The 57,671-nt window shown below is 34.4% G+C and carries 49 protein-coding genes, 3 tRNA genes, 1 rRNA gene and 2 pseudogenes (1 of these 55 running past the window's edge); 28 read left to right on the top strand and 27 right to left on the bottom strand.

The annotated features are described in order from the left end of the window. The 3 genes from B0E44_RS05355 to B0E44_RS05345 form a co-directional block, all read left to right on the top strand. A protein-coding gene (locus B0E44_RS05355) for a gliding motility-associated C-terminal domain-containing protein (RefSeq protein ID WP_077371206.1) crosses the window boundary here: on the top strand, positions 1-2,595 show its 3' end. 3,777 nt of this gene lie to the left of the window's left edge; the window shows 2,595 of its 6,372 coding nt (coding positions 3,778-6,372); its start codon lies off the left edge, out of view; its stop codon occupies positions 2,593-2,595. Positions 2,596-2,659: 64 nt separating this feature from the next. Beyond that, positions 2,660-3,568 carry a type IX secretion system membrane protein PorP/SprF gene (locus B0E44_RS05350; RefSeq protein ID WP_077371204.1) on the top strand — a complete coding sequence of 303 codons (909 nt, stop codon included), beginning with the start codon at positions 2,660-2,662 and terminating at the stop codon, positions 3,566-3,568. Between the two features lie 14 nt (positions 3,569-3,582). Further along, positions 3,583-5,520, top strand: coding sequence for an OmpA family protein (locus B0E44_RS05345; protein ID WP_077371202.1), 1,938 nt, complete (start codon positions 3,583-3,585; stop codon positions 5,518-5,520). Between the two features lie 441 nt (positions 5,521-5,961). Here the strand turns inward: B0E44_RS05345 and B0E44_RS05340 are convergent, their stop codons facing one another. The 4 genes and pseudogenes from B0E44_RS05340 to B0E44_RS05325 all read right to left on the bottom strand — a co-directional run bounded on the left by B0E44_RS05340 (position 5,962) and on the right by B0E44_RS05325 (position 14,902). Further along, complete coding sequence (locus B0E44_RS05340) at positions 5,962-8,145, bottom strand: TonB-dependent siderophore receptor (RefSeq protein ID WP_077371200.1); 2,184 nt, start codon at positions 8,143-8,145, stop codon at positions 5,962-5,964. A 42-nt stretch (positions 8,146-8,187) separates the two neighbouring features. After that, a pseudogene (locus tag B0E44_RS05335) lies at positions 8,188-9,081 on the bottom strand (IS1595 family transposase). A gap of 57 nt (positions 9,082-9,138) precedes the next feature. Beyond that, a complete protein-coding gene (gene pckA, locus B0E44_RS05330) occupies positions 9,139-10,755 on the bottom strand; it encodes a phosphoenolpyruvate carboxykinase (ATP) (protein WP_077371198.1) in 1,617 nt (538 codons plus the stop codon). Positions 10,756-10,942: 187 nt separating this feature from the next. Continuing rightward, on the bottom strand, positions 10,943-14,902 hold the full coding sequence (locus B0E44_RS05325; RefSeq protein WP_077371196.1) for a GEVED domain-containing protein: 3,960 nt from the start codon (positions 14,900-14,902) through the stop codon (positions 10,943-10,945). A gap of 353 nt (positions 14,903-15,255) precedes the next feature. Between B0E44_RS05325 and B0E44_RS05320 the strand changes: the two genes are divergently transcribed. Beyond that, positions 15,256-16,212, top strand: a complete 957-nt coding sequence (locus tag B0E44_RS05320) for an IS1595 family transposase (RefSeq protein ID WP_077371194.1) — start codon at positions 15,256-15,258, stop codon at positions 16,210-16,212. A gap of 352 nt (positions 16,213-16,564) precedes the next feature. Here B0E44_RS05320 and B0E44_RS05315 read toward each other — a convergent pair whose 3' ends face one another. The 3 genes from B0E44_RS05315 to B0E44_RS05305 all read right to left on the bottom strand — a co-directional run bounded on the left by B0E44_RS05315 (position 16,565) and on the right by B0E44_RS05305 (position 18,371). Further along, entirely contained in the window at positions 16,565-16,960 is a 396-nt protein-coding gene (locus B0E44_RS05315; RefSeq protein ID WP_077371192.1) for a mobilization protein, read from the bottom strand. 640 nt (positions 16,961-17,600) lie between these two features. Then, complete coding sequence (locus B0E44_RS05310) at positions 17,601-17,858, bottom strand: hypothetical protein (protein ID WP_077371190.1); 258 nt, start codon at positions 17,856-17,858, stop codon at positions 17,601-17,603. Between the two features lie 105 nt (positions 17,859-17,963). Then, positions 17,964-18,371 carry a helix-turn-helix transcriptional regulator gene (locus B0E44_RS05305; RefSeq protein WP_077371188.1) on the bottom strand — a complete coding sequence of 136 codons (408 nt, stop codon included), beginning with the start codon at positions 18,369-18,371 and terminating at the stop codon, positions 17,964-17,966. Between the two features lie 180 nt (positions 18,372-18,551). Between B0E44_RS05305 and B0E44_RS05300 the strand changes: the two genes are divergently transcribed. From B0E44_RS05300 to B0E44_RS19010, 5 genes and pseudogenes are all read left to right on the top strand, one after another. Then, positions 18,552-19,112, top strand: coding sequence for a hypothetical protein (locus tag B0E44_RS05300; RefSeq protein ID WP_077371186.1), 561 nt, complete (start codon positions 18,552-18,554; stop codon positions 19,110-19,112). 35 nt (positions 19,113-19,147) lie between these two features. Then, on the top strand, positions 19,148-20,764 hold the full coding sequence (locus B0E44_RS05295; protein ID WP_124019290.1) for a hypothetical protein: 1,617 nt from the start codon (positions 19,148-19,150) through the stop codon (positions 20,762-20,764). Between the two features lie 32 nt (positions 20,765-20,796). Then, positions 20,797-21,153: a hypothetical protein gene (locus tag B0E44_RS05290; protein WP_077371214.1), complete on the top strand. Its 357-nt coding sequence runs from the start codon at positions 20,797-20,799 to the stop codon at positions 21,151-21,153. A gap of 131 nt (positions 21,154-21,284) precedes the next feature. Further along, positions 21,285-21,554, top strand: a complete 270-nt coding sequence (locus tag B0E44_RS05285) for a hypothetical protein (RefSeq protein WP_124019289.1) — start codon at positions 21,285-21,287, stop codon at positions 21,552-21,554. Then, a pseudogene (locus tag B0E44_RS19010) lies at positions 21,451-22,236 on the top strand (recombinase family protein); the annotation flags it as partial. The gene B0E44_RS05285 and the pseudogene B0E44_RS19010, both read left to right, overlap by 104 nt. A gap of 730 nt (positions 22,237-22,966) precedes the next feature. Here B0E44_RS19010 and B0E44_RS05275 read toward each other — a convergent pair. The 3 genes from B0E44_RS05275 to B0E44_RS05265 form a co-directional block, all read right to left on the bottom strand. Continuing rightward, a tRNA-Leu gene (locus B0E44_RS05275) sits at positions 22,967-23,049 on the bottom strand. A gap of 42 nt (positions 23,050-23,091) precedes the next feature. After that, positions 23,092-23,164, bottom strand: a tRNA-Lys gene (locus tag B0E44_RS05270). Between the two features lie 38 nt (positions 23,165-23,202). Beyond that, positions 23,203-23,275, bottom strand: a tRNA-Lys gene (locus B0E44_RS05265). Between the two features lie 127 nt (positions 23,276-23,402). Between B0E44_RS05265 and B0E44_RS05260 the strand changes: the two genes are divergently transcribed. Further along, positions 23,403-23,921, top strand: coding sequence for a shikimate kinase (locus B0E44_RS05260; protein WP_077371180.1), 519 nt, complete (start codon positions 23,403-23,405; stop codon positions 23,919-23,921). On the opposite strand, the gene B0E44_RS05255 is transcribed toward B0E44_RS05260, so the two are convergent. Then, positions 23,913-24,413, bottom strand: a complete 501-nt coding sequence (locus B0E44_RS05255; RefSeq protein WP_077371178.1) for a phosphoribosyltransferase family protein — start codon at positions 24,411-24,413, stop codon at positions 23,913-23,915. The genes B0E44_RS05260 and B0E44_RS05255 overlap by 9 nt on opposite strands. 91 nt (positions 24,414-24,504) lie before the next feature. Continuing rightward, on the bottom strand, positions 24,505-24,894 hold the full coding sequence (locus tag B0E44_RS05250) for an RNA-binding S4 domain-containing protein (protein WP_077371176.1): 390 nt from the start codon (positions 24,892-24,894) through the stop codon (positions 24,505-24,507). 79 nt (positions 24,895-24,973) lie between these two features. Between B0E44_RS05250 and B0E44_RS05245 the strand changes: the two genes are divergently transcribed. Next, positions 24,974-26,002 carry an FKBP-type peptidyl-prolyl cis-trans isomerase gene (locus tag B0E44_RS05245; protein ID WP_077371174.1) on the top strand — a complete coding sequence of 343 codons (1,029 nt, stop codon included), beginning with the start codon at positions 24,974-24,976 and terminating at the stop codon, positions 26,000-26,002. 190 nt (positions 26,003-26,192) lie between these two features. On the opposite strand, the gene B0E44_RS05240 is transcribed toward B0E44_RS05245, so the two are convergent. The 9 genes from B0E44_RS05240 to B0E44_RS05200 all read right to left on the bottom strand — a co-directional run bounded on the left by B0E44_RS05240 (position 26,193) and on the right by B0E44_RS05200 (position 32,460). Then, on the bottom strand, positions 26,193-27,146 hold the full coding sequence (locus tag B0E44_RS05240; RefSeq protein ID WP_077371172.1) for a transketolase family protein: 954 nt from the start codon (positions 27,144-27,146) through the stop codon (positions 26,193-26,195). A 64-nt stretch (positions 27,147-27,210) separates the two neighbouring features. Beyond that, positions 27,211-28,065, bottom strand: coding sequence for a transketolase (locus tag B0E44_RS05235; protein WP_077371170.1), 855 nt, complete (start codon positions 28,063-28,065; stop codon positions 27,211-27,213). Between the two features lie 137 nt (positions 28,066-28,202). Further along, a complete protein-coding gene (locus B0E44_RS05230) occupies positions 28,203-29,066 on the bottom strand; it encodes a polysaccharide deacetylase family protein (RefSeq protein WP_077371168.1) in 864 nt (287 codons plus the stop codon). 189 nt (positions 29,067-29,255) lie between these two features. After that, positions 29,256-29,588 carry a rhodanese-like domain-containing protein gene (locus B0E44_RS05225; protein ID WP_077371166.1) on the bottom strand — a complete coding sequence of 111 codons (333 nt, stop codon included), beginning with the start codon at positions 29,586-29,588 and terminating at the stop codon, positions 29,256-29,258. Between the two features lie 8 nt (positions 29,589-29,596). Next, positions 29,597-29,875 (bottom strand): rhodanese-like domain-containing protein, encoded by a 279-nt coding sequence (locus B0E44_RS05220; RefSeq protein ID WP_077371164.1) that lies wholly within the window; start codon positions 29,873-29,875, stop codon positions 29,597-29,599. Positions 29,876-30,309: 434 nt separating this feature from the next. Continuing rightward, positions 30,310-30,891, bottom strand: coding sequence for a hypothetical protein (locus B0E44_RS05215; protein ID WP_077371162.1), 582 nt, complete (start codon positions 30,889-30,891; stop codon positions 30,310-30,312). 178 nt (positions 30,892-31,069) lie between these two features. After that, entirely contained in the window at positions 31,070-31,513 is a 444-nt protein-coding gene (locus tag B0E44_RS05210; protein WP_077371160.1) for a hypothetical protein, read from the bottom strand. A 194-nt stretch (positions 31,514-31,707) separates the two neighbouring features. Then, the gene (locus B0E44_RS05205; protein ID WP_077371158.1) at positions 31,708-31,917 is read right to left on the bottom strand and encodes a helix-turn-helix transcriptional regulator; all 210 of its coding nucleotides are present in this window, start codon (positions 31,915-31,917) and stop codon (positions 31,708-31,710) included. A gap of 3 nt (positions 31,918-31,920) precedes the next feature. Then, positions 31,921-32,460 carry a DUF2975 domain-containing protein gene (locus B0E44_RS05200; protein ID WP_254423255.1) on the bottom strand — a complete coding sequence of 180 codons (540 nt, stop codon included), beginning with the start codon at positions 32,458-32,460 and terminating at the stop codon, positions 31,921-31,923. A 406-nt stretch (positions 32,461-32,866) separates the two neighbouring features. Between B0E44_RS05200 and tgt the strand changes: the two genes are divergently transcribed. The 8 genes from tgt (at position 32,867) to B0E44_RS05160 (ending at position 41,856) form a co-directional block, all read left to right on the top strand. Beyond that, a complete protein-coding gene (gene tgt, locus B0E44_RS05195; RefSeq protein WP_077371154.1) occupies positions 32,867-33,997 on the top strand; it encodes a tRNA guanosine(34) transglycosylase Tgt in 1,131 nt (376 codons plus the stop codon). Between the two features lie 97 nt (positions 33,998-34,094). Beyond that, a complete protein-coding gene (locus B0E44_RS05190; RefSeq protein ID WP_077371152.1) occupies positions 34,095-35,183 on the top strand; it encodes an LptF/LptG family permease in 1,089 nt (362 codons plus the stop codon). After that, a complete protein-coding gene (locus B0E44_RS05185; protein ID WP_077371150.1) occupies positions 35,170-36,057 on the top strand; it encodes a DMT family transporter in 888 nt (295 codons plus the stop codon). The genes B0E44_RS05190 and B0E44_RS05185 overlap by 14 nt, the downstream gene beginning before the upstream one ends. A gap of 129 nt (positions 36,058-36,186) precedes the next feature. After that, entirely contained in the window at positions 36,187-37,140 is a 954-nt protein-coding gene (locus B0E44_RS05180) for an acetyl-CoA carboxylase carboxyltransferase subunit alpha (protein WP_077371148.1), read from the top strand. 139 nt (positions 37,141-37,279) lie between these two features. Next, positions 37,280-38,824, top strand: a complete 1,545-nt coding sequence (gene dnaB / locus B0E44_RS05175) for a replicative DNA helicase (protein WP_077371146.1) — start codon at positions 37,280-37,282, stop codon at positions 38,822-38,824. Positions 38,825-39,157: 333 nt separating this feature from the next. Further along, a complete protein-coding gene (locus tag B0E44_RS05170; protein WP_077371144.1) occupies positions 39,158-39,829 on the top strand; it encodes a sensor histidine kinase in 672 nt (223 codons plus the stop codon). Positions 39,830-39,832: 3 nt separating this feature from the next. Next, a complete protein-coding gene (locus B0E44_RS05165) occupies positions 39,833-40,498 on the top strand; it encodes a response regulator transcription factor (protein WP_077371142.1) in 666 nt (221 codons plus the stop codon). A 95-nt stretch (positions 40,499-40,593) separates the two neighbouring features. Beyond that, positions 40,594-41,856 (top strand): asparagine synthetase B, encoded by a 1,263-nt coding sequence (locus tag B0E44_RS05160; protein ID WP_077371140.1) that lies wholly within the window; start codon positions 40,594-40,596, stop codon positions 41,854-41,856. Between the two features lie 100 nt (positions 41,857-41,956). Here the strand turns inward: B0E44_RS05160 and B0E44_RS05155 are convergent, their stop codons facing one another. Next, entirely contained in the window at positions 41,957-42,760 is an 804-nt protein-coding gene (locus B0E44_RS05155) for an endonuclease/exonuclease/phosphatase family protein (RefSeq protein WP_077371138.1), read from the bottom strand. A 257-nt stretch (positions 42,761-43,017) separates the two neighbouring features. Here B0E44_RS05155 and B0E44_RS05150 point away from each other — a divergent pair, with 257 nt between their 5' ends. From B0E44_RS05150 to B0E44_RS05120, 7 genes are all read left to right on the top strand, one after another. Further along, on the top strand, positions 43,018-43,788 hold the full coding sequence (locus tag B0E44_RS05150) for a DUF2490 domain-containing protein (RefSeq protein ID WP_165688771.1): 771 nt from the start codon (positions 43,018-43,020) through the stop codon (positions 43,786-43,788). 232 nt (positions 43,789-44,020) lie between these two features. Then, on the top strand, positions 44,021-45,637 hold the full coding sequence (locus B0E44_RS05145) for an NAD-dependent malic enzyme (RefSeq protein WP_077371135.1): 1,617 nt from the start codon (positions 44,021-44,023) through the stop codon (positions 45,635-45,637). A gap of 254 nt (positions 45,638-45,891) precedes the next feature. Continuing rightward, positions 45,892-47,571: an aspartate-alanine antiporter gene (aspT, locus tag B0E44_RS05140; protein WP_077371134.1), complete on the top strand. Its 1,680-nt coding sequence runs from the start codon at positions 45,892-45,894 to the stop codon at positions 47,569-47,571. Positions 47,572-47,719: 148 nt separating this feature from the next. Continuing rightward, complete coding sequence (gene aspA, locus B0E44_RS05135; RefSeq protein WP_077371133.1) at positions 47,720-49,129, top strand: aspartate ammonia-lyase; 1,410 nt, start codon at positions 47,720-47,722, stop codon at positions 49,127-49,129. A 59-nt stretch (positions 49,130-49,188) separates the two neighbouring features. Continuing rightward, positions 49,189-50,247 carry a type II asparaginase gene (locus tag B0E44_RS05130; RefSeq protein ID WP_077371132.1) on the top strand — a complete coding sequence of 353 codons (1,059 nt, stop codon included), beginning with the start codon at positions 49,189-49,191 and terminating at the stop codon, positions 50,245-50,247. Positions 50,248-50,325: 78 nt separating this feature from the next. After that, complete coding sequence (locus tag B0E44_RS05125) at positions 50,326-51,666, top strand: anaerobic C4-dicarboxylate transporter family protein (protein ID WP_077371131.1); 1,341 nt, start codon at positions 50,326-50,328, stop codon at positions 51,664-51,666. Between the two features lie 19 nt (positions 51,667-51,685). After that, on the top strand, positions 51,686-52,888 hold the full coding sequence (locus B0E44_RS05120) for a porin (protein WP_077371130.1): 1,203 nt from the start codon (positions 51,686-51,688) through the stop codon (positions 52,886-52,888). A 90-nt stretch (positions 52,889-52,978) separates the two neighbouring features. Here the strand turns inward: B0E44_RS05120 and rplT are convergent, their stop codons facing one another. The 5 genes from rplT to B0E44_RS19075 all read right to left on the bottom strand — a co-directional run bounded on the left by rplT (position 52,979) and on the right by B0E44_RS19075 (position 56,532). Beyond that, complete coding sequence (rplT, locus tag B0E44_RS05115; RefSeq protein WP_077371129.1) at positions 52,979-53,323, bottom strand: 50S ribosomal protein L20; 345 nt, start codon at positions 53,321-53,323, stop codon at positions 52,979-52,981. 147 nt (positions 53,324-53,470) lie between these two features. Beyond that, positions 53,471-53,668 (bottom strand): 50S ribosomal protein L35, encoded by a 198-nt coding sequence (gene rpmI, locus B0E44_RS05110; protein ID WP_022827375.1) that lies wholly within the window; start codon positions 53,666-53,668, stop codon positions 53,471-53,473. Positions 53,669-53,790: 122 nt separating this feature from the next. Beyond that, a complete protein-coding gene (infC, locus tag B0E44_RS05105; protein ID WP_371594681.1) occupies positions 53,791-54,348 on the bottom strand; it encodes a translation initiation factor IF-3 in 558 nt (185 codons plus the stop codon). A gap of 16 nt (positions 54,349-54,364) precedes the next feature. Continuing rightward, the gene (gene thrS, locus B0E44_RS05100) at positions 54,365-56,311 is read right to left on the bottom strand and encodes a threonine--tRNA ligase (protein ID WP_077371127.1); all 1,947 of its coding nucleotides are present in this window, start codon (positions 56,309-56,311) and stop codon (positions 54,365-54,367) included. Between the two features lie 89 nt (positions 56,312-56,400). Next, positions 56,401-56,532 carry a hypothetical protein gene (locus B0E44_RS19075; protein WP_256382259.1) on the bottom strand — a complete coding sequence of 44 codons (132 nt, stop codon included), beginning with the start codon at positions 56,530-56,532 and terminating at the stop codon, positions 56,401-56,403. A gap of 625 nt (positions 56,533-57,157) precedes the next feature. On the opposite strand from B0E44_RS19075, the gene B0E44_RS18750 reads away from it, so the two are divergent. Beyond that, positions 57,158-57,319 carry a hypothetical protein gene (locus tag B0E44_RS18750; protein WP_165688770.1) on the top strand — a complete coding sequence of 54 codons (162 nt, stop codon included), beginning with the start codon at positions 57,158-57,160 and terminating at the stop codon, positions 57,317-57,319. A gap of 27 nt (positions 57,320-57,346) precedes the next feature. Beyond that, a 16S ribosomal RNA gene (locus tag B0E44_RS05095) occupies positions 57,347-57,671 on the top strand; the annotation flags it as partial.

The following is a 57,671-nucleotide window of genomic DNA, read 5'->3' as shown; positions in this document are numbered from 1 at the left end:
GCCACTGTAACAGCAACTAAGCCAACGGGCGGAACGGTGACCGATACTTCTGGCACAACAATTATCAACGATACCCCAACTGAAACTATACTGACTCCAAATCCTAGCATTGCAGTGGTGAAAAGTGGATCGGTTGAAGGGTCAGGATCGGCAGGAGATATGATTACCTATACCTTCACTGTTACCAATACAGGAAATACCACATTAAGTAATATTGTTATCAATGATGTTTTGACGAACAGCGTGAATTTGGCGGTTAGCCCGAGCATATTGGCACCAAATGCCACGGGAACCGCTACCGTAACCTATACAATCAAACAATCCGATATTGATGCTGGGCAAGTGACCAATAGTGCCACGGTAACGGGAACTACACCAACGGGCGGAACTGTAACCGATACTTCGGGGACAACAATTACTACCGACACCCCGACAGTAACGCCGCTTACGCCAAATCCAAGCATCGCTTTGGTAAAAGTGGGCGCCGTAGGAGGAACAGGTACAGTAGGTGATGCTATCACTTATGGTTTTACAGTTACCAATACTGGAAATACCACCTTGAGCAATATCATTGTCAATGATGTTATGACGAACAGCGTGAATTTAGCGGTGACCCCAAGCATATTGGCACCAAATGCCACGGGAACTGCTACCGTAACCTATACAATCAAACAATCCGATATTGATGCTGGGCAAGTGACCAATAGTGCCACGGTAACGGGAACTACACCAACGGGTGGAACCGTAACCGATACTTCGGGGATAACAATTACGACCGACACCCCGACAGTAACGCCACTTACTCCAAATCCAAGCATCGCTTTGGTAAAAGTGGGCGCCGTAGGAGGAACCCGTACTGTAGGTGATTTGGTTACCTATACCTTCACTGTTACCAATACAGGAAATACCACCTTGAGCAATATCATTGTCAATGATGATTTGACCAATAGCGTGAATTTGGCGGTTAGCCCGAGCATATTGTCACCAAATGCCACGGGAACTGCTACTGCAACCTATACAATCAAACAATCCGATATTGATGCTGGGCAAGTGACCAACAGTGCCACGGTAACGGGAACTACACCAACGGGTGGAACTGTAACCGATACTTCGGGAACAACAATTACTACCGACACCCCGACAGTAACGCCGCTTACTCCAAATCCAAGCATCGCTTTGGTAAAAGTGGGCGCCATAGGAGGAACCGGAACTTTGGGTGATTTGATTGCCTATACCTTCACTGTTACCAATACTGGAAATATCACTTTGAGTAATATCATTGTCAATGATGCTTTGACCAATAGTGTAAATTTAGCGGTGACCCCAAGCATATTGGCACCAAATGCCACGGGAACTGCTACCGTAACCTATACAATCAAACAATCCGATATTGATGCTGGGCAAGTGACCAATAGTGCCACGGTAGCGGGAACTACACCAGCCAACGGAACAGTTACGGATATTTCAGGGACAACAATTACCAACGACACCCCAACAGTAACAACACTGAATGCACAGAGTAGTATTAAAATCATGAAAGAGGGTGTTTATGAAGATAAGAATAAAGATGGCATAGCAAATATAGGCGATGTTGTAAACTATACGTTTACGATAAGTAACACAGCTAATACTGCTATACGAAACATTACAATAAAAGATGATAATGTACCTACAGTTCGAGGGATTTTGAACATATTGGCCGCTGGTGCCTCTGATGGTATCACTTTCACGGCAGTGTATCCAATTACAAATACAGATATAGCATTAGGATATGTTTATAACTCAGCTTTAGCATCAGCGATTTCTTCCGCAAACGCAACAATTACAGCTTTTTCAGAAGATCCTACTCCGTGTATTGTATGTCCAACAAACTCTAATTGCCCGACTTGTACAATAACCGCTATCCCTCAAGCGCCTTCTATAGCAATTGTAAAAAAAGCGGTCTTTGATGATAATAATGGAGATGGGTATGCAGAAATAGGAGAAACAATAAGTTATTCCTTCACAGTTATGAATACTGGAAATCTACCTCTTACAAATGTCACCCTTACTGATGCTTTACCAGGAATTGTAATTATGGGTGGGCCAATAGACTTAGCAGTAGGAGCAACAGATGGTGCATCGTTTCATGGCCTTTATCATTTAACTCTGCAAGACATTATCAAAGGAACTGTAAGCAATCAGGCTTTAGTGAAAGGAACAACCCCGTCTGGAGTAGAAGTTGTCGATATGTCAGATGATGATAGTCCTTTACAAGATGAACCTACAGTTTTGGGCATTGATGGTTGTAGTCTGGAAGTATTTAATGCTGTATCTCCTGATGGTGATGGTTTAAATGATTTCTTCCGCATTCTAGGCATAGAATGTTATCCAAAAAACACAGTGGAAATCTTTAATCGTTGGGGAGTTAAGGTATATGAGGCCGAAGGGTATAATAACGATACTGTAATTTTTAGCGGTATTTCTGAGGGGAGGGTAACAGTCAATAAATCGGAAGGGTTACCAAGCGGGACATATTTTTATATTGTTAAGTACGAAGATTTTAGTGGTAATGGAATTGATAAATCGGGTTATTTGGATTTAAGCAGAGATTAATTTAAAAATTTTCGAGTCATCATTATTATTTCTTCAGATAAAAAAAAACAATAAATATCTACATATGAAAAACCTAGTAATTATTTTATTGTTAGTGAATATATCGATATATGCACAACAAGACGCCCAATATACAAATTACATGTATAATACAATTAATATCAATCCTGCATATGCAGGCAGTCGCGGAGTGACCAGCATTTTCGGCTTGCATAGAACCCAATGGGTAGGACTTGATGGAGCCCCAGTAACCAATACGCTCTCAGTAAATACTCCAATCGAAAATTCAAATATAGGCGTTGGGTTGTCTTTTGTAAATGACAGAATTGGGGCATCAGACGAGTCTTCAATTTCTGCCGATGTATCTTATACCATTCAAACTTCGAGTGTTTATAGATTGTCAGTAGGACTGAAAGGAACAGCCCATTTGTTGAATGTAGATTATACAAAACTGAATCGATACAATTTGAATGATCCAAAATTTCAAAATAATATTGACAATGAATTTTCACCCAATATCGGTGCAGGACTTTATTTTTACTCAGACAAACTTTATTTAGGGTTGTCAGTTCCTAATTTTCTGGAAACCAATCTTTATAACGATAATGCTTCGGCGACTTCATTAGAGCGTATGCACTATTATTTGATAGGAGGTTATGTTTTTGATTTAAGTTCCAGCATTCAATTCAAACCTGCCTTTATGTGTAAAACAACTGCGGGTTCTCCATTGCAAGTAGATTTATCAGCAAATTTTTTATTTAATGAAAAATTTGTTTTGGGTGCAGCATGGAGGTGGGATGCAGCCGTGAGTTTTATGGCCGGCTTTCAAGTCAGTCAGGGGTTGTATATTGGATATGGTTATGATTTAGAGACAACCAAATTAGCCAATTACAATTCGGGTTCGCATGAAATATTTTTGCGATTTGAGTTGTTCAAAAAACAAGAGAGAGTTGTATCACCTAGATTTTTCTAAAAAACGAGACGATTATGAAAAAAATAACTACCTATTATATTGTGTTTATCATTTGTGTGGTGAATGTATATTCGCAAAAGTCAAGTTTAGCTAAAGGAGATAAAGAATACAGCCAATTTGCCTATGTTGATGCCATAAAAACGTATGAACGACTGTTTGAGAAAGGATACAAATCAGCAGATATTATAGAAAAATTAGGAAACTCCTATTATTTTAAAGCAGATTTGCAGAATGCCGCCAAGTGGTACGGCGAATTATATTCTTTGGCTCCCGATTTAAGTCCAGAATATTATTATCGTTATGCACAATCCTTAAAAGCAATTAAAGAGTATGATACCGCTGATCAAATGATGGCAAAATTCAGTCAAATGAATACTAATGAGCGAAGAGCAAAATTAGCAATTGAACAAAAAGACTATTTGGCTATAATCAAGAAAAATTCTGGACGATATACTATAGAAAATGCCGGAATTAATACTGAATATTCTGATTTTGGAAGTTCTTTTTTTGGAGACAAAATAGTTTTTAGCTCAGCCAGACCCAATGGAAGAATATACGAAAGAAAGGATTCTTGGACAGGTGAAGGTTACACAAACCTCTATATGGCCGATAAAAACGAGTATGAAACACTCTCAACAGCTGAACATATTTCTGGAAATATTAACTCTAAGTTCAATGAATCAACAGCTGTTTTCACAAAAAATGGCGAAACTGTTTATTTTACCAGAAACAACTATTTAGAAAAAAAAGGAAAAGATAAAGACGGAACCATATTACTGAAAATATATAGAGCAACATTAAAGAAAGGGACTTGGGAGAATATAACGGAATTACCGTTTAATAGTGACAATTACAATGTGGCACATCCTGCTTTAAGCCCAGATGAGAAATATTTATATTTTGCATCTGATATGCCAAGTACTTTAGGACAATCGGATATTTTTAAAGTGGCCATTAATCTTGACGGCAGTTTTGGAACACCCGAAAACCTAGGCGATATCATTAATACGGAAGGGAGGGAAACATTTCCATTTATTACAGAAGACAATGAACTTTATTTCGCTTCAGATGGACATCCGGGTCTAGGTGGCCTTGACGTATTTGTCTATAAAGTAGAAAATGAAAAGTGGTATAAAAAAGTATTAAATGTGGGTGAAACATTGAATAGTCCCAAAGATGATTTTGGTTTCTTGATTAATTCAGTTACACGACTTGGTTATTTTACCTCCAATAGGGACGGAGGTGTGGGTAATGATGACATTTATAAGTTCAAAGAACTTAAAAAAATACAATATCCTTGTGAACAATTTTTAGCTGGAAAAGTAACCGATAAAGCATCGGGAATATCACTTGATGGATCAAAAGTAACTTTGTTTGATAGCGAGTATAAAATGCTAAAAGTAGTCATGGCTAATAACAAGGGAGAATTTGATTTTGGACCAGTTGGATGTAATACCAAATATTACATTAAAGCAGAAAAGGAAGCCTACAATACTATTGAAGTACCAGTGGTTATTGCAGGTGAATCCGGAACAACATTCGTGCCATTGATGTTGGATAAATCAGTTAAGGAATTAAAAATTGGTGATGATTTAGCAATAGTATTAGAATTAAAAACAATTCTATTTGATTTGAATAAATCTAACATTCGACCTGACGCAGCTATAGAATTAGCTAAAATTTTGGATGTAATGCAACAAAATCCAAACATAAAAGTAGATATTCGATCCCATACTGATTGCAGAAATACTGCGGATTATAACAAAAAGCTGTCTGATCGAAGAGCAAAATCAACAATGGCATGGTTAGCAAAAAATGGAATTAACAAAAAGCGCTTGACTGCAAAAGGATACGGAGAATCCCAGTTGCTTAATAAATGTTCTGATGGTGTTAAATGTTCGGAAGCTGAACATCAAGTCAACAGAAGAAGTGAATTTATTATAGTTAAGTAATAGACCCCACAAGGTTTCCTTTATAAAAAGTTTAATCTTTTGGACTTAAATTTAAAAGTAAAAAAGAGTCTTGTAGATGCTATTATAATTTAATGATTATTTTAGAGAGTAGAATGTAATAAAAAAGTCTGTAAATGTTAAGATTTACAGACTTTTGATTTGATTTGAAAATGAATTTGTGGGATAGCCACGGTAACAATTAGAGATCTTATTCCTATATTAATGTTTATTGATAGCCAATCAGATAGACCAGATATAATCAGTTTTTTTCAGACTTCCTCTTTACTTTTATTGAATTGACTTTATCTAAGTTTGATTTCGATATAGCACGCCTAAAAAGGGAACTATTTTGTCATTAAAAACTATTTTTTTACTATCCTTATTTCAATTTTGAAGTAGATCATTATTTCTTGTTTAGAAAAATAAAATCTGAATTTTATATTAGAAGTGGTATTTTGCTGCAATACATACATTTCTTCCCGATGCATTAATGCCCGACGCAAAAACGCGATACTGTAGGTCTAAAATATTTTCAATTCCGGCATAAACAGACAGATTTTTATCGACATTAAAAGATGTTTTGAAATTAATGGTTTGCCATGATGGCATACCTCCTTTTGGGGCATATTTTTCATTGTCTTCCCCATTCATGGAATAATATCTAATATCTTTCTTGCCATTAAATAACATATAGAAATCCAGGAGCATCACTTTATTTTCATATTTCAGTCCTGTTTTTCCATATATTGGAGAAATATGATCCAACGGAGTATTCCCCGCATGATCTAGTATTTCCCCTTTGGTAAAAGTTACCATACCGTAAATTATCAGTGGCTTTGTGATAGCCGTATTCAGGGTGGAAGAAAAACCTCCTATATAAGCATTTCCTTTATTTTGCATAGCAAATATCCCGCTTTCAACTCCTTCGTAAATTATTGAATTCTTTCCATTATACAAAAAATGATCTGTAACAATGGCATCAAAAAGGCGAGTGTAATAAATAGTATTATCGAACTGAATTCCCCTTCCCTGTCCAAATTTTAAACTCAAATCAGCTGTTACTGATTTCTCTGGAGCAATATCTGGATTAGGTACAATCAAAGTTCCAGGTACTGATTCGAAAAGCTTTCCCAAATCATCCACGTTTGGAACTCTGTAACCAGAAGCCAAATTGAAAACCAATTTAGTACTCTTAATGTCCTTCGAAATTCCGGCAGAACCGCTATAAGTGAAGTTATTCTGCTGTATAATATCATATGGAAGTTGAAAAAAAGAATTATTAGAAATAGTGCTTTTTAAGGAAGAATAACCTGTACGCATTCCTAAATTATAGAAAGTAGTTTCGTTTATTTTTTCATTATAAGTTACAAAAATATCTGTTCTTAAAGTCTGATTTATACCGTTTGGGTAACGAGTATCTGTCGGAGTTACAATGCCAGTAATTCGATTTGAACTAGTAGCAGTCGAATTCAAATCATCATAAAAGAATTCTGCTCCGTAAAGAAAATCACCCTTAACTAATTTTCTTCTGAAATCTGCATTAAAAGCAAATACGTTTACTTTTTCAACTTGATTTTTGATTTTATCATCGTTAAATTTTCTTGAGATCCTGCTTTCTTCAATGTTTTGGTAGCTCACTCCAAGATTCATATCACTGTTAAATAAGGAATTTTGTTTCGAAAATTTATAAGCTGAGAGAAATCTTTTTTGCGGGCCATAATTCCAAACAGCATATTTCAGCCCCGAACCCGATGGATCTGTAAGACGATCATATCTTGGTATATCTGAAGAAATCGAATACTGCAGATTCAAGCTGTGCTGAATATATTCATCCTGTTGAAAAATTATCTTTTGCATTCCATTATATTGCTTATATCCCGAAAATTTCTGAATAAGCGGACTCCCATTCTTTACCAGATAATCGACATTATTCAAAGTTTCAACATATTGAGGACGCTCGCCAAAGGATCCATTCCTTTTACTATAATTTCCTCCCATTCTCAAATCGTTATAACTATTGTAAGAGAAAGACGATAGAGAACTCCATCTTTTACCTGCAATATTAAAATCAAAATATTGTGTTAAACCCTTATTGGAACTATTATATCTTACCATTGAATTTCCTGAAAACATTTTGTTGTTTGTTTGGGACAGAAACATGGGATTTTTTGTTTTCATATTAATAACACCACCCAACGCATCACTGCCATAAATAGTAGATGCTGGTCCAAAAAGCACATCAATCTGTTTCAGCGAGTTTTCGTCGACCGTAATTATATTCTGTAAATGTCCTGCTCTGTAAATAAGGTTGTTCATTCTGATTCCATCGACAAGAAGCAGAATCTTATTGGCTTCAAACCCGCGTAACACAGGACTACCTCCCCCTTGTTGAGACTTCTGAACAGATACTGTACCTGTGTTGGCTAGTAGATCGGCAGTATTTTGACTTTTTTGAAATTCTATTTCCTTTTGCGAAATGTGTTCAATATCTTGAGTGGACTTGGTGTAGCGTTCTGTGATTATATGTATTTCTTTTAATTTTCGTGCCTCTGTAGTATCGGCAATTTCTTGTGAATAAGATTTAATGCCTATAAAGAACATTGTTAAAATGCATAACTTTCTCATTTATTGATATTATTATTATTATAAAAATATAGAGGTCAATATTTAATTACATATAATTTGTTTGTGTGAAATATTTTCAGACTTAACCATTTTTTTTATTAGGTTATTGAAAATCGTGTTTTTATTTTGAGAACGGTTTATTCTATATGAGAACTCATTAAAATAGCGTTCAATATTCCTTTCACTTACCCATGAATATGTTGTTCTTATGCAAGTTTTGATTTGATAAATCATCGTATGCAAAGCCTTAAAGTTTGCTCCTGATTCACTTGGGATTTGTGTAATATTATAATCTTTAGAAATTGGTCTATATCCTTTCCAATTGTCTGTGGTTATTTTTGCTTGTTTACTAATGTGCTTGTCGAATATTCCACTTAGTGATTTTGCCGAAAAGTTCTTTATTTTCAAAGCATAAAATCGTTTTACTTTTCCATCATCAGTTAATTCTACTGCACAAACAGACTTTTTCTTTTTACTATCGTAACTTCTTCCCTGTTTAGATTCCTCATGTCCTCCAACTACAAATTCATCTACATGCACAATGCCATCGATAGGATTATTTCTACTAGATTTCATCGCTTCTCTTACCTTATGCATAAATAATCTTGCGGTATTTTCCTGAACCCCATAACGAACACTTATTTGCATCGCCGAAAGACTTTTTGTAGTAGTTGACATTTCAAAACAAATGAAAAATGCCTTTCTTAAACCAAATTTTACTTTGTGAAATAAGGTGTTGGTTGTACTAGATTCTGTATCACTACAAATGTTACAGGTGCGTGAAAAATCCCTACGAACTTGGCTTTTCTTATGACCACATTTTCTGCAAATATATCCCTCTTCCCACTTCAAAATAGACAAGTATTCTTTACAATCTTCATCTGTTTTAAAGCGTTAAGCGAACTCTATGAGGCTTTGACCTTTAAAAATATTCATAAATAAACGTTTTTATTGAATCTAAAGATATGAAACTAAATAATGACCTCTAAAAAATTAAAAAGCATAACGTTGTGGTCCACCACGTCTTATTTCTTCACTACAATTTGTTTCATATTTTTTGAAGTTTTCTCTAAAAGCATTAGATAATTTAAAAGCCATTTGATAATAAGCTTCATCATCGTTCCATGTAGTTCTTGGGCTTAAGACATTAGTTGGTACACCTGGACATGACCTAGGTTGTGCTACACCAAATACCGAATCAATATGGTAAGTATCGTAGCTATACAATCCTAAGTCTCCATTTAAAACCGCATTTATCATCGCTCTGGTATATTTTAACTTCATACGAGTTCCTACACCATAAGGCCCACCTGTCCAACCCGTGTTTACCAACCAAACATTTACACCCGAAGAAAGCATTTTTTCGCTTAACATTTCGGCATATTTCGCTGGATGCAATGGCATGAATGGAGCACCAAAACAAGCTGAAAATGATGGTTGTGGTTCTATAACCCCTGCTTCGGTTCCAGCAACTTTGGCTGTGTAACCAGACATAAAATGATAAGCGGCTTGATTAGGTGTCAATTTTGAAATAGGAGGCAGCACCCCAAACGCATCCGCCGTTAAGAAAAAAATGTTTTTCACATTTTCACTAATAGAGGGGACTTTAATATTTTCAATAAAATCTATAGGATAACTCACTCGGGTGTTCTGAGTTATAGATGTGTCTTCAAAATCTACGTGTCCCTTAGAATCTAAAATAACATTTTCAAGAATGGCTCCTTTTTTAATAGCATCATAAATTTCTGGTTCATGGTCTCTCGATAGATTAATAACTTTGGCATAACAACCACCTTCAAAATTAAAAACCTTGTTATCTTTTGTCCAACCATGCTCATCATCTCCAATTAAACTTCTGTTAGGGTCTGTAGATAATGTTGTTTTTCCAGTACCAGAAAGTCCAAAGAAAATAGCTGTATCTCCATTTTTACCAATATTAGCACTGGAGTGCATTGGGAGAGTTTCTTTATAAACCGGAAGAATAAAATTTAGTGCTGAAAAAATACCCTTCTTTATTTCTCCTGTGTATCCCGTCCCCCCAATTAAGGCCATTTTTCTTGTAAAATCTAAGATGGCAAAATTAGGCTGTCTTGTACCATCTTCAGCTGGATTAGCCATAAAACCAGGTGCATTAATAACAGTCCATTCTGGAATAAAATCATCTAGTTCGTTCTCTGTAGGTCGCAGAAACATATTATATGCGAACTGATTACTCCATGGGAATTCATTTATAACTCTAATATTTAATCTATAATCTTTGTCTGCGCAGGCATAACAATCTCTCACAAAAATTTCCTTATTAGATAAATAAGCAATAACCTTGTCATAAAGTTTTTTAAACTTATCAGAATCAAAAGGTATGTTTATTTTTCCCCACCAAATTAAATCTTCAGTAATAGCATCCTTAACGATAAATCTATCTTCTGGTGAGCGACCAGTAAATTTTCCTGTATTTACAGCCAAGGCGCCTGAAGAAGCCTCAATAGCTTGTTCTTTTTCAATAGATAAATCATGAAGTTCTTCTGGCGAAAGTTGATATTGTACATTTGCATTTTTGATTCCATAGTTTTCCAACGAAATCGTTTTCAATAATTGATCGTAATTTCTCATAAATTTTAATAAAATATATCATTTTTAACATTACTATCATAAATAATTATAACATTCCTAATATTTAAGATATTATTTTCACAGCTAAGCAATTTAATTGCATTTTTATTTTTGGTAAGAATATTTATTTGTTACATATTCTTCTCAATTACAGTCATTAAGAATACCATCTTCTCCTTTTTTTGGATTAGTTCTTAATAATAAGACTTTTTAAACCAATAGTAATCCCCTCTTTGTTGGTTAACTTCAAAAGATATAAACCACTAGATTGATTCATTAACTTGATTACTTTTTTATTTTCTTCAATAGTTTCCAAATTTGAATGCTTAACCAAATTGCCTAATGTATCATATAAATAGTAGTTGGCAGGATCACATTCTTTTGAATTATAACTAACGTACAATATATCAGATGCTGGATTTGGGCTTATTACTATATTATGTAATACTTGATTTTCTACGGAATCTTCTAAAGTTTTGTTTTTATCATTTACATTCTTTGCCGCTAGATTATTGGAGGGTATTGTTATATTATAATCTTCAACCTCTCCTTGTTGTGTACCACAAGTCTCAGGATTAATTACTCCAGTATTAGAATAATTCTTTCTTATGCGCATTTTTAATGTTTTATCTTTTACGGCACTAGCAGGAATATTAATTGTTCCTGTGGATTCCCCTGTATGATAATTATTAGGAGCTGCGAATGCCGTCATATTGATTTCTTCTGCTGCATCATAAAAATCTCCGTCTTTATTGAAGTCAATCCACACAGCTACATTATGGTCATTCCATGAATTATAAAAAGGGGTTGTTATCTTAATATTATAATTAGTATCCGCTTGCAACTCTATTTCGTCGTTATAATGGGTATACTGGTTTGATATATAACTATTATAACTACTTTCTTTAGTAAAGATATTTTTAGCAGTAGCATTATTAGTTATATCAACTTTTCTGATATCAGAATAGAGATTGGGAGCTGCTGCTAGTTCACCATTGGCATCACAGTAATCGGGTAATATAATTACATCATATTCTTCTACCTCCCCTACCTGCGTATCACAAATATTTGGATTAATAACATTATCCTCATTGGCAACATTTCTTATACGCATTTTTAAATACTCATTTTCCACAGCTCCCTCAGGTATAACAATAATTCCGGAACTAAAACCATTCCAATTATCAACTTGTCCTGCTCCCTGAAGATCTTCCATAACAATCTCTTCACCAGCATCGGTAAAATCTCCATCTCTATTAAAGTCTATCCAAGCTCCAACTTTTTGATGGTCATAAGCAGTACCAAACCCAAAAAAACGTACTGTTACACCTAAGGTGTTAGTTTCTCTCTTTTTTAATTTTATGGGAGCATTTGTATAATAAAAATATTCTCCTTGACTATACTGAGAATCGTTACTAAAGTCATTAACATTGTCTATTTCAACTTTTGTTATATATGGTTGCCAAGCCATATTGGCTTCTCTTTCTCCATTTGCTACACAATAGCTTGAAGCACGTATTTTATACATAAATCCATAAGTTTCACTATATTCAACAACTTTATTATCAGTAAAATATGCCTTTACCTTAAAATATATACTATCCCCTATAACTGCATTTGGTGCCAGAGCAGTATCTGACATCCATTCATTATTATTTGGATTTCCCAATATGGTCATTTTAATATTATTGTTGTAAGTACGACTATTAATAGAGTACTGCACGTTAACACTATCTATGGCGAATACTGCACTTTCAATTTTTGCTTTTACGCGCTGAGGCATCCCTACGGCTGGAAAAACATCTGTTGGTGTATTGGTAATGCTTGTTTTTATTATTTTAGGGTAATCTTCTTTCTCAGCAAGAGGTACTTCCCACAATCCCCTACCCCAAGTAGCTGCTCTTAAAGTATTTGCACCTGTAACTATAGCCAAATCCCTAATAGCAACATTGGGCAGATTATTATCAAATACTTGCCAGTTATCATTACTTTCCCAATTTCTTGTATAGACTCCTCGCTCGGTCCCCACATAAATATTCAAATACCTATCTACAACCACGCTATGAATGGGCATTTGGTTTAAATCATGCGTAATACTGGTCCAGGTAACTCCATTATCTGATGATTTATAGACTTTATCATTTCCATCTTCATGATTCCCATAAACAACAACAATCCTACCTGGACTCATTGGGTAAAATGCCACATCTGTAATGGCCGTGGTGGGTAAACCATTTCTAATATCCTCAAATGTAACTCCATCATCTGTTGATAATCTTATTTTCTCGTTATGAGTAACAATAATATCAGAGTTAAATTCTGAGATGGCCGCAACATCAATAGCATTTGCTGTTCCTTCACCAAAAATATTGGTACTAACAGCCTCCCAAGTTTCGCCAAAATCATTGCTCTTATGGATGTCGTCCGTAAAGCTATAAACAGTCATTTGATCATGAGGATCTATGAGCAATGGGGCCACCCAATCACCATCTTTATCCTTACCTTCCGGGGTAACATTTTTCCTGTTTTTTCCTCCGTCTATTGTTCTGTATCGGTTCCCATATTGAGAACTAGCAATCGCCCACTTATCATTTAATGGATGAATAACAGATGCTCCGCCATCACCTTGTGAAAACTCTATCCATCCGTTTTCATCCCTTAAACTAGAACCTGCATCTTGGGCGCCACAAACAGTAACATCTGCATTGGATTGGCTAACTGAAAGCGCATAGTTTTGCCTTATGCTTTGCCCTTCAAATAATTTCCATTCTAATTTGTTGTTGTTCCACGTACTTTTAGCTAAAAAGCCATCGGTACTAACCCAAAAATTATTATTAATAAATTTACCTCTTCTTATATCGGCATGTACATAATCTTTATTGTTTGCATAATCTTCATCTCCCCTGTCCCATTTTGTATTCTCAGCGAAAGTAACCCCTTTGTCGTCACTGTAATACACATTTTGTCCCATAACAATCATTTTCTCACTATCGTCATCACTTACACAAACACCTCCTAACAATAATTTTTCTGGCATATCTTTTCGTTGCCTTGTCCAAGTGTCTCCTTTATCTGTTGATCTCCATAAGCCTTCCTCACTATAAGCAAAGACACAATCAGCACAGTCAGCACTTACATCAATAGACGGTTCTGATTTACTTCCATCCAACCTACCCTTCATTTGTTTAAACGTTAGCCCTCTATCGTCTGAACGATAAAGAACAGTATTATAGGGTGTGCTTACATACATAACTTCATCATCTGTTGGGTGAAAAACAATATCTTTTACATCAATACCTGCAGCTCCAACACCAATAACACTATATCCTGCTGTAGTTGCTAAACAATCGGTTGATCTATAAAGTCCTTCGGTTGTTCCTACAAAAACTAGGTTGTCTTTATCAGGATGAAAAGCTATTTTAAATACCTTACCATTATTACCTAAACCGGCCCAGTTTAAATTATTGGGATTAAAATTTGTTACATTCCATGTAAGCCCTCCATCTCTAGACTCATAAATACCTTCCGATGTATAGTTCTTGGCGTTTTGTACATTAATCAAAATATGATTGATGTCGTCTGGGTCAACTGCTATGGTATTAACCCCTGTTGCTACCAATGCATCTGTGGTACACGCCCAAGTATCACCACTATCTATTGAGCGCCAAAAACCACCACTTATTGAACAAACGTACATGGTCTGCTCATTGGCACTTACATAAAAATCTTCAATCCTACCTAAGCCAACACTTTGATGAGAACCTACCGTACCTATTCTATCAGGTCCTCGAGCTACCCAAGGCTCACTTTGCATTATCTTATTAGAACTGGACCTTTTTGAAAATATTGATTGGGATTTTGCTTTTGCAGAGGTATTAAATACGGCATATAAATCGACATTGTTCCTCACTCCCGTTGGGTAATAGCTACTTTCGTTCTCATAAACCCAGCGTTGGTATTGTTTATAACCTGAGCCTTTTTCATGTTTTTTTCCAGGCCCCAATCCATCAAAATACCTTTCGGCTTCTTTTACAACATCATAAAAATTAACGTTATTATCGTACATCATACTCTTATATTCTTGCGCATTAAGCCCTAAAGTAATTATGCTAAAACAAAGCATTAGGTTGTGTTTGATTTTTTTCATTGGTAAATTGGTTATGTTAATAATTTAGTTGATTTTAAAATTAAAGAGCTTATTATATTTTTTTTTAAAAATTATATTTAAAATCTCTATTGATATTTTACTAGCTTGTTTCAACTAGTTTTGCTTTTTCCATAAGTAATATAAGTCCTTCCAATGGAATACCTTTTTCATCGGTAATTGTTTAGAGTCTTATTTTAGTACAAAATTGCTTTTTTCGTAGTCTAAAAAAAAGCAAATGTAGTTAACGGTCAATTTGGCAGAATTAACGTTTATAATTTATAATATGACTATCCGTTATTTGTACCTTTTGTTCTATTGTCTTATATTTGGAAGAGAATCAAAAATAAACAGTTATGAATTTGCGTAAATTTTTTGAAAAATATCCTGATGAATCTTCTTGCATTGAAGGCTTTAAGAAAAAACGTCTAGAAATTGGAATTGTTTGTAAAAAATGTGGACATTTAGAACATTCTTTTCGTAAAACTGATTTGAAATTTCAATGCAAAAAGTGTGGAAGTCGAATTAGTCTTCGTTCTGGAACTGTAATGGAAAATTCGAATTTACCTTTCCAATATTGGATGCTTTGCATTGAGCTAATGACGCTCTCGAAAAAGAGTTTTTCGGCATTAGAAATGCAACGTATGTTAGGTCACAAACGCTATGAACCAATTTGGTTAATGATGCACAAAATACGTCGTGTAATGAGTAAACTCGATGAAAAATATAAATTGGACGGTTGCATTGAATTTGATGAAGGATTTTTTGAAAGAGTTGACAACAAAGATGTTATCGAAGATAAAGATGATAACAATAAAGATGACCCTAAACCAGGAAAAAGAGGTCGTGGGAGTGAAAGACAAGCAAAAGTGCTAGTGATGGTAGAATCCGAACCTAGTATTTCTGCACCCAAAAAGGGGAAACCAAATAGAAAAGTAGGCTACTTAAAAATGGTTGTTATGGAGGATTTGAAATCCGAAACAATTAATAAAGAAGTTCAAAAGTCAGTTGAGAAAACAGCTTCTGTAATCTCAGATGGTTACACAGGATATTCTAAACTAAAAGAAGTAATAGCTAAACATCAGGTTATTGTAGAACCTGACAAGAATAAATCTGCGAAAGTTTTTCCTTGGGTAAATAGCACAATCAGTAATGCAAAGAAAGTGATTTTAGGAATCCACCACAATTGTATAAATCAACAATATGTACAAAATTATCTCGACGAGTTCTGCTATAAATTTAACAGAAGATATTTTGGAGACAAACTATCAGATAGACTTATTATTGCTGCATTAGAAACAACATGGTATTAGTTACGGATAGTCATATTGATTTATGCGCTCTACTTGATTGCCATCAAAGAAACCTAAATTTTCAAATTGCCAAATTAAGATTGTCATTTTTTCAGAAAACAAACGAGATTTTGAGAGAGAGGAACTAGGATCAACGTAATATAGTTTCTCTGACAATTCACTGATAGTAAATAATTGAGGGTACTTTATTTTCAAAAAAGAGAATTGTGATGTCATCTATTTTTTTCAGTTTTTTCCCATTTGGCAGGTATTCTTTTATTATTTGCAAAATAAAAAATACTATAATACAAACATAATGCAAATTCCAATGCGATTGGTTAGTTACATTGGTTTTTCCAGTATAACTTTCTTTTTATGACTGCAACCATTTTTCGGCCATTTTTTGGATGTGATTTTTGATTTCTTCCACCTTGTTGAAAAGGATTTTTTTCTCCAGTTCGTGGCGCAAGATCCAAACTTTAAATTCCGGAATTTGGTCGAGGGTATGAAGCCTTTTAACCGCCTGGTTGAAGTTGTTTCCCAAGGCATTGAGCTCATTGCGTAATCGGATAAGCTCATACATTAATTCATCAAGAGATTGGTTTCGATAATAGGTTGTGATAGGTTTGTTGAATAGGTGTTTGCGAATATAATCACTCAGTTTTCGACAGGTAGTTGATTTCCATTTTCTCTCAATTTTATTAAATTCCTCGGGTGTAAAACGTAACCCCACAATACGTGTTCTGTTTGAATTTTCTCTTTTCATCATCTTTCATTTTGCATTGTTTTTCAAACTCTTTTCCTTTTAGTGTCTCCACCACCGAGTTCCGAGGTAATAGGTGGCAAGATATCGGTTGTTTAACAACCGGACATCTTGCCAATTGCAGGAACGTTGCAATTTTCCAATTTTTTAAAAGTCCGATACTAATTTATAAATGAAAAAAAGATATATCCTATCATAGTTAAATTTCTACTAGGATTGAAGGAGTTGTGCTTTATGCAAAGAAGTAGTCGAAACCGCTACAGCCTAAATCACTTTCCCAAAGAAAAAGGAAAAAAAGAAAGCAGATTTGAAATTGGACAGTTAGGCAAACGAAGTGCTATAAGTCCCGAAGGGTGACAGGACGAGGAACGAGGATTGTCATTATGCGCACGTAGTTGCCGATGTCCAATACCTTGGCTGATTTTTTCTCCTTTGGGTAGAGAATTATTTAAACTTTTAAAAAGCTCAAATAGTTATTTTCTAATGTCTTTTGAAAGTGTACGCTTCTTAAAAGCAAATGAAAAATAATAGAAAAAAAGAAGCGTACTTTTTCAAAACAATATATTTTTAAAATCCACAAAATTCTGACTGTTTTTAGGAAGATTTTTGTGGATATCTTGGGGGAATTATGGCAGTCAAAAACAATTTAATTTTTTGTGTTAACTAAAGCAATAGTACCTGTAAGATTATGGTTTGAAATATAATCTAATATAAAATCTTCCGCTTCTTTTTTGTGTTCAGGAGAAGTAGAAAAAGAGTTGAGATAAAAATCTTCATTTTCATCTGCAATGTGAATGATTTCGGTAAAGCCTTTAGTAATTAAAGAACCTTTTAATTTTAATATCTTAAGTTCAATATCTCTGTCAATTTCCCTTTTTACTCGGAGGTTTATAGTTTTATTCATGTGTGATAGTTTTTGGTAATGTAATGTAGTGGATCAAATAATATTCCAAAACAAAAAAGAGACTCGAAAGTCTCTTTGTGGAATTAATTTATCTTTTATAAATGATTATTTCACGTTTAATAATTTCTCCAATACCTTAATCTGTTCATCTTTAGCTTTCAAAAGTTCTAAATTCAATCGTTTAATTTCTTCTAAAGCTTCTATCCATTTTTCTACTGGATTTATATTGAAAGTTGGATAATAATTGTATCCATTGGATTGGTCGTTAAAAGTATTAGATATGATATTTACCGCCTGCTCCTCATCGAAGTTCTGAAACGCTTCCACAGGAATTCTTAACGCTCCGGAGATTTGTTTAAGCAAATCATCTTCAATTACATCTTTTTGCTCTAGAACAGAAATTTTCTTTTGATTCCAGTCATTTCCCAGATCAAAAGCCAATGCCTCCTGTTTGATTCCAAGCATTTCTCTGAAGCGTTTTACGTTTCTTCCCTGATGTATTTTCTGTTCCATAATGAGTATCAATTTTCTGAAGGCTCAAAGATAAAGCCATTTGGATTAAAAATTCTGAGTTTCAAAGATAAAAAAATATCCTGTAAAATATCCTTTTTATCAGATATTATATCCGCTTTTCGAATAGATTATCCTTTTTAAAGAATGGAACTTCGCTTGTGAATTTAAAATCTTCCCAGTATGAAAAAGAATAAATTATCCTTCGAAACAAGATTTTGGGCAGGGTTTGTGGCAGGAAATCCATTTGAGGCATTTGACGCCATTTTTGACTTTGCACATCTTGATTATTATAAACAGAATTTAAGTGAAGTAGTACTTCACTGCTATAAGAGAGAAGTCTACAAGCAGGATGCTCCTTGCAATGCTTTTGTCTTTTATACTGCTATATGCTCTTTTCTCAAAGTCTGTTATTGCCTGAAAGGGAAAGACAAGAAATGGAAAGTGAAAGAGTCTTCCCGCTCCGAAACGGTATTTCATCTTTCTTCTCTGACCAAGGAAGAATACGACAATCCTTTTTTGGTGCTTAAAAGTGCATTTGAAGAGAGAACACTTCAACAGTTTGAATTTTTCTTAAGTGAAATCACAGAGCTTTCATTGTCTCCATATTATGTAGATCCTGATTCCGACCTTACGACACCTTATATTCATTTAATCAAAATGCTCGATGCAGGGGAGCTGATGAGAGAAAGAGGTGTTGAGAGAATAAAGAAAAATGAGCAGGTTGAACCTTCAGTGGAATAAATTATCCTTTATTTAATCTTCAAAAACACAGTATTATGAAAACTCTAGAAAAACTTTCATTTCCAAAACTCGAAAACGAGTTTTTAGAAAATATCCTCAGACAGTTGGTCAACCAGCATACTATCATTCAGATGTTTTTTACCAGACAGCCCTTGTCCATGTTCTCCTATCTTATTATCCATATCGAAAAAAATATAGATGCCGAGCAACTAAAGCAAAACAAATGGGTAAAAAAAGTTAGAAACCTCTATCAGATCGATGTCTATTTTATCTACTCTCACAAGCTTCATCATCGATTTTCTTTAGGACATCCATTTATTGAATTTTACTGTCAGCCTTCGGCTCTTATTTACAAAGATGAAGAATGTAAAAATTCGCTTGTCATTACAAGGGACTGGAAGAAATTCAATAAGAGATTTGCCGTGTTTCAAGACCATTTTTATCACGATCACGATCTTTACAAGTCACAAGTTCAAAATCTGATTTCAGAAGGTTCTTCAAACAGTGTTTTTACATCGTATGCAAGATTGATTGAATATGATCTTGAATATTTAGAAGAATTGTATTCAGGAAATAAATCTGCTTTGCTAAGTTTAGGTGAAAGAATCAATAATCTTATAGAATACATTCCTGAGATTCAAAAATACTTTGTGAGAAACAGCAATAATAAATTTTATCTGACGGATTTATTTGTAAAAGCAAAAGAAGCGTCTGCTGACGATGATGCAGTTTATAAAGAAGAAATGTATGAAGCAGTTGGAATTGCCGAAAAAAGTCTCTATCGTCTTATCGAAGAACGGCTTGACGAATTAAAAAAGCTGATAAAAAAAGGATCATTTGAAAGGCACGAAGTAGTATGTGAAGCTAACGACAAGCCGAAAGATATAATTCTAGAGATTGCAATACAAACCATATTAAACTCGGTTGAAGCCGAACAGATCTACTTGTATCATCAAATTACCTACGGTGAGAAAACGACCTATTATCTCTTGCTAATAGCTACGGGTGCGGGTAATGAAAAATTAAGATTAATCACTCAATCTCTAAAAAGCAAAATAGGTGAAAAATATGATTTCGTTTTGTTGAGCCACAGCCGTTACTGGATACAAACTAACCTATATCAACATCAAAATTTCTTTTCCAATATTATACAAGATAAATACCTGATATATTCATCCAGCAATTACCATTCAGAATTTCATTGGGAGATACCTCACAATCCTTATTACGCCGATCTACATTTTTATTATAAGCCGACCAAAGATATTGGTTTGCAATATTTTACGATAGTCAATAATGCTGAAGAAAACTACCAAGGTTTAGAATATTTTTTTGCATTATTTTTTATATCCTTTTGCAGGACATACATTTTTGTAAAAACCTATTACCTCCCTAATTATTTGTCTAATCAAACATTATGGCAATTATGTATCTATGCAGATGCCGACATACGAAAGTATAATTATTTAATAGAGCAGTTCTGGACTGATTTCTTTCCTTATTTAGATAGACACATGACCCTTCATCATAAGCTGACAAGGCTCAACAAAGAAGAAGTTGATCAGATGAATGTTATTGTTGAGAAACTGATGTACGAACTGCATAATTTGGTTATTGAGGGCAGATTGCTATTGAGTTTTGAGCAAGATTGATAAATGAATTAATCGATTTAAAAATAAAGATCATGGAAACAGATGAAATTGAAAAGCTAGAAACTATAAAGAGATTGACCTCCAGTTGTCTTAATACTTTGAGACCAGTTGACAATAAAAACAGGATGCACACTGCTGAAATTAAAGTGTATGATTACTATGAGCTTGCCTCAGTAATAAGAAACCTGATGAGGTTATGTATTGTAGCTCTGGATCATGATAGTGCTGAACTTCCCATTACAATAGAAAACAGGTCGATTGATGTCGGGCTTATTTTGGGGATTGCCTTGCAGTTATTTCCAATTGATGAATTTGAACTTTTAAATGAAATCAGCATATTGTTTCCTGCAGGTTGTGAAAATGAAGACGGAAATATTCCCAAGCAATAACAATCCACAGCCATCATAGCTATATTTTGCTTATGATCATTACAAATCAAGATCTTATCTTTATAGCGATAGATGATTGTTGAACAAAAAAGACCAGTAATGGTCTTTTTTTAATGGAGGGGACTTTACAAATGAGAAATGACGATGAGAATGAAAGAGGAAAATTAACAGCGGAGCAAGCTGTGAAAATGCTAAAAAAAGAGAATGTAGATGTAACACTTGGCCAAGCAGGATTAATCTTGGAGTTTTTAAGAAAACTAGCAAACCTAACAATTTCCAACTATTTAAATCAAAAAGATGAGAAAGATAGCAGATCTATATGTCAGAGTAAGTACGGACGAACAGGCGGACAGGGGATATTCCCAAAGAAATCAAGAAGAAATGCTCGTAAAGTACTGTGAGATACATGCAATTGAGATAAGGGATGTTATTTACGAAGATCATTCAGCAAAGACATTCAATAGACCACAATGGAAAAAACTATTGGTTAATTTGAAAAAGTTGAAAAACAAGTCTGATTTAGTACTTTTTACCAAATGGGATCGATTTAGCAGAAATGCTGGTGATGCCTATCAAATGATAAGTATATTAAGAAAGTTAGGGGTAGAGCCACAGGCAATAGAACAGCCTTTGGATCTTGCCATTCCTGAGAATAAAATGATGCTGGCATTTTATCTTGCAGCTCCCGAAGTTGAGAATGATAGAAGAGCCTTAAATACTTTTCATGGCATGAGAAGAGCAAGGAAAGAAGGTAGATATATGGGACTGGCTCCTTCTGGTTATGTAAATAAAATAACTGAGGATGGCAAAAAGTATATTGCATTTGATGAACCAGAGGCAAGTATTATTAAATGGGCTTTCCATGAAATATCCAAAGGTGTTTTTAATACTGAACAAGTTTTTATTCAAGCCAAGAAAAAAGGACTCAAGGCGAGTAAGAATAATTTTTGGAGATTGATTCGTAATCCGCTTTATTGCGGAAAGATCTTAATTCCTAAGTATAAAGATGAAGAAAAACGTTTTGTTATTGGCACACACGAACCATTAGTGTCACAAACACTGTTTTATCTTGCCCAAGATGTTCTTGATGGTCGAAGAAAGAACTTTAGAACAAAAGTAGTGACCAATGAACCATTTCCTTTGAGAGGCTTTTTTAAGTGTCCTAAATGCGAGAATATGTTAACTGCAAGTATTTCTAAAGGGAGAAACAATTACTACTCTTATTACCACTGCCGTAAAGGTTGTACTTATCGTATTAGTTCAATAACGGCAAATAATATTTTTTTGGAGAATTTGAATATCTATATTCCTAAAGTTGAATTTGAAAAACTCTATGTTCGAATAATGAACGAGTGTTTCAAGGAAAACACAAAAGAGAGTCAAGAGGAAAAACAAAGAGTAATTTCAGAGCTTAAAGAATACGAGAAGCGACTTTCATACATTAGGGATCTTTTGGCTTCTCAACAATTAGGGGTAAAAGATTATATTGAAATGAAAGAGGACTATGATGTTAAAATAAATAGATTGGATTTAAAATTGTCTGCTTTAAATGAAAATCAGGTAGATTTAAATGATTTACTTAAAGTTGGAATCAAAAACCTCCTAAAGCTTGATAAGTGCTGGAATACCGAAGATTTAATGAAATCTAGAGATTTGATTGGTTCGATATTCCCCGAAAACTTCACAATTCAAGAAAATGAGTTTCGAACCACTAGGATAAATGAAGTTGTGAAGATTATTTATATAATTAATAGCGGTTTAGACCCAAATAAAAATGGGACAAAGAAGAATATTTCTTCTTTGTCCCATCAAGTGACCACGGTGGGATTTGAACCCACACGCCCTTACGAGCACCACCCCCTCAAGATGGCAAGTCTACCGTTTCTCCACGTGGCCATAAAAAATAAAAGGTCAAGTAATAAATTACTCGACCTTTTGTGACCCGACTGGGGCTCGAACCCAGGACCCCATCATTAAAAGTGATGTGCTCTACCAACTGAGCTATCGAGTCATTGCTTCAAGGAAATTATGTGTTGATCACTAAAATTGTGACCCGACTGGGGCTCGAACCCAGGACCCCATCATTAAAAGTGATGTGCTCTACCAACTGAGCTATCGAGTCATATTCTTTCCTTGAATGCGGGTGCAAATATAAGGACTTTTTTTCGAAGTTTCCAAGCTATTTTATTATAAATTTGTCTTTTTTAAATAAATAATCTTAACGCCTTAATTTGTAAGGGCTTATTCAAATGAAAAAAATTATATTATTAGGTTATATGGGTTGTGGTAAGTCTACAATCGCTCAAAAGCTTTCGGGAATGGTGTCTATTCCCTATGTTGATCTCGATGAATATATCGAAAAAAATGAAAAAATGTCCATCAAAAAGATTTTTGAAGATCATGGTGAAATCTATTTTAGGAAATTAGAACATACTTATTTTGTTGAATTGTTGAATTCTCCGAAGCAAATTATTATTGGACTAGGAGGTGGGACACCTTGTTATGCTAATAATCATGAATTGTTAATAGGTGATGATGTGACTTCTATTTATTTAAAAGCATCGATAGATACATTATTCAATAGATTGGTGTCTAATAAGAGTAAAAGACCACTTATTGCTGATAAAAGCGAAGAGGAAATGAGAGAATTTATAGCCAAGCATCTTTTTGACAGAAGCTTCTATTACAATCAAGCGCAGCACAAAGTGAATGTTGATGATAAATCTATAGAGGAAACGGTAAATGATATTTTAAATATATTAGCTTAAACTGGCATAGCTGTCGCCATTGTTGTCAAAAACAACATCTACATGTTCCAATAGGGAAGTAGAAAGTGATATTCCTTTAAAATCGGCTTTGATAGGGAATTTTTTATGATTGCGGTCTACAAGAACAACTGTTTTGAACTTTTTTAAAGGAACATCCAAAAAATGTCTTACCGCATATATTAGAGTTGTTCCAGAACTCAATACGTCGTCTACAAGTATTAAGCCTTTATTACTGTATTGTTCCTTTGTTAAAGAAGTGGTTATTGGTAGTTCTGGATTTTGTTTGTTGATATGAACTTCGCAAAGCGAAATTTTTGTAGGTGAGATAGTAGATAATATTTGAGCAATTTTTTCGGCAAAAATAAAGCCATTTGTGGTAATTCCAGCTATCACAATTTCTTCTTCCTCCACAAAAGTTTCATAGATCTGGTAGGCTATTCTTTTGGTGGTGTGTTCAATTTGTTGATTGGTGAGAATAATATTTTTGCTCATGGCGTATTGTTATTTTTTTCAAAGATAAAAAAGTTAGACGAATTTTGATCATTAAATCCAGTTTCAAAACTGAAAAGAGAAACTGAATATTTTAGTCTATTTCGTCTTCGTCTTTTATTTCATTTCCAAATTCATCAATGTCTCTTCTGTCTTTTTTGGTGGGTCTTCCGGTTCCGTTTTTTCTATAATGCTCTTTGGATAGTTTTAATAATTCTAAATGAGCGTAAGCTTCGGCTGGAGTTTCATTTTTTCGATAGATATCAACGAGTTTGGCACCCACACGATTATCGGGAATGTCAAGAACGGTAATAATTTGTGTGATTTGATCTTTTCTAAAAGTAATTTTATCAGTAGGAAAAACTTCCTTAGATGGTTTGGCTACCATGCCATTTACAGTGATGTGATTTTTTTTGCAAGCCTCGGTTACCATATTTCTGGTTTTGTAATACCGAACACACCATAAATATTTGTCTATTCTCATGAATTTTCTAAAATCGGAGTTAAATACTTTACAAAAGTAAATCATTAATGTATATTTGCGACTTAAACTATACCTAATAATGAGCAAAATTAAGTTTTATTTTATTTTATTGATTGCTACCATTACAATGATTTCATGTAATAAAGATGATAATAATGTAGAAGTAACTCCGCCAAAACCTTATGCTGAGCAGTATCCTATAGACATTGCTACTATTGAAAGTTATTTGAAAGCAAACTATATAACTGTTGTGAATAATCCGGGTGCTGTAAATGATCAGGATATTACTATTGCAAAATTAGATGCTGATCATACAGTATCAATTTGGGATCAAAATACATACCCATTGAAAAGTAGGATAGTTAAGGTTCACGGAATTGAATATGTTTTGTATTATTTAGTATTGAGAGAAGGTGTTGGAGAATCTCCCTGTAATGTTGATGGGGTATGGGCTGCCTATAGAGGTGAATATTTGTCAAGTGAAACGGTTTCAAGTGTTACTACAATTAAATCAACATTATTTGAGGAGGTTAAATCGCCAAATAAAATTTATGATTTATATAGTACTGTAAGGGGTTGGAAGGAAATTTTTCCGCAATTGAAAGCCGGAACATATAAAACAAATCCAGATGGAACTGTTTCTTACAGTGATTTTGGTGCAGCTGTAATGTTTATTCCTTCAGGGTTGGGTTATTATAATGTAGCTAGAACAGGTATTCCAGCTTATTCTCCTATGGTTTTTAATGTGAAATTATTATCTCTTGAACGTTTGGATCATGAGTTTTATATGTCGGGAATAGAATCTGTTGCTGTGCCTGATGGTGTTAAGTCTTTTCAAGAAGATAGAGATGGAGATGGGTATATGTGGACTAAGGGGGAATTGCAAACTGGAGCTACTTCCAATCCAGACGATACAGATGGAGATGAAATTCCAGACTTTTTGGATAGAGATGATGATGGTGATGATTATGCGACTCAAGGAGAGGTAAAAGATGCTTTTGGTAAAATTTACCCCTTTGATTTAATTCCAGATTGTTCAGGTAATCAAACAAATCCAGACAGAATTAAAAGGCATTTGGATAAAAATTGCATCAAAATGAGTCAATAACAAAATAGTAAACAAAATCCCATTTGTCAAAAACAGGCAAATGGTTTTTTTTTTTTTTTAGAATGGATTTAACGTGTCTTTTCATGTTTTTGCATAAGGATAACTATTTCAGGACTAGACAGACTTATAAAAAAAATCCCATCTCATTTTTTACAACGAGATGGGATTTTGTAATTTATTAGGGAAAGAATTACTTTCTTTTGATCACTCTTTCTACAGCTTCAACAATCGCTTGATTGTTCAATTTGTATTTTTCCATTAATTGATCTGGTGTTCCAGACTCTCCAAAACTGTCATTAACGGCAACAAACTCTTGTGGAGCTGGTTGGTGCAATGCTAGAACTCTAGAAACGCTTTCTCCAAGACCTCCAAGGATGTTATGCTCTTCGGCAGTAACGATACATTTGGTTTTTGCCAATGATTTTAGAATCGCTTCTTCGTCCAATGGTTTAATGGTGTGGATATTGATTACTTCGGCAGAAATACCTTTAGCCTCCAAAGCTTCAGCAGCAATAAGAGCTTCCCAAACTAAATGTCCAGTAGCAACAATTGTTACATCAGTACCTTCGCTTAAAAGAATCGCTTTTCCAATTACGAAAGGCTCGTCAGCTGGCATGAAATTAGGCACAACCGGACGACCAAAACGCAAGTAAGCTGGGCCATGGTGATCAGCAAGAGCTAATGTAGCCGCTTTGGTTTGGTTGTAATCACAAGTGTTGATTACAGTCATTCCAGGTAACATTTTCATTAATCCAATGTCTTCCAAGATTTGGTGAGTTGCTCCATCTTCTCCAAGAGTCAATCCTGCGTGAGAAGCACAAATTTTCACATTTTTATCGGAATAAGCAACAGATTGACGAATTTGGTCATAAACTCTTCCTGTAGAAAAGTTAGCAAAAGTTCCAGTGAAAGGAATTTTCCCTCCAATAGTTAATCCTGCAGCAATTCCAATCATGTTTGCTTCTGCAATTCCAATTTGGAAAAAACGCTCTGGGTGATTTTTCTTGAAATCATCAAATTTCAATGATCCAATTAAATCAGCACAAAGTGCCACAACGTTTTCATTCTTTTGACCCAATTCAGTCATTCCCGCTCCAAAACCCGAACGAGTATCTTTACTTCCTGTATTTGTATATTTTTTCATTTCTTATTTTAAAAAGTTGAATGCATTCATTACTGAATACTAAAATCTGAATACTGCAAACTAATTAATAATCTGTATTACCTCCAGTATTATAATTTTGTTCCAAAGCATTTGCAAGCTGTGCATCATTTGGCGCTTTACCATGCCAAGCATGACTGTACATCATATAATCTACACCGTTACCCATTTCAGTATGAAGTAATACGCAAACTGGTTTTCCTTTTCCAGTTCTTGCTTTTGCTTCATTCATTCCTCCAATGATAGCTTCAATGTCATTTCCTTTGGTAATTTCAATAACCTCCCAATCAAAAGCTTCGAATTTAGCGCGAATGCTTCCCATTGCCAAAACTTCGTCAGTAGTACCATCGATTTGTTTTCCGTTAAGGTCAACAGTAGCTATAAGATTATCTACTTTTTTAGCAGATGCATACATAATCGCTTCCCAGTTTTGACCTTCCTGTAACTCACCGTCACCGTGAAGGGTGTAAACGATATGATTACAATTGTTCAGTTTTTTAGCCTGAGCCGCACCAATTGCAACAGATAATCCTTGTCCCAATGAACCAGAAGCAATACGTACTCCAGGTAAATTGTCATGAGTCGTTGGGTGCCCTTGTAATCTTGTGTTGATCAAACGGAAAGTAGCTAATTCCTCTACTGGAAAATAACCGCTTCTGGCCAAAACGCTGTAGAATACTGGCGAAATATGTCCATTTGAAAGGAAGAATAAATCTTCTCCAATTCCGTCCATGTCAAATCCTTCCTTGCGATCCATAAGGTTTTGGTACAAGGCCACTAAAAATTCTGTACATCCTAGAGATCCCCCTGGGTGACCTGAATTGACAGCGTGAACCATTCGAAGAATGTCTCTTCTTACTTGGATAGTTAAATCGTTTAATTGTTGTGTGTTAGGCTTCATTTTGTGTGTAAAAGTTAAACTGCTGCAAAAGTAATTTTTATTTTGCGGGGAGGCAAATGATTTTAAGAGCAATTTCAATGACAAAAGCAATTTTAGTGAGAAATTTCAATTTCATTGGCAATAAAACCTTAGAAAATCTATTTTTTAATATTTTTTATGTCTTCCCAAGTTATTAACTGAATTTTGTTTTCTTCGAGTTTTGATTTGCATTCCTGACTTGTAAAATAATCAAAATCGATTTGTCTCCATTCAGATCCAAAATTGGGGTGGTTTATTGTGATATTTTGCATTTCTTCATCATCAAATGCGGGATGAAGCAAAAAAACATTGAAACCGGCTTGTATAGTGTCTAAAGCTTTTTCATACGAGTTTTTGAGTTCTCCTTTTTTAAAATCTGAAAAATTACCGATAAGAAGAGTATCGGATAAAATAGAATCCTTAAAATCATATGGCTCCTCGGATAAACTTATAGATTCAATAAATGATTTGTTTATAAAAACAGGTAAATCGTAGGCCTTTCCCAAATCGATATAGATTTCTAAAAATTCGGGCGTAACACCTACGCTGCACATATGCGAATCGAGGTGTGTTGGCTGTAACCCGAATTGCAATGCTGTTTCGATTTGAGCCGTAAGTTCTTTTTTGGCTTCCTCTGCTTTTGCGTTGTTTTTAAAGTCGGTTCTGTTTTTATAAAAATGACCATTTTGATCTACCAAACTCGGTACTTCGGAAATGGGTAAAACGGGACCAAATTTATAATTTTCCCATTCACAGGTTAGTGTTAAGTGTACTCCATTATCAAATTGCGGATTGTCTTTAGCAAACGTTGCTATTTCGTTAAAACCTGGACAAGGTACCATTATACTGTATGAATTGATTGTTCCGTTTTTGAGTGCTTGCGTAGTGGCTCGGTTTTCAGAATGTGATAATCCTGCGTCATCGGCATGAATGATTAATAATTTGGCATCTTTTGGGTATCCTAGTTTTTGTGCTAAATTCATTTTTAGTCAGTTTTATCCAAATTTAGATTTTTTTGTTTGATTTTCAAATCGTTTAATTCATCAGTTCTGTAATGCTCGTATGGGTATGCCACCATTATAAAAAGGGCTGACTAGTATTGCCTAGTCGCCCCTCTTTATAATGCTGTCGAGCTATCCGCTACTTTGGTTGCTAGCTTCAAATGAAATTCACTAACCGTTGTAATGGTTTTGTATTTTATTTCTAAGACTGTTCCATCCACCACCGTTATGAACATCGGTATATCCGTGTGTTTTTAGGATGCTTTTGGCCGAAGCGCTTCGCATTCCCGATGCACAACAGGTAATTATGGTTTTGTTTTTGTCTTTTAGTTGCGTCAAACTGTTTTTTAAAACATCAACAGGAATGTTTATAGAGCCTTTGATGTGTCCTCCTGCAAATTCGCCTTTGCTTCTAACATCAAGGATAATTGCGCCTTTTTTCACAAGTTCGGCATAGTCAGTAGTTGTTCCGAGACCGAATAATTTTTGAAGTATTTTAATCATTTGAAGTATTATTTGGATTGATAATAATTGACATCTAACCACGAGCCGCCATTGTAACAGTCGATTTTTTTCTGTGAAAGATAATGTTGTGCTTGCCCGCTTCGGTTTCCAGATGCACAACAAAGTACTAATGGCATTTTTAGGTTTTGTATTTCTTCAAATCGGTCTTGAACTTCATTTAGGGGAATGTTAATAGAGCCTGCAACGTGTCCTCCGCTGTATTCCTCTCGTGTTCGTACATCTACAATTGTGCCTTGTTTTTCTTTTATTATGTTTTCTAAAGTCATAGTGTTTGCTTTAAAGTATATTGTTTTATAGTGCAAAATTACAATAGAAATTAAAGCTGCACAGTAACTTTTGTTACATAGGGTTTCATTTTAGCTATTGTACACGAAACTAAATGCCAATTTCTATTATTCTGTAAAAAGGTGCGGGACTTTTATTGGGTTTAATGTTTATAAAAACTTTAAATATTTAAAGTAAAGCGAGCTGAACTATAGACTTTGCTAGTTAAGAACTAAATCGTGTATTAGTCCTCTGCTTTCTCATTGAATCCCATTGAATTGATCCAAATAGAATGATAGAAATAGCGGTCTAATAAAAGCTTTAAAGAAGATTAGCATTTTTGTTTATCCTAAATTCAAAGTTATGAAAAAGCACTTATTTTATTCTTTTAAAACTAGACTGTGGAGATTTGATATTTTGGTTAAATACAACAGTCCTATGCGTTTTTATTGTTTCTTCGAAAAGATAAAAACATAAAAATCCCAAACGAAATTTCAATAAGTGAACCTGCTAACAAAGTGCCAAACGATTGTACGCTATTGTAAAATAATAAGTATGCCGCAACTCCTAAACTTGCTCCTAAAATCCAATAAAGTTTGATTCCATAAATAGAGGAAAATGTCAAATACCTTCCACCAATAATGAGAAGCATGCCTTGAAAAAACCATTCTGTATGCTGTAATGAAAGACCAAAAGCAATAGGTAAGCACATAATCATAAAAATAGTTCCTTCCATCGCTAAGTTTCCTAATTGATTTCCCTTTGTATGACTGCCGTTTAGTCCAATTATTTTGTAGAAAAGCACACTCACAGGATGGATAAGCATTCCTCCAATTAAAAGTGCCCAAACTGCCTGTTTGGCAGAATATTGATAAGTTACAGCTGCCGAAATCAGCCACATAAGTCCTGAAACAATTATCCCGAGGGAACCATTTGCATAACCTTTGCACATATCTTTTTGGGCATGTTCAATTGTGTCAGTCTTATTTGTTGAGTCGTTTGAAGATAGTTTAGTCATTTTTTTTAATACTATTAGATTAGTTAATTGTCTATTGGAATTTGTTATGCTTGAACTTAAATCATCACTTTGGGAACCGCTCTCGTTGGTAAAAGGAGATGATTAGTATACTTGGTAGTGTGAGAGGCGCAGTCCATCAGTTGCTGGTGGAGGCGTCTACTCGATTGGGTAAAGCTATTTATTTTTCTAATTGAATTTTAAGTCTTTGTATTATTTCCTTTTCAAATTTCCTTTTTGTTATTATATTTTCAAGTAAACCTAGGTCTTGATTAATTAATTGCCACTGTGGTCTTTTATTTTTAGATATAGCAACAAAAGCAAAATCTGTTTCGTTTTCATTAGATGATCTCGTCCATGTTTGTACTTTTTTGTCTCCTAAATCAAAATAAATGTCATGCCAATAGTCTGTAGTATCATTATCTTTTAAGTCTGCGTTTTTGAGCTTTAGTATTTCCAGTGCATTGATAATTTTTTTTTCAGAATATTTGAGGTGATATGTTTCTGCGTAAGGATAAGTCCCAGCAGCATAAAAGTGGAAAGTAGAAAAGAATGAGATTAGATAATATGAAATGAATAGAGTTGTTGTGATTATAATTATTAATTTAAATTTCAATTTAATCATTTCGATTTCAGTTTGGTTGTGGTTTCATGCTGTGTTCCTTTTCTACAATTGGTTTGGGATTAAATTAATCCTTATTTTCGGATTTGCCACCCGAGCCATAGCAAACAGGTGAAGCAAATCTTCCCAAATACAAAACCAACTTCTCGTTAAGGCAATTGCCCCAAATCAGTTGAAGCAGTTAGCGGTGATTGTTCTTATTTATCATTAACGTACTCTAAAATGTCACCTGGTTGGCATTCTAATACATTACAAATTGTTTCCAAAGTGCTAAATCTAATAGCCTTTGCTTTTCCTGTCTTTAATATGGAAAGGTTCGATAAAGTCAATCCAACTTTGTCAGAAAGTTCATTGAGTGACATTTTTCTTTTAGCCATTACAACGTCTAAATTTACTATAATTGCCATAACTTAAACAGTTAAATCGTTTTCGTTTTGAATATCTACTCCTTTTTTGAAAATAGTCGCAATAATATAGATTACTGCTCCCATTAAAATAAATGCCTGACTGTCTGCCCAAAATTGGTTTAAGTTGTCGGGAACAAAACCATGGTGCATTAAATTTTCAACTAATTGTCTGGCAATGTGACTTAATATTCCAATTGAAAGGGTGAAGTAACTAATTTGTAAAATTTGTGTCGCAACAAAATTGCTGAACGGTTTTGATAAATCCATTGTGTGCATTAGTTTAATAACCGTATAAAATAGGCAGGCTTTTAAAATTGAAATGATTAGAATAAAGCTATAGACACCGAAAAAAGTTAATCTACTGTCGTTATACATTTCAGTTAAGTCCAACTTTTGATAAAGATTTTGGACAAATTCAGGGTTATACAGACTGAAAAAGAAATTTACTAGTAAGCCTCCTGCTTCAATACACAAGCCGACAAAAATAAGCCAAGCTACAATGTATAAGCCCCAAAATACGAAGTTGTTTGTTTTTGACATCATTATTTAAATTAAAGTTGATATGTCAAATATAATAAATATTTATTAATAAACAATAAATTATGATTTTTTTACAATAAAAATTCATTTATTTATCCAGTGGTGTAATTGATTAAAATTAGCGACTTAACATAAGTTGGCAAAGTCTAAATGCGAAGTAGAAGTTCTAAATAGTTCGAGATTGTCTGTGATAGTATAGCTGTCAAACAATTCTAACGTTCTGGCACTTGGCGAGGTTGGGGATTAAAGATGCGAGATTTTTCAGCTAATTGTTCTATGAGTGCTGTTTCTCGTTTTGCTTCATAGTGGTAAGTTAAATGCGGGCTCACTTTTCATTCATTTGTAAGGAAATATTTTTTTGATGCTGGTTTTAAATTAGACTATCTTTGCCGACTGATAAAAAGCCTATATGAAGTTTGATTTATTAAAAACAGATCCCCAATCGAAAGCGCGTGCGGGAAGTATTACTACTGATCACGGTGTTATTGAAACGCCTATTTTTATGCCTGTTGGGACTGCAGCCTCGGTAAAAGGGGTACACCAAAGGGAATTGAGAGAAGAAATAAACCCTGATATTATACTTGGAAATACCTATCATTTATACTTGCGTCCGCAAACTGAAATTCTTGAAAAAGCAGGCGGACTGCATAAATTCATGAATTGGGATCGTAATATTTTGACCGATTCTGGTGGATATCAAGTGTATTCGCTTTCGGCAAATCGTAAGATTAAGGAAGAAGGAGTAAAGTTTAAATCGCATATTGACGGTTCGTACCATTTTTTCACGCCGGAGAATGTGATGGAAATTCAGCGTACCATCGGAGCCGATATTATCATGGCTTTTGATGAGTGTACGCCTTATCCATGTGATTACCGTTATGCGCAACGCTCGATGCACATGACCCACCGCTGGTTGGATCGTTGCATCAATCATTTAGATAAATTGCCATTTAAATATGGTTATGAGCAAACTTTTTTCCCAATTATACAGGGAAGTACCTATAAAGATTTGCGACAACAATCGGCAGAATATATTGCCAATTCCAACCAACAAGGAAATGCGATTGGCGGACTATCTGTAGGGGAGCCTGCGGAGGAAATGTATGCCATGACCGAAGTGGTTTGCGAAATTCTGCCTGAGGATAAACCGCGTTATTTGATGGGAGTGGGAACACCAATCAATATTTTGGAAAATATCGCTCTTGGAATTGACATGTTTGACTGTGTAATGCCTACGCGTAACGCCAGAAATGGTATGTTATTTACTGCAAATGGAACGATCAATATCAAAAACAAGAAATGGGAAGCCGATTTTTCTCCAATTGATGAAATGGCATATACCTTTGTAGATACGGAATATTCTAAAGCGTATTTGCGTCACTTGTTTGCAGCCAATGAATATTTGGGAAAACAAATTGCTACCATACATAATTTAGGTTTCTATATGTGGCTGGTTCGTGAGGCGAGAAAACATATCTTAGCCGGCGATTTTAAGCCATGGAAAGAAATGATGGTGAAAAATATGAGCCAGCGATTGTAAAAAAAGTTTAAGGTTTAAGTGTTTAAAGGTATCAGGTTGTTTTTATTATCCCTTAAATTTTTAAACATTTAAACGATTAAACATTTAAACCATAAGTATGTTAACAATAATAGATAAGTACATTCTAAAAAGATATTTAGCCACTTTTGCGGTGATGCTTTTATTATTTGCACCTATTGGGATGATTATTGATATATCGGAGAAAATCAATAAAATGATTGAGAATAAAGTGCCGTTTTTTAAAATAGCCATTTATTATTATCATTTTACAATTTACTTTATGAATAATCTCTTTCCGATATTTTTGTTTATATCGGTGATTTGGTTTACCTCAAAATTGGCAAACAATACAGAAATTATTGCTATTTTAAGTTCGGGAATTTCTTTTACGCGTTTTATGAGACCCTATATTATAGGGGCTGCGATTGTATCTGTAATAGTTTTACTGATGGGATTCTATGTGGTACCCGCATCTAGTGAAGGCTACAATAATTTTAGGTACACCTATCTCAAGAGTGGAGGGAAGGAAATCATGCGTGGCGATAATACCGATGTTTACAGGCAGATAAGTGATAATGAGTTTATCTATGTGAATAGCTTTAATAATGAGTCCCAAATGGCTTTTAATTTTTCGTTGGAGCACTTCAAAAAAGAGAAATTAGAATACAAAATTACGGCTAGTAGAATCAAATGGAATCCTAAGGAAAAGAACTATTCTTTATTTGATTACACCAAAAGAATCGTTGGAAAAGAATCGGATGTGATTGAAAAAGCACCCGAAAAGAAGATGAAATTTAGTTTTGATCTAGAGGATTTAGCCCCTGTGGTTTATATTGCCGAGACATTAAGTTTAGGGGATTTGAAAGCTTTTATAGAAAAGGAAAAAAAACGAGGATCGTCCAATATCAATGTTTATTTGGTTGTTTTGTATAAAAAATATAGTGTGCCCGTTTCGGCTTTTATATTAACTATTATAGCGGTTTCTGTATCTTCAATGAAACGAAGAGGGGGAATGGGAGCCAACTTGGCTATCGGAATTGCAGTGGCATTTTCATTTGTCTTTTTTGATAAAATTTTTGGTGTATTGGCCGAAAAATCTTCATTTTCACCACTTCTGGCGGTTTGGTTGCCTAACATTGTTTTTGGAATATTAGCTGTTTATTTATTACGAAATGCGAAACGATAATTTAAAAAGTTACCTTAGTTTACATTTAATTGTTTTTATTTGGGGGTTTACAGCAATTTTAGGGGCATTAATTACAATACAGTCTGATTTTTTGGTTTGGTATAGAATGCTTTTCGCAGCGGTTTTTATTGCTGTTTTTATTGCGTTCAAAAAACAATCGTTTAAAGTGGCTCCCAAGTCATTATTTAAGTTCATAATTGTTGGTCTTTTGATCGCTTTACACTGGATTTTCTTTTTTGAAGCCATCAAAGTCTCTACAGTCTCCATAACCTTATCGGTTTTTTCTTTAGGTGCTTTTTTTGCATCATTATTGGAGCCATTATTTTACGGCCGAAAAGTACTTTGGTATGAAGTTTTTTTTGGATTGATTATTATTGCAGGCCTAGGGTTAATCATGCAGGTGGAGATTAATTATTGGAACGGAATGTTAATAGCTTTAGTTTCTATAATATTAGGGGTGTTGTTTACTTTGATGAACGGAAAATTAATTGCAGACCATGATCCTTCTGTGATATCGTTTTATGAGTTCTTAGCAGGCTTTATTTTTATTTCAATCTATTTTTTATTTAATGGTTCTTTCACTGCAGATTTTTTTGTATTGACAGCCAATGACTGGATTTTGATTTTAATTTTAGCATCCATTTGTACTGCTTATGCCTTTACGGCTTCGGTAAAAGTAATGCGACAATTATCGCCATATACCGTAATGTTAACGACTAATTTAGAGCCTGTTTACGGTATTGTTCTAGCTTTTTTTATTATTGGCGGAAAAGAAAAAATGAGTACTGAATTTTATATTGGGGCTGTTGTAATTGTAATTACGGTACTCTTAAACGGAATTATAAAACATTATAGAAAAGAAGATGAATTGTAGGGTTTTTAGTTGCTATAAAATCTATTTTTTTCTACTTGAACAAAAAAATAAGTGTATAACGATATTAAATTTTATATTTGCAGTTCCAAATCGAAAAATTAAAAACAATAATAAATACGCACAAATCCTATGGAATATTTAGATTTTGAGCTTCCAATAAAAGAACTTGAAGAACAATTAGATAAATGTGTTGTTATTGGTTTAGAATCAGATGTTGATGTTACCAATACTTGTAAACAAATCAACAAAAAATTAGAGGAGACCAAAAAACAGATTTATAAAAACTTGACTGCTTGGCAACGTGTGCAGTTATCAAGACACCCAAGCAGGCCTTATACTTTGGATCATATCAAAGGGATTTGTGGAGATACTTTTCTGGAACTGCATGGGGATAGAGGTTTTAAGGATGATAAAGCCATGATTGGCGGTTTAGGAAAAATTGGAGGGCAATCTTTTATGATTGTCGGTCAGCAAAAAGGATTCAATACCAAGACGCGTCAGTATAGAAATTTTGGGATGGCAAATCCTGAAGGGTACCGAAAAGCATTGCGATTGATGAAAATGGCTGAGAAATTTAATATCCCAGTAGTTACTTTGATTGATACTCCAGGTGCATATCCAGGTTTGGAAGCGGAAGAACGCGGACAAGGAGAAGCCATCGCTAGAAATATTTTTGAAATGGTACGATTGAAAGTGCCTATCATAACAATTATTGTTGGAGAAGGAGCATCAGGTGGAGCATTAGGAATTGGAGTTGGAGACCGTGTTTATATGTTGGAAAACACATGGTATTCTGTGATTTCACCAGAGTCTTGTTCGTCCATTTTATGGAAAAGTTGGGATTATAAAGAACAAGCTGCAGATGCCTTGAAGTTAACTTCTGCTGATATGAAAAAGCAAAAATTAGTTGATGATATTATTCCAGAACCACTAGGTGGAGCTCATTATGATAGAGAGACTACTTTTACTACAGTTGAGCAATATATCATGAAAGGATACAATGAGCTGAAAGACTTATCAACAGAGGAATTAATCGCTCAGAGAATGGATAAATACTGTAAAATGGGAGAGTTCAAAGAATAAACGCCATTTTTAAGATCTTAATCCGAAGCCTTACAGTTTCGGATTTTTTTTTGGTTATAAACAAAAAAGAAGTATTTATAAACAAAAAATCGTAATAACTCAATTGTGATTTTTTTTTAATTTTAGTTACTTTCGCTACATGGAAAATTTCAAAAATATTAGTCCAGTTAAAGTGGACAAAACAACAATTATTAACCTAGAAAAAGGAAAATTACCCCCGCAGGCATTAGATTTAGAAGAGGCAGTGCTTGGGGCTATGATGATTGATAAAAAAGGTGTAGATGAGGTAATTGATATTCTGCAGCCTGATGCGTTTTATAAAGATGCTCACAAATATATTTTTGAAGCCATTATACAATTATTCAACGATACACAGCCAATCGATTTATTGACCGTTTCGGCTCAGCTTAGAAAAAATGCAAAATTAGATCTTGCCGGAGGTGATTTTTATTTAATTCAGCTTACGCAAAAGATATCCTCATCTGCTCACATCGAGTTTCACTCCAGAATTATTCTTCAAAAATTTATTCAGCGAAGTTTAATTCGTATTTCATCTGAAATTATTGAAGCTTCCTATGATGAAACTACTGATGTGTTTGATTTATTAGATCAGGCCGAATCAAAACTCTATGAAGTTACTCAAGGAAATATCAAACGTAGTTCTGAAACGGCTCAGAGTTTAGTACTACAAGCAAAAAAGCGTATTGAAGAAATTGCAGGACAGGAAGGACTTTCAGGTGTAGCGACTGGTTTTGATAAACTGGATAAATTGACTTCTGGATGGCAGCCAAGTGATTTAATTATTATTGCGGCGAGACCTGCGATGGGAAAAACAGCCTTTATTTTGTCGATGGCTAGAAATATTGCCATCGATTTTGGGCATCCTGTGGCTTTGTTCTCTTTGGAGATGGCATCGGTACAGTTGATTACCAGGTTGATATCTTCCGAAACTGGATTGTCATCAGAGAAATTACGTACCGGAAAATTAGAAAAACACGAGTGGGAACAGCTTAGTACCAAAGTTAAGAACTTAGAAAAAGCACCACTTTTTATTGATGATACTCCATCGTTGTCTATTTTTGACTTAAGAGCAAAAGCAAGACGTTTGGTGTCACAACATGGCATCAAGATTATTATTATAGATTATTTGCAGTTGATGACTGCCGGAGGAAATGGAAAAGGCGGAGGAAACAGAGAGCAGGAAATCTCGACAATCTCCCGAAATTTAAAGGCATTGGCAAAGGAGTTAAATGTTCCTGTAATTGCACTTTCACAATTATCGCGTGCTGTTGAAACTCGTGGTTCGAGCAAAAGACCTTTGCTTTCGGATCTTCGTGAATCTGGAGCGATTGAGCAGGATGCGGATATTGTTTCATTTTTATACCGTCCTGAATATTATAAAATTGATGAATGGGATGATGAAGAAGCATCTCCAACTGCAGGTCAAGCAGAGATCATGATTGCAAAACACAGGAATGGTGGTATCGAAAATGTTCGTTTGAAATTCATTGGTCATTTAGGACGATTCGATAATTTAGAAGATTACAGTGGTGGTTATGATGATTTGCCATCTAGTATGAATCATGATGAAAATTCATTTATAACCAAAAATCTTCCATCGGCAAATGAGGCTTTTGGAAGCAATTTTAATAATGATGACGATGATGGTGACGTGCCATTTTAAAATTTAAAAATTGTATTTCACAAAAAAGGAGGATATTTTACGAAGATAAAATATCCTCCTTTTTTATGATTTAGAATTCTGTAATATTGTTATTGTGTTGGTTTGTAGTGATTTGAATTTCTTAATTCCTCACAAAAGAGAATTTTTATTATGTTTGTGCTGATAAAATAGTGTTGTATTTTATTAGGAAAATAGCTAAATGTGATTATATTTGTCGTTTATAATCATTAAAATTAGCCAAAATACATGTTTATTTATTTAAAGTAAGATAAATAATGTGAAGATATGCAAAAGCGATAAGTGAAAGTTACTAAACACTTCAATAGAATAGTTATGGAAAAGAAATTAGAATTTGATGATTTAGATATTTTCCAAAAAAGCACTCAGTTATCGGCCTTAGTTAAAACATTAGAATCGGATAGAAAGCGAATTGCGCAGAGTCTGCATGATGATATATGTTCAAAACTGAATGTGATTTCGTTGAATTGTCATCTCCTGAAAATTCCTAATTTACCTCCAAAAGAGATTGAAGAAATAACCAAAAACATTATTGAATACACGTCAAAAGCTTTGAATAGTTCTAAAAAAATGACACACAGTTTACTTCCGCCTGTATTGGATAAATTTGGACTTCATGCTGGAATTGAGGAATTATGTGCTCAGTTAATTGACGATGGAACCGTTGCTATTCAATATGAAAATACTTTAAAATTTGATTTTGAAGAGAATGATAATCATATACATGTTTTTAGAATTTTACAGGAGTTGTTTGCTAATTCGATACAACATGGAAAGGCAACTTCAATCTCTCTTTTTTTTGACATAATAGATGGAAAAAGAACCTGTAAATATTTAGATAATGGAATCGGTTTTGATATGAATCAATTGAAAAATCATAAGGGTCTTGGAATAAAAAATGTTGTAAGTAGAGTTGAAGTTTTAGGAGGGAGTCTCTCGATGGAGTCTCAAATAAATAATGGAATTTCAGTTGTTTTTAATTTCTAAATTATGAAAGAAACTATAAAAATAATTCTAGTGGATGATGAGGTTCTATTCAGAAAAGGAATTTCGTTTTTATTATCTAGGGAAGAAAATATTGAAGTGATTTTTGAAGCTTCGGATGGTGTTGAATTAATTGATTTTCTTAAAGGAAATAACACTAAGCCTGATATCGTAATGATGGATTTGAAAATGCCATTGCTAAACGGTATTGAAGCTACCAAAATTATCCATAGAGATTTTTCGGAAATAAAAATCATTGCATTGACGAGTTACGATTCTAAATCATTTATAGCCAATATGATTGATGTTGGAGCTGTTTCTTATTTGGTAAAAAATGCGACACCACAAGAATTATTTGCCACTATAAATGAAGTAGCCACAAAAGGATTTTATTATTCAGACTACGTAATGGGTATTATTCAAAATGATTTAATTGCTAATAAAAAAACGAAATGCAGTTTTGATACTAGTTTTATTACTTCCCGTGAATTAGAAGTATTGCAACTCATTTGCAAGCAAAAAAGTACCATCGAAATAGGCGAAAAATTATTCATAAGTCCGAGAACTGTTGAAGGACACAGAAACAATTTATTACTTAAAACAGAATCCAAGAATATTGCAGGATTGGTGGTTTATGCTATTCAAAACGGTATCGTGTCTTTGGATATTTAATAGCTGAATGTTAAAAATATTTTTTTGCATGATTATAAAAGATAAAAAGAGTACTTTAATTACTTCCAATTATCTTTGCTTTAAAATAGTTTTCAATGATGTGTAAAAGAATTCTTTTTATATTTATTTTTCTAGTATCTATTTCCTCTAAGGCTTCTTTTATTTTGTTGCCAATGGATGAAACGACACAGCAAAATCACCTCAAAGCGTATGGGATTACCTATTGGTGTTTAGCCAAAAACTACAAAGCCAGCTGGTTGCTTAATTACCGTGGAGGTTCTTTTTTATTGCCTGATGCTGAAGAAATTAGGAAGGAGTGCCAAATACGGGGCGTGAGTTTTGAAGTCATTTCGGATGCTGAGGAAACATCGATATTGAATGAAATTTCAAGTCCTTCCCAGAATATGGAAGCGATTATTTTAGAAAAAGCTCCCAAAGTTGCGGTTTACACCCCCAAAGGAAAACAGCCTTGGGACGATGCAGTAACTTTAGTGTTGACTTATGCCGAAATTCCTTTTACACCCATTTATGACGAAGAAGTGTTAAGTGATCAATTATTGCTTTATGATTGGCTGCATTTGCATCACGAGGATTATACGGGACAGTATGGTAAGTTTTATGCAGCGTATAAAAATATTCCCTGGTATATTGACCAAAAGAGAGATTCCGAGGCCTTGGCCAAAAAATTAGGCTTCAACAAAGTATCTCAAGAAAAAGGAGCAGTTGCCAAAAAGATTCGGGATTTCGTAATTGGAGGAGGATTCTTGTTTGCAATGTGTTCAGCTACGGATAGTTTTGATATTGCGTTGGCAGCAGATGGTGTTGATATTTGTGAATCCATGTTTGATGGAGATCCAAGCGAAGCCAATTATCAATCCAAATTGAATTTTGGAAATTCTTTTGCTTTCAAAAATTTTACTTTGGAGAGAAGACCTGAACAATATGAGTTTTCGGATATTGATATGACCTTAAAAAGAAAGATTCCTATGGACAAAGATTATTTTACTTTAATGGAATATTCGGCCAAATGGGATTTTATCCCCAGTATGTTGTGCCAAAATCATACACAATTAATAAAAGGTTTTATGGGACAAACTACTTCATTTGATTCCGAATTGGTAAAATCGAATGTTCTGGTAATGGGAACTTGTGAATTGAATGGTGAAGCCAGATACATTCATGGAGAAAAAGGAAAAGGTATGTTTACCTTTTATGGAGGTCATGATCCTGAGGATTATCAACATCAGGTAGGTGATCCTGCTACTGTTTTGGATTTGCATCCCAATTCTCCTGGTTATCGATTAATTTTGAATAATGTGTTGTTTCCAGCGGCTAGAAAGAAAAAGCAGAAAACATAAAAAAGAATGAATCTAAAACTGAAAATTGCTACGCCTGTTCGCTACCGCTCGAGTCCAAATTCCAATTTTTAATATTGAAATTTGGATTTTTTTTGGATAATTAATTCAAAGAAAATTCAAACCAAATAGGAATATGATCAGATATTTTACGGGCGTCTTTTAAGGAAGTGAATTTTTTATGAAACAAAATTACATCCGATCTTAAATAGTTTATGGAGCTGGTTTTGTAAAAGATATTGTCATATTCAGATGCTAAGTAATTATCCCCTTTTGGTTTTAATTTTAATGATGTTTTTTGATTTTTCAAAATAGGAGCAAAGCCCATTTTCTTCAAAGGAATAAAAACCGAATGTGATTGAGGACAATTGAAGTCTCCCGCAAACAGTAGATTCAAAGTAGGGTATTCTTGTGGTAGAAGCTTGAAATATTTAATCTCGGTTTCGGGTTGTTTGCTTTTTGTGATAGCATGAAAAGTAGCAACGGTTATTTTTTTTCCTTTGATTTCAAAAGTGGCAAAATACGGTTCGCGATCTATTTCAAGATGGTATTTTTGTTCTAACCAAGGTTTTCCTTTTAGCCTTAGACTGCTTGTTTTCCAAAGAAAGGCATAACGTTCCGTTTTATAAGCGCTGCTGGAAGTAGGTTCACTTATTCGATAATCCCATTTAGTCCCCTTTCGATTAAGTTCATCTGCTAATCTTGCTACAGCCTGCGTCCCTCCATTTCCCGCTACAACTTCTTGTACAGCAATGATATCGAAGTCTTTTATTGTATTGGCAATAAATGCGATCTCTTGATTGGATTTGGATTTGCCAAAGTTTTGTAGGTTCCAGGAAAGGAATTTGGTTTGGGAAATGGTCGTTAAAGTAAAGAAGAAAAATAAACAAAGAAATTTTATTTTCATTTTGGGGTAAATATTTTCGCCTGCAAATGTATCCTTTTTTTGGAGATAAGCTTCTGTTAAAATGAAGTGATTCGAAACTATCAGAAAATTGAATTCGAGTCTTTTTTTAATGATTAATTAAAATCCATTTTTCTGCCTTTATACTGATAAATGTCATATTAATATAGGAGTTGGAAAAGTATTTTTACTGTAAAAAAGTAATGATATTTTAATTAATTTTATTACAAATTTATTCCCGATTTAAAACGTATATTATTTTGAAAAATTTATCTAAAGTTTTAGCTGTATTGTTTCCCTTTTTAATCTTCGCTCAAGCGGCCACAAAAAAAGAAGTAAATCAACAAGTTCAAACTTGGGTCTCGTTGAATACTGTTACAAAGTTCAGTGACCACTGGGGAATTGCAGCCGATGCACATATTCGTGAAAATGGTTTTTTTGAAAGTAATAATTTTTATTTATTGAGGGGTGGTGTCGCATATATACCCAATCCATCTGTTTCAATAACGGGGGGGTATGCACATATGTGGTTGGCTCCAACCCGTGATGGCTGGTCAACTTATTCGAATGAAAATAGAATATATGAGCAAGCACAGTTAATTACCAAAATTGGAAAAATCAGTATTCTCCAAAGGCTTCGAAATGAGCAGAGATGGCAGGAAAAAATGGCAAATGATGAACCCACAGGAGAACTCCGTTTTACAAATAGAGTGCGTTATTTGGCTAGTTTTAATATTCCAATTTTCAATAATAAAAAAATGCCTTCTTTGGTTTTAGCCGATGAGTTATTGATTCATTTTGGCAAGGAAGTAGTCTATAATACATTTGATCAAAACAGATTGTTTATTGGAATCAAACAAAATATAAATCCCAAGTTGAGTTTTGATTTTGGTTATATGAATGTTTATCAGCAAAAATATTCAGGCTACCAATATGATATGAACCATACCATTCGATTGTTTTTTTACTTGAATTCAGTGATAAAGCATAGCATACCTAAGCCACCAGATCATCATTCAGGCGACGAATGATTTAGAGTTGATAATTTTCAAATGAGGCATTCTTAATTGATATTTAATGTATTAGTGTTAAATATTTTTGTAAGTTTATGTTTTAAAATTCAAAAAACGAATACTTTTTTTGAATTGTTATTTTTTTAAAGTTTTGGTTAAATGAAGGAAATGAATTTATTACTATTCGTTTCTGAATTCAAATATATTTTGTTGATTTTAAAAAAATAAATAATTTATAAAACTTACTAAAATGGAAGATTGTACTGGTTATTCGTTATTGCGAAATCCTCGATTAAATAAAGGAACAGCATTTACTCACGAAGAAAGAGAAAAATTTGGATTGCTCGGAATGTTGCCAGAAGCGGTCGAAACCATTGAAACGCAAACAATACGTATTCACGAACAACTGGATAATTTTGAAAAGCCCATAAATCAATATATATATTTAATGCAGTTGCTGGAAAATAATGAAACCTTATTTTTCAAAACAATCAGCAGTGACCCAGCTAAGTACCTTCCTTTGGTTTATACGCCTACAGTTGGTGAAGCATGTCAAAAATTTGGTCAGGTATCCAGAAGACCAAGGGGCTTGTATCTTTCTATCAAAGAAAAAGACAATCTAAAACAAATTCTGAGAAATTGGCCTGAAAAAGATGTGCGATTTACCGTTGTCACAGATGGCGGACGCATACTAGGATTGGGAGATTTGGGTGTTTTTGGTTTAGGAATTCCCATTGGAAAACTAGTTTTGTACACCAGTTGCGGAGGTGTTCCTCCAGAATGTACACTTCCAATTGTGTTGGATGTGGGTACCAATAATGAAGAGTTTTTGAATGACCCACTATATCCAGGGTTAAAATGCAAAAGGATTAGAGGAAAGGAATTTGATGATTTCGTAGCCGCTTTTGTTGAGGCGATGAATGAAGTTTTTCCTAAAATATGCATACAATGGGAAGATTTCCCGGGTGTTGACGCGATTAAAATTTTAAATACCTATAAAGAGAAAGTCTGCACTTTTAATGATGATATACAAGGGACGGCTGCGATTGCCACTGCAGGATTTATTTCCATAAGTCGCTTGATGAAAAAAAGATTTATTGATCAGCATTTTTTGTTTTTAGGTGCAGGTGCGGCGGCATTTGGTATTGCTGATATGCTGGTCAAAAAATTTCAGAGAGATGGTTTGACTAAGGAAGAAGCTTTAAGTCAGATTTGGATGTTTGATGTAAATGGCTTATTGGTAAAAAGTCGAAAAGATCTTGTCGAACATCAATTTCAATTTGCCCATGATTCTCATCCGTGCACTGATTTTGCTGAAGCAGTCCTTAGAATTAAACCGACAGCTATTGTCGGTGTTAGTACGGTTGGGGGAGCATTCAATCAGCAGGTGATTGAAAATATGAGTGCCGTAAATGAACGACCAATAATTTTCCCATATTCCAACCCAACTTCACATTCTGAATGTACTGCCGAACAAGCTTATAATTGGAGTAGAGGGAAAGCCATTTTTGCTAGTGGGAGCCCATTTGCCCCAGTTGAATATCAAGGTAAAATTTTTACGCCAGGTCAAGGAAATAATGTTTTTATTTTTCCAGCATTAGGGCTCGCTATTTTTGCTACAGAAGCGACAAGGGTTACTGATGATATATTATTGACAGCTGCAGAAGCTGTGGCTGAGCAAGTAAGTTTGGCCGATTTTGAGAAAGGACTAATCTATCCTAATGTTGCTGATATTTTGAGAGTATCTGTAAATGTTGCTGTAAAGATTGCTGAAGATATTTTTAATTTAGGTTTAGCAGGTGTTGATAGACCAGAAAACATTAGTGATTTTATCAAAGGTAAAATGTACATTCCGAAATACAAATAACTCAATTAGTTTTGGAATGTTTGTTCCCAGTAAATTAGAAAAATTGAAATATTGTGATTGTTAAGTTATCATGAATGTTAATTTATTATTGAATATAATTGCCAATATTAATTATATTCAGTATAAATTAACAAAAAATAGTATGATATTTTTTGTTATGCTTATTTATGTATTAACTTTATTGTTAATTTAAAAGCTTGCCCCAGTTTTTAAAATAGAGTGTATTTTGTTAATTGATTTGTAATCTGAAGTTAATGGAAAGTTTTGCACATATTTTACGGGATCATCCTGAGCTAGCTGTTTTTTTAACACTATCTCTGGGTTTTGCTTTAGGGCACATAAAAATTGGTACTTTTAAAATTGGAGTAGTTTTGGGAACTTTGTTCGCTGGAGTGATTATTGGCCAATTAAACATAGAAATCCCTCCGATTGTCAAAACTATTTTCTTCGATTTTTTTCTTTTTGCTACTGGTTACAAAGTAGGACCCCAATTTTTTCAAGGTCTAAAGAAAAATGCATTCCCTCAATTGATGTTAACACTTGTTATTTGTGTCTCTTGTTTATTGATTGCTTTCGGAATTTCGAAACTTTTGAATTATGATACTGGTACTGCTGCAGGACTTTTGGCTGGAGCATTCTCAGAATCCACTCTAATTGGAACTGCTTCTGAAGCCATTCATCAATTACCAATTTCTGAAGCAGAACAATCAAAATTAATTAATCGTATACCCGTTGCTTATTCGCTTACATATCTTATCGGGGCAACTTCTTTTGTTTTCTTTTTAACAACAATTGCTCCAAAATTATTAGGAATCAATTTGGTTGGAGAAAGTAAAAAACTCAGTGAAACCTTGACAGGCGAAACTGAACAGGAACCTGGTCTAGAATTAGTTTATCAAAGTTGGATTATTAGAGCCTATCGAATAACTAATGAGAAATTGTTTGGATTAGCCATATCCGAGTTTGAAAAAGCAAATAAGGATTTAAGATTAGCGGTTCAGCGAATAAGACATAATCAAGAATTAATTGATCCAACTCCCAATACAATTATTCATGAGGGGGATATTTTGGTAATAATGGCGCGACAGGGCATCATCATGACCAGTCTTACCAATATTGGTCCTGAGGTTTTAGATGAGGAATTGTTGAAATTTCCATTGGCACATATGGATGTGACAATCACAAATAAAAATATTTCGGGAAAAACAATTAGAAGTTTACGCGATCATTTTAGTAGTGGGGTAATGTTGGATAAGATTACTAGAGAGTACCAGGAAATACCGTTTAATTTAGATACTGTTTTAGAAAGAGGGGATGTTTTGAAGCTCAGTGGTAAGATGGTTTTAATAGAAAAAGCAGCTAAGGAAATTGGATATCTAGATCGACAAAGTTCAGCTACAGATATTGTGTTTCTAGGATTGGGTATCGTTTTAGGAGGATTTTTTGGGTTGCTTTCGGTTAACGTATTCGGAATAGATATCACTTTGACAACCAGCGGAGGAGCATTGGTGATGGGATTGATTTTTGGCTGGTTGCATTCGTATACACCAATATTTGGGAGTATTCCCGAGCCTGCCTTATGGATTTTTGATAATGTCGGATTGGCAACATTTATCGGTTTGGTAGGAATGGCAGCAGGGCCGAGTTTTATATCTGGACTCCAAGAAATGGGTTTTAGTATTGTTTTAGCTGGTTTTGTAGTGTCGATTGTGCCTCATATCATTGGATTATTTTTTGGGAAATATATACTCAAAATGAACCCGATAATTTTGTTGGGAGCGCAAACAGGAGCAGGAACATCAACCATTGGATTAAAAGCGATACAGGATGCTTCGGCCAGTAAATTTCCGGTTTTGGGGTACACAATTCCTTATGCGTTGGGTAATATTCTCTTAACGGCTTGGGGACCAATTTTAGTTTCAATGATGAATTAAATTTGACTTATTTGCATTGAATATTTTCAATTTATTTAAGTAATTAAATTTAATATAACTTATTTATGGATGTAAAAAGTTTATTTTTATTATTTTTATCCACATATTAAGTCAAGTATAAAAAAAACAAACATTAAAAAGTAATATTATGGAAGTAACAAGGAGAGAACATGATTTTTTAGGTGAATTGGAAATACCTAATCATTTATATTATGGAATTCAGACTTTTAGAGCAGTCGAAAATTTTAATATAACAGGTATTCCAATTTCAAAAGAACCATTGTTCATAAAAGCATTGGGTTATGTGAAAAAAGCTGCAGCACTGGCCAATAAAGATTGTGGAGCCCTAGATGCTAAAATTGCTGAAGCCATTTGTTATGGAAGCGATCAGGTAATAGCTGGTAAATTTGATAAGGAATTTGTTAGTGATTTAATTCAAGGAGGTGCAGGAACATCTGTGAATATGAATGCCAATGAAGTAATTGCTAATATTGGTTTGGAATATTTGGGACATAAAAAAGGGGAGTATAATTTCTTGCATCCAAACAATCACGTGAATTGTTCACAATCTACAAATGATGCTTATCCTTCTGCTTTTAGAATAGCATTGTATTTAAAAATGGACCATTTTATAAAAACAGTCGAAAATCTTGAAAAAGCATTTGCCTCTAAAGGAAACGAGTTCAAAGAAGTTTTAAAAATGGGGCGAACTCAGTTGCAAGATGCGGTACCAATGACTTTGGGTCAGGAATTCAATTCTTATGCAACTACAATAGGAGAAGATGTTTTAAGGTTAAAAGATGCTCAAAGCTTAGTGTTAGATATTAACATGGGAGCAACAGCTATTGGAACTAAAGTAAATGCTCCTGAAGGCTATCCAGAAATTTGTGTTAATTATTTGGCTAAGGAAGTAGGGATTCCATTAACCTTATCCCCAGATTTAATAGAAGCAACAGTAGATACCGGAGCTTATGTACAGATTATGGGTACAATGAAAAGAACGGCGGTTAAAATTTCAAAAATATGTAACGATTTGCGTTTGTTGAGTTCAGGACCAAGAACAGGATTCAATGAAATTAATTTGCCTCCACGTCAGCCTGGTTCATCAATTATGCCGGGAAAAGTAAATCCTGTAATTCCAGAAGTGGTCAATCAAACCTGTTTTTATGTGATAGGGCAAGATTTAACGGTAACTATGGCTGCTGAAGCTGGACAATTGCAATTAAATGTTATGGAGCCAGTAATTGCTTTTGCAATGTTTACCTCATTGGATTATTTGTCAAACGCCATTCAAACATTAATTGATAAATGTATCATCGGGATTACTGCCAATGAACAGCATTGTTATAATATGGTAATGAACAGTATTGGGATTGTTACACAATTGAACCCAATTTTAGGATACGAAGAAAGTGCCAGCATTGCAGGAGAAGCTCTGAAAACGGGAAAAAGCGTACATCAAATTGCAGTTGTGGAACGAAAATTAATTACTCAAGACAAATGGGATGAAATTTATTCTATTGAAAATTTAATCAATCCTAAATTTATCACTTCGTAAGTAGTTGTTTAGGGACTAAAAAATTTAGCTATAAGTATTTAACCAAACAGAAAAAAAATATGAAAAGAATTGTTATGTTATTAATGCTGTCTGTTTTTGCATTACAAGTTCAGGCACAAAATAAACCAGCAAAAACATCACCAAGAATTATTATTTTGGCGACAGGAGGAACCATCGCAGGGTCTGGAGAATCTGCAACAAAAGCGGCTTATACAGCCGGAAAAGTACCTATTGATGATTTGCTAAATGCGGTACCTCAAATTCATGATTACGGAAAAATAACAGGGGAACAAATTGCTCAAATTGGTAGTCAGGATATGAATGTGGTAACTTGGTTGAAGTTGTCCAATAGAATCAATCAAATATTCAAAGAAAATTTAGCAGATGCTATTGTTGTTACTCACGGCACTGATACTCAGGAAGAAACTGCCTATTTTTTGGATTTAACAGTGATGTCTGACAAACCAGTTGTTCTAGTTGGAGCAATGCGTCCATCAACAGCAATGAGTCAGGATGGAAATAGAAATTTGCTAGATGCTGTAATGGTTGCAGCAAGTCCAAAAAGCCAAGGAAAAGGAGTGATCGTTGCTATGGATGAAAAGATTTATGATGCCAGAGATGTGACTAAAACGAGTACAACAAATTTAGAAACTTTTCAATCTCGTAATTTCGGGCCTATTGGATTGATTTATGATGGTAAAGTGAATTTTTACTATCAATCATTAAGAAATCCTTCGAAAAAGTTTGATGTTACAGGCTTGACTTCATTACCTCAAGTTGAAATTGTTTATGGATATGCAGATGCCAGTCCTGTGACTGTAACAGGAATTGCAAATTCAGGAGTCAAAGGGATTGTTTATGCAGGAATGGGAAATGGTAATTTTGGTGAGCCTGTAGGAAAAGCATTGGCTGATGTTGCAAAAAAAGGAATTTTAGTATGTCGTTCTGCAAGGGCGGGTTCAGGTAGAATTACTTTAGAAAATGAAGTAAAAGATGCTGAACTTGGTTTTGTTGTTTCTGATGATTTAAATCCACAAAAATCTAGAGTTTTATTAATGCTGGCGTTGACAACTACATCAGATAGAGGGAAAATTCAACAATATTTCTTTGAATATTGATGTATTACAAAGCGAATCTTTTATGAGATTCGCTTTTTTAGCTTTAAATAAATAATTAGTAACCTTAAATATAACTATATGATTTGGATTGAATTTGCTGTTCTTATTGGAATGATTCTTATAGGAGCACAAATGAAAGGAATTGGATTGGGCGTCATGGGTATGGTTGGACTGTTTATTTTTCTTTTTGTTTTCAAAATGAAACCTACAGACCCACCTTTAGACGTGATGTTAATCATTATGGCTATTGTAACAACGGCTGCAACTTTGCAGGCATCGGGAGGATTAGACTATCTTGTAAATTTGGCAGAGAAAATTATTCGAAGTAACCCATCAAATATTACATTTATAGCTCCATTTACAGTTTATTTTTTATGCCTATTTGCTGGGACTGCCCATATTGTTTATTCCTTATTACCAATTATTTCTGAAGTTTCTGCTAAGAAGAGAATTCGACCTGAACGACCATTAAGTATCTCGGTTATAGCTTCGCATTTGGCTTTGACAGGAAGTCCTATGAGTGCGGCAACTGCTGCTATGGTGGTTATATTAGGTTATCCGGGTGCCTTGGTAGATATCATGATGATTTGTATTCCTGCTAGTATTATAGGTTTGTTGATTGGTTGTTTTTCTGTTTTTAAAAGGGGAATCGAATTGAATGATGATCCTATTTTTATTGAAAAAATGAAAGACCCTGAGTTTGCAAATAGCATGCAAGCAGATATTGAAGGTGAAGAAAAGAGCTTAAAATCAGGGGCTAAAACTTCAGTTTTAATATTCACGTTTGCAATAGTTCTGATTGTAATAGCCGGTGCATTCCCAAATTTAGTTCCAAGTTTTGATCCTGGTGAAAAAACTCTTGCGGTTGCAGCTAACGGTTCTTTATCAATGGTAACAATAATTAGTGTAATAACACTTACTGCTTCTGCGGCCATGATGTTAATTACTAAAACAAGCACAACAGATGTTACTAAAGCCAGTTTGTTTACTTCTATGGCTTCTGCTGTAGTGTCCGTATTTGGTGTGGTTTGGATGAGTTCTACCTTTATGAATTCCAATAATGATACAATACAAGAAGCATTAGGAGGTATTGTTAATGCATATCCTTGGACTTTCGCTATAGCCGTTTTTATAATGGGAGTTTTGATGTTTAGTCAGGCAGCTACTACTAAAACAATGATGCCATTGGGAATTGCTTTGGGGCTTCCTCCATCGGCATTGATAGCTATATTCCCCGCTGTAAACAGTGACTTTGTTTTGCCAGGCTATCCAACTTTATTAGCGGCAATAAACTTTGACAGAACGGGTAGTACCAAAATCGGAAATTATGTAATTAATCATAGTTTTAATTTGCCTGGAATAGTTGCCATTGGTGTAGCTATTGCTGTTGGATTTTTATTAGGGTCGTTTTTATTGTAAATTTTAAAATTAAATAATTATGAAAAAATATTTATTTTTTTTAATGATTGGTTTTTTGCCAATTATAGCATTCAGTCAAGTAGATCAAATGGATAAACAAACCAATGAGGGAGGTTTTTTTATACAGGATTCTCTAAAATCTTTGATACCAATTACAAAACAATCTTTATTAAGAGATGTTGATGTGATTTTTAATTCACGCATGGCTTACAATAGTAATTTTATGGATGGTAATCATACGCTCTCCGAATTTAATGTAAACCAACTTCGTTTTGAAGTAAAAGGTAAAATACACGATAAAGTGTATTTTAGATTCCGTAACAGATACACTAGAGAGCCTATTCCTGGGAATTTGGATAATATCAGTCGATCAGTCGATCTCGCATTTTTGAGAATCGATTTGTCTAAAAGTACTAAGCTATCTTTTGGGAAACTTTGTGCCGATTGGGGAGGTTATGAATTTGATTTCAATCCAATTGATATCTTAACCTATAATGATGTTATAGAATATGCTGATAACTTTTTAGTAGGGGCAGGGATATCCCATGATTTTGCTGAGGGCAAGCAGTCGTTTTCTTTTCAAGTACTGAATTCCAGAACAAAAACCTATGAAGAGCAATATGGAAGCTCTGCTCCGCCAAGCATAAATCCTTCTGAATATCCGTTGGCATTAGTGGCTAATTGGAGAGGTAGTTTTTTTGATGGTAAATTTGAAACCACTTATAGTTATAGTTTCTTCAACGAAGCACAAGGAGCACATATGAACTATTTTGCACTTGGGAATAAATTTAAAGCTAAGAATTTTGTTTTGTATTATGATTTTCAATACAGTGATGAAGGCCTTGATCGCAAAGGAATTGTCTCAAGTATTATTAGCAGCCAATACCCATATGCTGCACAAGAGGCTCTTTATGTGGAAAATTGGGTAAGAGCAGAATATTTGGTGGCTCCTAAGATTAATTTGCTTTTGACTGTGATGAACAGTAATCATTCATGGAAAGATAATCCAGATCCAAATGGCAGTTCAAAATTATCTACCAGTTATGGTCTTATCCCAACTATACAGTATATGCCTTTCAAAGATTTCAATATAAAATTTTATGTGGCCTATACGGCTAGAAGATATGAATATACAAACTATGCTGAAAATGCTTTCGGGGTCAAAGATTATACAACTGGTCTTTTAGGCTTTGGATTTATAGCTCCGTTATTGGTTTTGTAAGTTTATTAAAGTATATGAAAACAAAATGCCCAATCGTAAGATTGGGCATTTTTTATAAGTAAGTAATTCTAAATTGAGTTTATATAACGTTTATTTTACTTTATTAAGTACTGCTTTGAAAGCTTCAGGGTGATTCATCGCTAAATCAGCAAGAACCTTACGGTTCAATTCGATTCCGTTAGATTTCACTTTACCCATGAATTGAGAATAAGACATTCCTTCCAATCTAGCTCCAGCGTTAATACGTTGAATCCATAATGAACGGAAATTTCTTTTATTCACTTTTCTGTCACGGTATGCATAGCACATTGCTTTTTCTACCGCGTTCTTTGCAACTGTCCAAACGTTTTTACGTCTACCAAAGAAACCTTTGGCTTGCTTCATTATTTTTTTTCTTCTTGCTCTTTTAGCAACTGAATTTACCGATCTTGGCATAATTTTATTGTTTTTTTGTAGTAGGCGTCCTGAATTTAATCAAAGGAACTTATTGGCCATACTCCAAGGTTATTGAAATTGTTTTTAACCTAAAGAAATCTATAAGTTTTTGTCTCAATACTTAATTCTCAAGACTTAATACTTTTATTAGATAATTCTTAATTGTTGTTTGATGCTTTTCATATCTGTTTTGTGAACTAGCGCTGAGTGAGTCAAAGCTAATTTACGTTTTTTAGATTTTTTAGTCAAGATGTGACTTTTGAAAGCATGCTTTCTTTTAATCTTTCCAGAACCAGTAACTTTGAAACGTTTCTTGGCGCTAGATTTGGTTTTCATTTTAGGCATTTTTTCCTAGTGTTTTAATTTATTATTACTTACTTAATCTTTTGTTTAAAGTTTCAGACTTCAGGTTTAAAACTGAACAATGAAAACTGAATACTATTTTTTATCTGCTTTCTGCAAACTGATTACTTCTTCTTTTTAGGAGCAATAAACATAATCATTCTCTTTCCTTCAAGAACAGGCATTGCTTCAACTTTTCCGAATTCTTCCAAGTCAGTAGCTAATCTCAATAATAAGATTTGCCCTTGATCTTTATAGATAATTGAACGTCCTTTAAAGAATACGAAAGCTTTTAACTTAGCTCCTTCTTTTAAGAATTTTTCAGCGTTCTTTCTCTTAAATTCGTAATCATGCTCATCAGTTTGAGGACCAAAACGTATTTCTTTTACTACTACTTGAGTAGATTTCGCTTTTAGAGCCTTATCACGTTTCTTTTGTTCGTAAACAAATTTCTTGTAATCCATGATTTTACAAACCGGTGGCTCTGCGTTTGGTGAAATCTCAACTAAATCCAATTCAAATTGGTCAGCTAATCTTAAAGCTTCTGCAAGTTTAAAAACTCCAGGCTCTATGTTTTCACCCACAAGTCTTACTTCTTGTACACCGCGAATAAAGTTATTTATTCTGTGTGCATCCTTTTTTTCTACGCGAGGTTGGTAACCTCTGTTGCTTCTTATTGCTATGACTTTATAATTTAAGTTAAACTGTAAATACTTTTAATGTTTTTTTTATTTCCTCGTCAACAATCGAAGCAAATTCTTCTATTGTAACGCTGATATTGCCTTTTCCTTCTTGACCATGACGGCGAATAGAAATGGTTCCGTTTTTCTCTTCTTCCTCACCAACAATCAGCATAAACGGGATTTTCTGCATTTCTGCATCTCTAATTTTCTTTCCTATCGTCTCGCTTCTGTTATCAATTAGGGCGCGAATTTCGTGATTTTCTAGCAGATTTAAAACTTTTTTAGCATAATTTTCATATTTCTCACTCAAAGACAGTATAATTGCCTGCTCAGGCATTAACCAAAGTGGGAAATTTCCCGCTGTGTGTTCTAGTAAAATTGCAATAAAACGTTCCATAGATCCAAAAGGCGCTCTGTGGATCATTACAGGTCTATGTAATTCATTGTCAGATCCTTTGTAAGTCAATTCAAAACGCTCTGGTAAATTGTAATCCACCTGAATTGTTCCTAATTGCCATTGTCTGCCTAAAGCATCCTTTACCATGAAATCCAGTTTTGGACCGTAGAAAGCGGCCTCTCCGTATTCAACAATGGTATTTAATCCTTTATCTGCTGCTGCATTGATGATAGCATTTTCCGCTTTCTCCCAATTTTCATCAGAACCAATGTATTTGTCTCTGTTCTCTTTGTCTCTCAATGAAATCTGAGCGGTAAAGTTTTCAAAACCTAATGAACCAAATACATAAAGTACCAAGTCAATTACTTTTTTAAACTCTTCATCCAATTGCTCTGGAGTACAAAAAATATGTGCATCATCCTGAGTAAACCCACGTACGCGAGTTAAACCATGTAATTCACCACTTTGCTCATATCTGTAAACTGTTCCAAATTCAGCATAACGCTTAGGTAAATCTTTGTATGACCAAGGTCTTACATTATAGATTTCACAGTGATGAGGGCAGTTCATAGGTTTCAATAAAAACTCCTCTCCTTCAGCAGGAGTGTTGATTGGTTGAAAACTGTCTGCTCCGTATTTAGCATAATGTCCAGAAGTTACATATAACTCCTTTTGACCAATATGCGGAGTTACAACTTGCTCGTAACCTGCTTTCTTTTGTGCTTTTTTCAAAAACTGTTCCAAACGATCTCTCAAAGCGGCTCCTTTTGGTAACCATAACGGCAAACCTTGGCCTACTTTTTGAGAAAAAGCAAATAATTCCAATTCTTTTCCTAGTTTTCTGTGGTCGCGACGTTTCGCTTCTTCGAGTAATTCTAGGTATTCAGTTAAATCTTTTTGTTTCGGGAATGAAGTTCCATAAACACGGGTTAACTGCTTATTTTTTTCATCACCTCTCCAGTAGGCTCCAGCAACACTCATTACTTTCATTGCCTTGATGATTCCTGTATTAGGAATATGTCCACCACGACATAAATCGGTAAAAGTTGAATGATCACAAAAAGTGATAGTTCCGTCTTCAAGATTAGTAATCAGCTCTGTTTTGTAAACATTGTCTTTGTACATCTCTAATGCTTCTGCTTTAGTAACAGGACGCATTTTAAATTCATGTTTTTCTCTTGAAATCTCAAGAACACGGTCTTCAATTTTCTTAAAGTCGGCCTCAGTAATCTTTTGGTCTTCAAAATCAACGTCATAGTAAAACCCGTTAGAAATTGCAGGTCCCAGAGTTAATTTTGCTCCAGGGTACATTTCTTCTAGAACTTGTGCCATAACGTGTGAAGTCGAATGCCAAAAAGCTTTTTTGCCATCAGCATCATTCCAAGTATATAATGTAAGACTGCCGTCGGTCGTCAATGGTGTAGATGTTTCAATAGTTGTACCATTGAAAGAAGCCGAAATTACATTTCTGGCAAATCCTTCACTGATGCTTTTTGCAACATCCATCGGAGTTACTTCTGGAGCAAACTCTCTAACTGACCCATCGGGCAAAGTAATCTTAATCATTGTTTTTTATATTTTAAGATTGCAAATATAAAGTATTAACAAAACACATACAATAGGTATATGAGGTTTGTTCTATATATGTATGAAATCTAAATAGGTGTTGTTGTAAAAGAGGAATCCGAATGATTAGGAGCTATTTCCAGCTGTACACTATATCTGCTGTCCCGAACCCCGGGACAGCAGGATGTCGTTTCCATCTGGGCTAGGGCATCAGTTTTCATAAAGAGTGAACTAGAAAATTCACTCTTTATATAATAGGTAAGAATGATTCAAAGAAAACTTCCTCCTTCATATGTGCTTCTGATTTGGTTAGGGATTGTTTGCTAAATCCAGCAACTGCAAAGATGTAAAAGCCTCGGAAAATGATTCCAATCTTTGCGACTTAGCGCCTCTGCGAGAAAATAAAGCATTGTTTACGGCATTTCGTGCGAACCTCACAAGGGTTGAAAGTCAAAATAAAGCCCAATAACCAAGCGGAACTTCGGTAAACTCCCAAATTCCTCAAAAAGCTCTTGATGTAAATTTCAAGTTATCAGTCTGTTAAAAAATAAACGCAAAATAATTAAAAAAACCCATTGTTTAACTGAATAAACGTGGTACTTTTGCACCCGCAACAACGCATACGTTCCTATAAATCCTGACAAGCCCATGAAATCGAAACGAAAATTTATTTTCAAAAAAAGATTAAAAAAAGCTTGTGAGATTCGAAAGCGTAAGCTATTTTTGCACCCCGCAAAACGCGTAACGTTCCTTGAAAGATTGACAAGAAAAAGAGAAGAAAACGAAAAATAAAATTTTCAAAAAAACTTCAAAATTTACTTGCCAGTTAAAAAAGAATAGCTATTTTTGCACCCGCTAATCGAAAGACTAGCGTATAAGAATAAAGAAGAACACGTTCCTAGACATATTGAATTGACAGCCGTTCCGATGCAAATCGGAACAAATAAAATAAGAGTAATAGAATCGGAAGATTTGAGAATAACCACTAGACCTTCAGTCAAAAATTAATAGCTTAATTAATTAAGCAAACAATATACGATGAAGAGTTTGATCCTGGCTCAGGATGAACGCTAGCGGCAGGCTTAACACATGCAAGTCGAGGGGTATAGTTCTTCGGGACTAGAGACCGGCGCACGGGTGCGTAACGCGTATGCAATCTACCTTTTACAGAGGGATAGCCCAGAGAAATTTGGATTAATACCTCATAGTATAGTACAATCGCATGATTGAACTATTAAAGTCACAACGGTAAAAGATGAGCATGCGTCCCATTAGCTAGTTGGTAAGGTAACGGCTTACCAAGGCTACGATGGGTAGGGGTCCTGAGAGGGAGATCCCCCACACTGGTACTGAGACACGG

It is taken from the genome of Flavobacterium sp. A45 (assembly GCF_002001005.1).
GTDB lineage: Bacteria > Bacteroidota > Bacteroidia > Flavobacteriales > Flavobacteriaceae > Flavobacterium.
Note: the sequence above shows the minus strand (reverse complement) of the source record. Positions and strands in the feature narration are given on the sequence as shown.

Excerpts from the sequence above, each read along its gene's own strand:
- B0E44_RS05350 (WP_077371204.1), top strand. The coding sequence starts at position 2,660 with ATGAAAAACCTAGTAATTATTTTATTGTTAGTGAATATATCGATATAT.
- B0E44_RS05225 (WP_077371166.1), bottom strand. The coding sequence starts at position 29,588 with ATGATTAAAATACTTCAAAAATTATTCGGTCTCGGAACAACTACTGAC.
- B0E44_RS05285 (WP_124019289.1), top strand. The coding sequence starts at position 21,285 with ATGAGAAATGACGATGAGAATGAAAGAGGAAAATTAACAGCGGAGCAA.
- dnaB (WP_077371146.1), top strand. The coding sequence starts at position 37,280 with ATGGAAAATTTCAAAAATATTAGTCCAGTTAAAGTGGACAAAACAACA.
- B0E44_RS05170 (WP_077371144.1), top strand. The coding sequence starts at position 39,158 with ATGGAAAAGAAATTAGAATTTGATGATTTAGATATTTTCCAAAAAAGC.
- B0E44_RS05345 (WP_077371202.1), top strand. The coding sequence starts at position 3,583 with ATGAAAAAAATAACTACCTATTATATTGTGTTTATCATTTGTGTGGTG.
- B0E44_RS05145 (WP_077371135.1), top strand. The coding sequence starts at position 44,021 with ATGGAAGATTGTACTGGTTATTCGTTATTGCGAAATCCTCGATTAAAT.
- tgt (WP_077371154.1), top strand. The coding sequence starts at position 32,867 with ATGAAGTTTGATTTATTAAAAACAGATCCCCAATCGAAAGCGCGTGCG.
- B0E44_RS05155 (WP_077371138.1), bottom strand. The coding sequence starts at position 42,760 with ATGAAAATAAAATTTCTTTGTTTATTTTTCTTCTTTACTTTAACGACC.
- B0E44_RS05310 (WP_077371190.1), bottom strand. The coding sequence starts at position 17,858 with ATGAATAAAACTATAAACCTCCGAGTAAAAAGGGAAATTGACAGAGAT.
- B0E44_RS05290 (WP_077371214.1), top strand. The coding sequence starts at position 20,797 with ATGGAAACAGATGAAATTGAAAAGCTAGAAACTATAAAGAGATTGACC.
- B0E44_RS05120 (WP_077371130.1), top strand. The coding sequence starts at position 51,686 with ATGAAAAAATATTTATTTTTTTTAATGATTGGTTTTTTGCCAATTATA.
- B0E44_RS05230 (WP_077371168.1), bottom strand. The coding sequence starts at position 29,066 with ATGAATTTAGCACAAAAACTAGGATACCCAAAAGATGCCAAATTATTA.
- B0E44_RS05240 (WP_077371172.1), bottom strand. The coding sequence starts at position 27,146 with ATGAAAAAATATACAAATACAGGAAGTAAAGATACTCGTTCGGGTTTT.
- B0E44_RS05320 (WP_077371194.1), top strand. The coding sequence starts at position 15,256 with ATGAATTTGCGTAAATTTTTTGAAAAATATCCTGATGAATCTTCTTGC.
- B0E44_RS05255 (WP_077371178.1), bottom strand. The coding sequence starts at position 24,413 with ATGAGCAAAAATATTATTCTCACCAATCAACAAATTGAACACACCACC.
- B0E44_RS05305 (WP_077371188.1), bottom strand. The coding sequence starts at position 18,371 with ATGGAACAGAAAATACATCAGGGAAGAAACGTAAAACGCTTCAGAGAA.
- B0E44_RS05215 (WP_077371162.1), bottom strand. The coding sequence starts at position 30,891 with ATGACTAAACTATCTTCAAACGACTCAACAAATAAGACTGACACAATT.
- B0E44_RS05180 (WP_077371148.1), top strand. The coding sequence starts at position 36,187 with ATGGAATATTTAGATTTTGAGCTTCCAATAAAAGAACTTGAAGAACAA.
- B0E44_RS05315 (WP_077371192.1), bottom strand. The coding sequence starts at position 16,960 with ATGATGAAAAGAGAAAATTCAAACAGAACACGTATTGTGGGGTTACGT.
- aspT (WP_077371134.1), top strand. The coding sequence starts at position 45,892 with ATGGAAAGTTTTGCACATATTTTACGGGATCATCCTGAGCTAGCTGTT.
- rpmI (WP_022827375.1), bottom strand. The coding sequence starts at position 53,668 with ATGCCTAAAATGAAAACCAAATCTAGCGCCAAGAAACGTTTCAAAGTT.
- B0E44_RS05160 (WP_077371140.1), top strand. The coding sequence starts at position 40,594 with ATGATGTGTAAAAGAATTCTTTTTATATTTATTTTTCTAGTATCTATT.
- B0E44_RS05210 (WP_077371160.1), bottom strand. The coding sequence starts at position 31,513 with ATGATTAAATTGAAATTTAAATTAATAATTATAATCACAACAACTCTA.
- B0E44_RS05295 (WP_124019290.1), top strand. The coding sequence starts at position 19,148 with ATGAAAACTCTAGAAAAACTTTCATTTCCAAAACTCGAAAACGAGTTT.
- B0E44_RS05220 (WP_077371164.1), bottom strand. The coding sequence starts at position 29,875 with ATGACTTTAGAAAACATAATAAAAGAAAAACAAGGCACAATTGTAGAT.
- B0E44_RS05165 (WP_077371142.1), top strand. The coding sequence starts at position 39,833 with ATGAAAGAAACTATAAAAATAATTCTAGTGGATGATGAGGTTCTATTC.
- B0E44_RS05200 (WP_254423255.1), bottom strand. The coding sequence starts at position 32,460 with ATGATGTCAAAAACAAACAACTTCGTATTTTGGGGCTTATACATTGTA.
- B0E44_RS05130 (WP_077371132.1), top strand. The coding sequence starts at position 49,189 with ATGAAAAGAATTGTTATGTTATTAATGCTGTCTGTTTTTGCATTACAA.
- B0E44_RS05325 (WP_077371196.1), bottom strand. The coding sequence starts at position 14,902 with ATGAAAAAAATCAAACACAACCTAATGCTTTGTTTTAGCATAATTACT.
- B0E44_RS05125 (WP_077371131.1), top strand. The coding sequence starts at position 50,326 with ATGATTTGGATTGAATTTGCTGTTCTTATTGGAATGATTCTTATAGGA.
- B0E44_RS05250 (WP_077371176.1), bottom strand. The coding sequence starts at position 24,894 with ATGAGAATAGACAAATATTTATGGTGTGTTCGGTATTACAAAACCAGA.
- pckA (WP_077371198.1), bottom strand. The coding sequence starts at position 10,755 with ATGAGAAATTACGATCAATTATTGAAAACGATTTCGTTGGAAAACTAT.
- B0E44_RS05245 (WP_077371174.1), top strand. The coding sequence starts at position 24,974 with ATGAGCAAAATTAAGTTTTATTTTATTTTATTGATTGCTACCATTACA.
- B0E44_RS05300 (WP_077371186.1), top strand. The coding sequence starts at position 18,552 with ATGAAAAAGAATAAATTATCCTTCGAAACAAGATTTTGGGCAGGGTTT.
- B0E44_RS05190 (WP_077371152.1), top strand. The coding sequence starts at position 34,095 with ATGTTAACAATAATAGATAAGTACATTCTAAAAAGATATTTAGCCACT.
- rplT (WP_077371129.1), bottom strand. The coding sequence starts at position 53,323 with ATGCCAAGATCGGTAAATTCAGTTGCTAAAAGAGCAAGAAGAAAAAAA.
- aspA (WP_077371133.1), top strand. The coding sequence starts at position 47,720 with ATGGAAGTAACAAGGAGAGAACATGATTTTTTAGGTGAATTGGAAATA.
- B0E44_RS05340 (WP_077371200.1), bottom strand. The coding sequence starts at position 8,145 with ATGAGAAAGTTATGCATTTTAACAATGTTCTTTATAGGCATTAAATCT.
- B0E44_RS05205 (WP_077371158.1), bottom strand. The coding sequence starts at position 31,917 with ATGGCAATTATAGTAAATTTAGACGTTGTAATGGCTAAAAGAAAAATG.
- B0E44_RS05235 (WP_077371170.1), bottom strand. The coding sequence starts at position 28,065 with ATGAAGCCTAACACACAACAATTAAACGATTTAACTATCCAAGTAAGA.
- B0E44_RS19075 (WP_256382259.1), bottom strand. The coding sequence starts at position 56,532 with ATGAAAACTGATGCCCTAGCCCAGATGGAAACGACATCCTGCTGTCCC.
- B0E44_RS05260 (WP_077371180.1), top strand. The coding sequence starts at position 23,403 with ATGAAAAAAATTATATTATTAGGTTATATGGGTTGTGGTAAGTCTACA.
- thrS (WP_077371127.1), bottom strand. The coding sequence starts at position 56,311 with ATGATTAAGATTACTTTGCCCGATGGGTCAGTTAGAGAGTTTGCTCCA.
- B0E44_RS05185 (WP_077371150.1), top strand. The coding sequence starts at position 35,170 with ATGCGAAACGATAATTTAAAAAGTTACCTTAGTTTACATTTAATTGTT.